Here is a 45313-nt window from a genome sequence, read left to right as displayed (position 1 = left end):
GGTCGGCTACGCATCGTTGCCTTGGTGAGCCGTTACCTCACCAACTAGCTAATGCGACGCGGGTCCATCCATAAGTGACAGCCGAAGCCGCCTTTCAATTTCGAACCATGCAGTTCAAAATGTTATCCGGTATTAGCCCCGGTTTCCCGGAGTTATCCCAGTCTTATGGGCAGGTTACCCACGTGTTACTCACCCGTCCGCCGCTAACTTCATAAGAGCAAGCTCTTAATCCATTCGCTCGACTTGCATGTATTAGGCACGCCGCCAGCGTTCATCCTGAGCCAGGATCAAACTCTCCAATAAAGTTAGTTTGTCTAGCATCTAAAATAAAAATTGACGTTTCACGTTGTTTGTTTCGTTCAGTTTTCAAAGAACTTGTCCGCCGCTTCAGAAGCGACTTCATCATATTAACATCTTCATTTTTCGATGTCAACTAAGTTTTAAAATTTCTTTTTTGTCGTTTTCTGCGTTTCCGCATCAGCGACGTTTATTAATATACCATCACACTCTTTAAATAACAAGTGTTTTTTTATAAAAATATAAAAAAATTATCTACCCTACTTTCTTCTATAGAAATAACTATTATCCTCTCTACTAAAAATAGTTATTCTGATTGTATACTACTACACTTCATTCAACCAAATTGAATTTCACAATACCTTCCCAAATTTTCATTCTCTTCTATATTAAGGTTTATAATAATTATCCTTCTATAAAATAACTATACAAATTAGCCGTAAGAAAAAATCCCATCTACATTAAACAGCCACTCGCACGCATTATCCCCTTCCTTCTCATCCGAAAATTCCCCCCCTACAAATTAACAACATTCCAATCCTAATATAAACTTAAGGATATTGTTAGAATTTTTTTACATTTAATTAATGAAAAATATCCATTTTTTGTTATATAGTAAGAAAGGACGCACTCAACTATAAATAAACCAATGGAGGAATTATTTTATGGATAGGTTAACAAAGTTTTCATTAAAAAACCGAGCTGCCATTATCATCATGATCTTTCTCATTTCCATACTCGGTGTTTATTCCGGCTCTAAATTACCTATGGAATTTTTACCAAGTATCGACAATCCGGCAATTACCGTCACAACCTTATCTCAAGGACTCGACGCTGAAACGATGACAAAGGATGTAACTGATCCTCTCGAAAAACAATTTCGCAATTTAGAACACGTCGACACCATTACTTCTTCTACATACGAGGGATTATCACGTATCGACATTGCGTATACATCAAAAGCAAACATGAAAGATGCAGCACGCGAAGTCGAAAAAGCCGTCAATACAATTAAATTACCTAAAGATGTAACCAAGCCCGTAGTTAGTCAATTAAACACTTCTATGATTCCACTCGCTCAAATTACTATCCAGAAACAAAACGGTTTTTCAAAAGCAGATGAAAAACAAATTGAAAAAGAAATCGTACCACAACTCGAAAACATTGATGGTGTTGCCAACGTTATGTTTTTCGGAAAATCCACCTCTGAATTATCTATCGTACTTGATCCGAACCAATTAAAAAACAAAAACGTAACATCACAGCAGGTACTAACTGTTTTACAAGGAAAAGAAACTTCTACTCCAGCTGGGGCAATTACTGTTAATCAGGAAGAATACAACCTCCGCGTCATTGGGGACATAAAAAATGTAAATGACATTAAAAACATCACTGTGGCACCCCAAGTGAAATTGCAAGACATTGCTCAAATTGAAATTAAACAACACTACGATACAATCTCACATATAAACGGAGAAGAAGGCACAGGATTAATCATCATGAAAGAACCGAGTAAAAATGCAGTTGCCATTGGAAAAGAGATTGATAAAAAAGTTAAAGAGATAGATAAGGAATATAAAGATCAATTTTCTATTAAACTTTTGGCTTCAACCCATGAACAAGTTGAAAATGCTGTTACTAGCATGGGAAAAGAAGTAATACTTGGAGCAATTGCTGCAACTCTAATTATCTTAATCTTTTTACGTAACTTCCGAACAACACTCATCGCTGTTGTCAGTATTCCATTATCTATTTTATTAACACTCTTTTTACTACATCAATCTAACATTACGCTTAACATTTTAACCCTCGGTGGTTTAGCTGTTGCGGTTGGACGTCTCGTCGATGATAGTATCGTTGTCATCGAGAATATTTTCCGCCGTTTACAAAAAGATTCTTTCTCTAAAGATATCATTCTCGATGCAACGAAAGAAGTCGCAGTCGCAATTACTTCTTCTACTTTAACAACGGTCGCTGTTTTTTTACCTATCGGCCTCGTAGCGGGAGCAATCGGAAAATTAATGTTACCTATGGTATTAGCAGTTGTATATTCTATACTATCATCCTTAATCGTTGCACTAACAGTTGTTCCACTTATGGCTTTTTTACTACTCAAAAAAACAAAGCATCGAAAGCCAAATTCTTCATCACGATATGTCGCTACATTAAAGTGGGCTCTTTCTCATAAATTCATTATTCTACTTACTGCATTTTTATTATTTGTAGGATCAATTGCAGCTTATATATTACTACCGAAAGCAAACATAAAATCTGAAGACGACACAATGTTATCTATTAACATGACATTTCCAGCCGATTATAATGCTGAATCTCAAAAACAAAAAGCATTTGATTTTGAAAAGAAATTACTTTCTAATTCAGATATAACAGACGTTATTTTACGAATGGGATCTAGCGCAGAAGATGCACAATGGGGGCAAACAACTAAAAATAACCTCGCTAGTATATTCGTAGTCTTTAAAAAAGGTTCTGATATTGATCAATATATTAAAGATTTAAAAAAGGAAAATAAAACTTTTGAGCCTGCTGAACTTGATTATATAAAAACAAGTTATTCAAGCTCTGGCGGCGGCAATAACTTACAATTTAACGTAACAGCTACTAACGAAGCGGATTTAAAAGAGGCGGCTACTATCGTTGAAACAAAACTAAAAAGCATGGATGATCTTTCTAAAGTAAAAACAAATTTAGAAGACTCTAAAAAAGAATGGCAAATTCATATTGATCAAACAAAGGCTGAACAACTAGGTTTAACACCAGAAATAGCTGCGCAACAAGTAGCATTCCTTATGAAGAAATCACCTATTGGCGAAATTACAATTAATAACGAAAAAGCTACTATTATGATAGAACACAAAAAAGAAAACATTAATAAACAAGAAGATATTTTAAATACAAACATACTATCACCTATTAATGGACCAATACCTTTAAAAGACATCGCAACTATTTCAGAAAAACAAACGCAAACAGAAATTTTCCATAAAGACGGAAAAGAAACAATCCAAATTACAGCCGAAGCTTCAAATGAAGATTTGAGTAAAGTAAACACAGCAGTAAATAAAGCGATGACTGACTTAGATTTACCTAGTGGTGCAAAAGTAAATATCGCAGGAGCTACTGAATCTATGCAAGAGAATTTTACAGATTTATTCAAAATTATGGGGATTGCAATCGGGATTGTATATTTAATTATGGTTATCACCTTCGGGCAAGCACGTGCTCCTTTTGCAATCCTATTCTCCTTACCGTTAGCTGCTGTCGGTGGTATTTTAGGATTAATCATTTCACGAACACCTGTTGATGTAAATTCCTTGATCGGCGCATTAATGTTAATCGGGATTGTTGTTACAAACGCTATTGTATTAATAGAAAGAGTCCAACAAAATCGGGAACACGGAATGGAAACTAGAGAAGCCTTACTTGAAGCAGGTTCTACTAGACTACGCCCAATTATTATGACAGCTATTACAACAATCGTTGCTATGCTCCCACTCCTATTTGGCCAATCCCAAGCAGGAAGTATGGTATCAAAAAGTTTAGCCGTCGTCGTCATCGGCGGTTTGGCAGTCTCAACTGCTCTTACATTAGTAGTCGTTCCAGTTATGTATGAACTATTAGATAAAATCGGGAGAAAAAGACGCTCCCGTAGGAAAATAAGCACTTCTACAGAAACACCTGATATTTAAAAACAAAAGGCGTTACCTTCACAAATGAAGATAACGCCTTCTCTCTATTTATTCATAAAATCCATCATTTTTTCCACATATTGCTCTATAGGTTTACTAGAATCCACAATCCAAATTACATCTGTTCTTCTTTATAATTAATCACAAATTCAACAATCATTACATCCATTCCTTCTATATTAAAATACAAAAGAACCCCCTACCTATAAATAGAGAGTTCTTCTTTATAATTTATGCCGCTTTTACCTTTTTCGTTGTTTTACTTTTTCTTTTCGTTCCTGTAAAGCGCTTGTGTAATATAGATGCTATCAAGCGTGAAATAACATTGAATAGTAATACCATAATAATTAATACAGCTGCAGATTTTGTCGCAATCAACTTCGCATCTGGAATAACTCCTTCAGAATTTAATTTCCAAATGTGAACCGCTAATGTTTCAGCTGGTCTAAACGGATTTAAAGGATGCGCAGGACTTGATAAATCCGCTGCTGAATTTAAAATCGGGGATGTTAAACCCGCTGTGTAAATTAATGCTGCCGCTTCCCCAAATATACGACCCGCCGCTAAAATAATCCCTGTAATAATTTGTGGTAATGACGATGGGATAATAATACGAGCGATTGTTTGCCACTTCGTTGCACCTAATCCAAGACTTGCCTCTTTTACATTATGAGGAACTTCTGAAATCGCATTTTCACAAACACGCGTTAAACCTGGTAAATTTAAAATAGTTAAAGCAAGAGCACCACCCATTACTGTGTATCCCCAACCTGTCATTGTAACGAACACTAACAAACCAAATAAACCAACAACAATAGAAGGTAAAGACGCCATCGTCTCTATACATAGACGAACAAAATTTAAAAAACGTCCTTGTTTTGCGTACTCTGCTAAATATATTCCAGCACCTAATCCAAGAGGAATAGATATAATAAGCGTTATAACAAGCATGTAGAAGGAATTGAATAACTGCGGACCAATCCCACCACCAGCTCTTGTATTGCTTGGTTCTCCAAACAAGAAATTAGGATCCCAAAATCCCCATCCCTTTTGTAAAATTTCAAATACTAAGAACACTAGCAAAGCTACAACTAAAGCTGCAACCGCATAAAAGATACCTGTCCAAACTTTATTTACCGTTCTTGCATTCATTATTATCGCTCACCTCTTTGCCCAATCGCTCGAATTACTAAAATAAACAGGAATGAAATAATAAGTAAAATCATCGCTAAAGTCCATAGCGCATTGTTCCAAGCAGTTCCGTTCAATGTATTCGTCATGTCCATTGTTAAAATACCAGTTAACGTCGCTGTCGGACTATATATTCCTTCTGGTAATTTAATCGTATTCCCGATTACCATTTGAACCGCTAGCGCTTCACCAAAAGCACGCGCTAAACCTAAAACAACACCTGTTAAAATCCCTTTCTTCGCAGCAGGAACAATTACTCGGCTAATCGCTTGCCATTTCGTTGATCCTAGACCATAAGAAGCTTCTAAATAATCAAATGGAACAGAACGTATTGCATCAGAAGCGATACTAGCAATAGTAGGTAAAATCATAATACTTAATACAACAATACCTGCAATTAAGCTAAAGCCTACTCCCCCAAACGAATCACGTAATAGTGGTACTAAAATCGTAACACCTAATAACCCGTATACAACCGAAGGAATACCAACTAACAATTCTAGAACAGGCTTCAATACTTTATTTCCAAACTTTGGCGAAATTAAATTCATGAATATAGCAAGAGCTATAGCAATTGGTGCACTAATAATAACCGCACCTAACGAAACCACCGTTGAACCTACAATGAAAATTAAAGCCCCGAAGGATCCTTGATCAGCATTTGGATTCCATTTTGTCGATGTTAACATCTCAGTAAATGAGATACCACTTTGCGTAAAAGATTGAATACCTTTCCCACAAATAAACGCAATAATAGCTAATGTAATTAAAACAATAAAAATACCACAAAACGTAACAAGTGATCTTCCTATATATTCACTTTTTACGTAATTAATTTGTTTTTTCCCCTTCATCACAGGACAGACCCCACTTCACAGATTGAAATGAACAGGACTGGCCTTGCAGCCAGCCCCATAAAATTTTATTACTTATTTAATTTAGACATTGGAATGTAGCCCATATCTTCTACTTGCTTTTCAAAATCTTTACCTTTTACATAATCGATGTAAGCTTTCGTCGCTTCCTTCGCTTCACCTTTTGTTACCATATATTCGTAAGACCAGAATGGATATTTACCAGACGCAATGTTTTCAACTTTCGGTTCAGCACCATCAATTTTCACTGTTTGTAGTGCGCCTTTTTTCTCGCCGACCATGTAAGACATTGCTAAATAACTCACCGAACCAGGAGTAGAGTTAATCGCTTGCTCTACTGCACCGTTAGAATCTTGTGTTGTACCAGTTCCATCATTAATTTTCGCGTCTTTCATAATCGTTTTTTCAAATGTAGCACGTGTACCAGATGAAGCCGGACGATTAATTACATTGATTTTTTCATCTTTTCCGCCTACTTCTTTCCAGTTTGTTACTTTTCCAGTGAAGATATCTTGTACTTGTTGCATTGTTAAGTTATCAACTTTTACATCTTTATTTACGACAAGAGCGAATGCAATACCCGCTACCTTGTTATCTACTAATTCTTTCGCCTTTTCAGCATCTTTTATTTTATCTCCGGACGGAACATCCGAATTACCAATTTGCACTGCACCAGATGCTACTTGGTTAATCCCAGTTCCACTACCGCCACCTTGAACTTGAATAGAAACTTTTGAATTTTTCTCCATGAATTTCTTTCCAGCTTCCTCCGCAAGAGGTAGAAGAGCTGTAGAACCAGCCGCTGCAATCGTACCTGATAATTCTTGTTTTGTATTATCGCTTCCTTTAGCAGTTTCTTTACTAGTTGTATCTTCTGCTTTCCCACAACCAACTAATGCTCCTGCTACCACTAAAGCTGCTAAAGAAAATTTAATACCTTTTTTCATAACCATGTCTTGTACCCCCATTTGGATTATCACTTTTCGAATTCATTTTCTTTCGAACACAAATTCATTGTAGGACAACAATATTATGTGAGTGTTAAGCAATTTTTAATTTTAAGTAAATGACGATAATAATCCTTAAAAGCTAGAAATCCCAACATTTATAGTTAAATAACCCAACAAAAACCACACTAACTACGCTGCAATGTAAATATATTCTTAACAATGTAAATTCAATGTAAATGTTTTTCTCTCTTTTTCCCTTTTCGTTAAAGTTACATTTACAATTCCGCTGTATTTTGTAATTTTTACACACCTAATTTATGCACATTAAAAATAATTTCAGTAATATTTTTTAGTACAACTAAATAAATTGGAACAATTCTAAAAATAAATGAATATTTTTAAAGTACTAATTGACAACATAATCCAATGTAGTCTACTATATTACTAACAAAAAGTTTACCTTAGGAAACTTTTTAAACTCAAACTAAAAATATAGAGATGAGGTAACTTTTATGGTATCGGCTAATATAAAACCACTTTCCGAATTTAAAATAGGAGAGTTTGTACAAATTGAGAAGATACAATTAGAAGGAACTATGAAACGACGCTTATTAGATTTGGGATTTATCCCGGGGGCGACGATTAAAGTATTGCAACGCAGTCCACTTGGAGATCCGGTCGCTTATCAAGTGAGCAACACAACTATTGCACTGCGTAAAGAAGAAAGCTCCCTTATTTTCGGGGTATTAATAGGAGATGATTTCAGATGAGCAAACATCGTATCGCTTTAGCTGGTAACCCGAATACAGGGAAAAGTACATTATTTAATACTTTAACAGGCTTAAAACAACATACTGGAAACTGGACGGGAAAAACTGTTTTAAAAGCTGAAGGAGAATATGAACATAACGGAAGTAATTATACATTAATAGATTTACCGGGAACTTACTCACTATACTCAAATTCCGCAGACGAAGAAGTAGCGAGGGATTATATTATATTTGAAAAACCAGAAGTAACTGTAGTTGTTATAGACGCAACTGCTATGGAAAGAAATTTAAATTTAGCACTCCAGGTGATGGAGATGACAAATAATGTAGTCATTTGCATTAACTTAATTGATGAAGCCGAGAAAAAAGGGATTGTTATCGATGAAAAGAAATTAGCAAAATCACTTGGTGTACCTGTCGTTAAAATTTCAGCACGTAACCGAGTAGGTATTGGTCATTTGCTAAATGTTATTGCAAGAGTAGCAAATAAAAAACTAATTCCAACACCAATTAAAATTACTTACAGCGAAAAAATTGAAAATATGATTCAGGAATTAGAACCACAAATTTATAAAGTGTTCGGTGATACGTATCCAGCACGTTGGATTGCGTTACGTATATTAGATGGAGATAAAAATTTCTTAACTACACTTCAAAAACACCATAATGAACCACTTGTAAGGGAGGTCGTAATTAATGGAATCTCACTCAGCCAGTAAAGGTCTTCCATTAGACTATATTATTCAACATGCACAAACACTTTCAAAAGAAGATATACGAGATGATATAGTCGGAGATATTTACCGAACATCTGCAAGCATATGTAAAGAATCTGTCCAATATACAAATACTGATAAATTATATCGTTCCGAAAAACTAGATAAAATTTTCACATCTCCAATCTGGGGATTCCCAATTATGCTCGGTATTTTATCTATTATTTTTTATCTTACAATTGCAGGCGCTAACGTACCATCTGATATGATTGCCGAATTCTTCGGATGGGCCGAAGGATATTTAACATCTTGGTTCCAAGCAGCGCATGCACCTGAATGGTTACATGGCATTTTAATACTTGGTTTGTTCCGTGGTATCGGTGCTGTTATTAGCGTTATGTTACCACCTATGGCAATCTTTTTCCCTATGTTCGCGCTATTAGAAAACTACGGATACTTACCACGTGTCGCGTTTAATATGGACCGCTTATTCAAACGATCCGGCGCACACGGGAAACAATCTTTAACAATGGCAATGGGATTTGGTTGTAATGCAGCAGCCATTATGTCAACACGTATCATTGAATCACCACGTGAACGTATGCTAGCAATTTTAACGAACAACTTCGTTCCTTGTAACGGTCGCTGGCCTATGTTAATTTTAATGGCTTCACTATTTATGGCTGCTGGTTATACAGGCAGTATGCAAACATTGGTTACTGCTGGCGTTGTAGTTGGAATGGTTGTAATTGGTGTTATTATGACATTAACTGTTTCTTGGGTACTATCAAAGACAGCCTTAAAAGGGATTCCAACTCACTACACACTTGAGTTACCTCCGTACCGCAAGCCAAAAGTTTGGAATACCATTGTTCGCGCAACACTCGATAAATCAATCTATGTTTTAAAACGAGCTATAGTTGTTGCTGCCCCTGCGGCTGCATTAACTTGGTTACTTGCTAACATTTTTATCGGTGACACAAGCTTACTTATGTATTTTGTAAACTTCCTAGATCCATTTGCTAAAATGTTAGGACTTGACGGGTTTATTCTAGCTGCATTCATTCTTGGACTACCCGCTAATGAAATTGTAATCCCAATTTTATTAATGTCTTACTTATCAACTGGGGCTTTAACTGAAATAGATGATTTTAATCAAATTAAAAATCTATTCCTAGAAAATGGTTGGACTTGGTTAACAGCGTTAAACACAATGTTGTTCTCACTTCTTCATTTCCCGTGCGGAACAACACTTGTTAATATATACAAAGAAACAAAAAGTGCAAAATGGACATTCTTATCGTTTGCAATCCCTACCGTTATCGCCATTGTTGTTACATTCCTCTCTACACAATTGGTACATTGGTTAGGGCTTGTATAAAGCAAAGCATACATAGAAGGTATCCCCCTTCACATATGCTTTGCACGAAAGAAACCTGAAATTATTCAGGTTTCTTTTTTTGCACATCAGTATTCCACGGCTGTGCTCCATACGTTGTGAGTTTTTTATGAATAAAATATATAGTTCCTGGAAGAACTGCCATTAATATCGTGCAACTAATTCCTAATCCAGTAAACAACTTTCATCACCTTATTTCACTCTTTTCGGTAAAGCTGAACCTGAATGTTCAATTGTTGGATGAACATGAACAGTAATTTCAGCATTACTAAAGTAATTTTCGCCTTGATCCCAATTCTTACTTATTTTTGTCCACTCTTTATAATTATGTCGCTTATACACTTCCCCTAACTCTAATACATCTACCTTATATTTTTTTTGAACAAGCTTAATCGATTTTTGAATACGCTCCTCCATTTCTTCCGATATATCCTTCTCTAAACGCTTTTCATTCAAAACCTTTTTATGATCACTGAAATGCAACTCAGCCAATGTGCCTTCCAGAGATAAATGAATATCAAACTTTGGTTTTGTAGCATTCGTTGTAGATACTTTAATTTTTCGACGCAACTTATGAATTTCATATGTAATAAGTTGATTTTTTTTACGAATCGTAAAAAAACCTCCAATTTTTTTGCCTATTATATAATTCATCCCTAATGTTTCTTCCCCACTCAAATTGCCTACACATTTATTATCCTTTCCACGAAACAATGCTGCACCGTTCATTTGTACCCCTTGTTTTGTCAGTTCAAGAATAGGTAATACAAAACTGCGGTTAGAGATCATCTTCTCCTGTACCTCCCCAATTCTTGCAGCCTCAATCATTTGGGCATTTTTCGGAGGGTGTTCAGCTAACATATCAATATACTGCGCCGGTAAATTTTCAGGCTTGGCACTTTGTTTTAAAATAGCTTCTGCATTTTTCTTAGAAACGAACAAACGAATATTTCTTCTCATTTCATGATCGCGAATATATACATCTAACGTATTTTGTAAAATGTATGGATGTGAAAGTAATTCTTCAGAGAAAATAATCACTTGTATATGAGGGAAAAATAATGTACGGCTAATTTTTTTAGCGATTATTCTTATTTGTTCAAATACACTATCTGCTTTTGCACTAACATTAATATAATTTTCGCTATCCCCACCCCCTTGTCCACCCTGTTGAGACAATTTACTGGGGAGTACCATCTGATAGGTCCCTTTCATAATTGGATTCGCTTTCTTCTCCTTCACGATATCGTAAGCCGCTCCTACTACAAATCCTCTTTCTTCTATCTCTTCTAACTCAGAACACCCACTCATAAATCCAGTTAAAGCCATAACCATTATAATTTTAAGAAGGTGTTTCATTTCCACCATTCCTTCTTTTTATTTTATATACAATTAAAACGAGCAAAGGTGCTAACACAACACACCCCATATCTATCCAAGCTAAATAAGTCCCATAACTTGATAAAGCATTCAAACTACTAGGTATCATATTCGCCATAAAAATAATTGGGGCACTTACGAAAATAAAAATATGTTTCTTCACTTTCGGAAACATAGCACAAAACAATAAAGATGCGACATCATAGTACATTGCTGTCGTGTTATAAATAGTAATAATCCAAGTCGTAAAAAAAATCGCATCAAACCTTTCTAAAAATCCTCCACCAATTTCAATTTCTTTCCCTAATTCAATTGTTGGATATGTCAATCCACGTGTTGTCATATACGTAAAAACACTAATACAAGTTACATATATTAAAATGTATGACAGCACGTTTACCATCACCGCTTTCGCGACTGCCATCGGCGCTTTTTTCGCTGTCTTATCATTCAGCAACACCGCATAAAATAAAGCTACTTCAAATCCAATAAACGTAAAAATAGAATTTTTAACTCCAACAGCATATTGACTTACTTTCGTTTGAAAAGCTGGTAGTAAATTATTTATTTCCATTAAATTTATATTCAATAAAGAAAGAAGTACTATCGCAATTAAAACAATAGGTAAGAATAAAACATTTAACCTTAATAAGGCTGCTCTTGATCCTGCTATTCCATAAATAACAACTAATAAGAAGAAGAAAGACAGTAGTTGTATTGGTGTATCACTAAATAAATACGTTTGAGAAATAACTGAAATCATTCGCGATTCATATGCTGTCAAAGCAGCAAACGTTAATACTAAAATACAACTAATTGTGTATGCAACAGGCTTCGTCAAATGCGCACTCGTATATTGAACAAAATTTTGTTTTGGAAATAAGATAGCCACTCTCGTCACAAACCAGCCTAAAACTGCGCAAATCAATCCACCCAAAAGCAAGATAATCCAACCGTCCGAAAATAAAGTTTGGTTAGCGATATCTCTCGGCATAGACAATGCCCCTATACCAATAATGGTCGATGATACCGCAAACCCAATTTCCCGAGATCCAATCTCTTCATCGCCATACTCAAATGGTTTCACTTATTTTCGCTCCTTTGGACGTATTGTAGAATCTTTTGTTTGTAAGTACTCTGGTCTATCTTTCAACATCGATTTTGGCATGCGAATAAATTCTTCTTTCCAATCTTTATAAAATGCAGGAGCAATGGGAGTTGTATACGGTATACCAACACTTGTTAAATTTGTAATATGAATAGCAAGTGCAATCAGAGCTAGAATGATCCCATACAGTCCAAAAGCCGTTGCAGCTAATACAAAGACGAAAAGTAAAATTCGGAACGTAATCGTAATACTATATACAGGAAGCGAGAACGTAGCAATCGCAGTAACTGCAATAATAATAACTAAAAACGGATTTACAATCCCTGCATTTACCGCAGCTTCTCCAATTACAAGACCTCCTACAATCCCTATCGTTTGTCCCATTGGTTTGGGCAATCGGATTCCAGCTTCTCGTATTAATTCCATAGTCAAGGCCATCATTAACGTTTCAATATATGCTGGAAACGGAACACCTTCCCTCGCACCTGCAATTGAATAAGCCAGTTTAGAAGGAATAAGTCCTTGATGATAAGATACAAGTGCTACATACATAGCTGGTAACAAAACCGCGATTATACCTGAACCCATACGTAAAAATCTTAGTAACGTTCCAATCACCCAGCGCTCGTAATGATCTTCTACAGATTGAAAAATATCAACAAACACAAGCGGTGCAATAAGAGCAAACGGAGATCCGTCTACTAAAATGGCCGCTTTTCCCTTCGCTAATGACGCTATAATATTATCTGGCCTCTCTGTATTCAAAAACTGTGGAAATGGAGATAAATTATTATCCTGAATTAATTGTTCAATCGTACCTGTTTCCAAAATAACATCTGTCACTATTGATTGAAGACGGCGATCTAACTCTTTTACAATGTGAGGATTAATAATATCTTCTATATATACTAGGGTTACTTCTTTCTGCGATCGCTTCCCCATAATATAAGATTGGAACCTCAACTTTGGATCGCGTAAACTGCGTCGGATTAACATTTTATTCACATTAATATCTTCATTTAATCCAACTCTCGGTCCGCGTATTAAATCTTCTGTCACTGGTGGCTCTAAACTTCTCTTCTCCCAAGCCCTACTATTAATAACGATAGCAGTTTGAATATTATCAATTAATATAACTGTATCTCCCGCTAAAATCGCATTTATAATATCCGGAAACGTTGTCTTCTTACCCACTTCCGCAATAGAAATAAAACGATCCAATAACGTCTGAACGACAGCCGCTTCATTTTGCACTTCTTCATATTGAAGAGTACGAACTACATATTTATAAACATTATCCTTGTCTGTTAACCCACATAAAAACACAACCGCACAACGTGTAAAACTCCCAGCAAGAACAACTTCTCTAATTGTTAAATCATTAGGTGAACCTAACTCATCCCTAATTTCTTTCATAACTTCAAATAAGTTACCTTCAAGCTCTAACAATTTCCCCACCTAACTTCCTTTTCAACAAGTTTTTAGTTAGATTCCGCTAATTGAAGAAAATATATACAAAAAAGAGCTATCTCTTTTCAAAGATAGCTCTAATAAAGTAAAACTTTAATCAACCCTCACCAATCGGGCTTTTACAGGCAGCAGGGCCCCCACCTAACTTCTTTGCTTCCGCTGAATTTTGAGGTGGGGGTCTTACTGCTTGTTAATGGGGGATAAACGAATTACTTTTCCACTATTATAGTGTTTTTCTTTATAAATACACCTTTTGTAAATCCACTGACTACAAACATCACAATTATATTAATTAACAATGCGACTATACCTACATTCAAATCTTTTATATACTGCGGAAAACTCGGAAACATCGTGGCTATAGTTGAACCAGATAAGGTAATATATGCGACCACTAATAGCCCAACTCCCATTCCTGCAATAGCTCCTTGCTTCGTAATAATTTGACGTGGAAACAAACTACATACAAGTGCAGGGAAAAGTTGTGTAACGATACTGTATCCCATTAATAGAAGCGCTCCTATCGTTTCTCCTCCTTTAAATGTAAATAAAACTGCCACGAGCGTTACTACAGGCACAAATAATTTTGCCATCTTAGCAACTTGTCTATCTGAAGCAGATGGAACTATCGTTCGATAAATATTTTTCGCTAACAGTGTAGAAGCCGCCATAACAAGCATCGAACCCGGAACCAATGCCGTTAATACTCCCGCACTACCAATAATTCCAATAAACCAAGGGTCAAACGTTTGAAGAGCAAGTCTGAACAATGAAAGGTCTACATCCGCTCCTTTTAATCCCGGAACCTGTAATATAGCAGCAAATCCTGCAAAAAATACGAAAAGTAAAACTAAAGAATACAATGGCATAATTGCTGCATTTTTACGAAATACTTTTTCATTTTTTGCAGAAAAAGCAGAAGCAAATGTATGAGGCCACATATAGAAACCGAGGGCCGTTAATATAATAGTAGAAACAAACCAAGAAATACTCATTCCTTCTTCAGTTAAAGATAAAAATCCCGGTTTCGCTGCCTCTACAGCCTCAAACATCGGCTGAAATCCTCCATAATAATGATACGGTAAATATATACCTAAAAACATAACGATAAACAGTATCATAATATCCTTCAAAGCGGCCGTCCAAGCCGAACCATGTATACCTGAAACCATTACATATATAGTTATAACAATAGCACCAATCCAAACCGCGACAACAGGTGACACCCTTCCGTAAGAAGCTTCTGAAACGATAATTCCCAGTCCTTTTAACTGTAAAACAAGATATGGGATGATGGAAACAACACCAACAATTGAAACAATAATCCCAAGCGCTTTACTTCTATATTTCTTCGCAAAAAAATCCGACTGTGAAACAAGGTTATGCTCTTTCGCATACTTCCAAATCGGTGGCAATAAAAAATACGATAAAAGATAAGCTAAAGCGCCATAGCCTAAAATATAAAAGGTAGGTGCTCCTTTACTATACGCCCAGCCACTTCCTCCCAAAAATGTAAACGTCGTATAAATTTCACCTGCCATAAGGAGAAAAACAAAAATAGTGCCAAACCCTCTTCCCCCAACTGACCATTGCTCTAAATTCATATCTTTTCCATGTTGTGCCCGAATCCCTAAAAATAGTGCGAGAAACAAAAATAAAATAATGATAAGTAATGCAGTCATTTTACATCCTCCTTATTAGCAGGATCAAACACGTACACAAGCCCCATACAAAAAGATGTAATAAACACTGATAATAATACCCAAAATAATAAAAATGGCATCCCTAATACGTAAGGAGTAACTGAATTCGCAAATATTGGCCCAACTACTAAACAAAGAACTGGGATAAGCGCTAGAATGTGTATTTTCTTCATCTCATTCTCCTTTACTTATAAATTTCATAATGGCTAATACAAAGACTTCCACTCCAATCGGTAATGCATCTTCGTCAATCGTAAAACGAGGGTGATGGTGAGGATATATAATACCTTTCTCTTTATTTCCCGCTCCGATAAAAAAGAATGTCCCCGGTGCCTTTTGTAAAAACGCTGAAAAATCTTCTCCAGCCATCGTCGGCTGTAAACGAACAACTCTATCCCTTCCATAAAGTTGTAAGGCCGTTTGTTCAATAAGCTCTGTAGCTTCATAGTCATTTACAACTGGTCGATACCCATATTCATATGAAAATGTATATTTCGCTCCGTAAGATTCCGTAATATGCTTCACAATCCGCTCAATCTTCTTCTCTGTTTCACCTCGTAATTCATGTCTTAAACTTCTCACTGTCCCTTCAATCTCGGCTTGCTCTGGTATTACATTATGAGTTGTCCCCGCATGAAATTGCGTAACAGATATTACGAGAGAATCTAATGGATTCGTGAGGCGAGATACAATTTGCTGAAGTTGCGAAACGACTTGTGTTCCGATTGCAATACTATCCACCGTTTCATGAGGGATTCCAGCATGTCCACCTTTTCCCTCTATCTTAATTTTAAAAACATCCGGTGCAGCCATTGCAGGACCATAAATAACACCTATTTTCCCAACCTCTAACGACGCCCAAAGGTGAGCACCAATAATATAATCCACACCTTCCATTACACCTGCAGCAACCATCTCCTCTGCACCACCAGGAAAATTCTCTTCAGCATGTTGGAATAGAAAACGAATCTCTCCTTTAATCTTCTCTCTTTCTTCTACTAACTTATGTACAACCCCAAGTAATATCGCTATATGTCCATCATGACCACATGCATGCATTACACCTTTATATATAGAAATAAAATCAAACTCATTTTCTTCATGAATAGGAAGAGCATCCATATCGGCTCGAATCGCAACTGTTTTGCCCGGATGTTTACCTACTAACTTTGCCATCACACTATATTTAGTCGGCCGTGACACTTCTAAATATGGGAATTTCCGAAGTATATCGAACACAAACTGCGATGTTTTCTCTTCTTGAAAAGATAACTCTGGATACTTATGAAAATGCCTTCTCCACTCAACTAACTGATTTTTTGACAAAACAAGTTCCTTTGCAACATCCATTTCTCTTCTCCCCTTCTTCACCAAGTTAAATGTTATTATAACGTGAATTGTTAACTTTTAAAAGAATCTTCTGAATTTTCAGTGATGATAAACTAAAAAGAAAAAGCCATCCAAAAGATGACTTTTTCATTATTATAAAATAGTAATTGCTTGTTTTCCCATTTGCTCCCAAGCTTTCTCAAATTCTGCTCGCGGAACAGCCAAGCGCGGATTATTTTTAAGAGGATCATTTGCATATACAAAGTTTTGATCATATCCAATTACTACTGCACTATGCTCATAATATGTAATTTTCACTTCGCCTGAACTCGTATTCCATGTTTCAAAACTACTTTCAGCTAGCGGCTTAAACGTCGTATTAATAATGACCCATACCGGAGAACCAGAACTAATTACTTTATATATATCTTGCATGTCTCTACCTGTTAAATTAATTACTTTTTCAGGAACATATTTTTCTGCTAAATCAAAGATTGGTTTATTGTATACACCATATCCAGGCTCTGCCTTTGTATAAATATTTCCCACAAATCCCTCGTAAGGATTTCCACGCAAACCATTTTGTTCAAATGGAACACGATGAATTTCGCTAGCAAGTTGCATCTTATCTACTTGTACACCTTTATATTGCAGCAACATAGCTAAACTTGTCACTTCACATCCTCGAGGTAATTCTGGTAATTGTTTAATAAACGGAACATCTTCAATCATAGCTGCTTCTTTCATTTCAGATAGAAACTCTAAGCGTAGAACTTGCGCCTTTTGCATGATTTTATCTTTTCCTATAAAAAATGCAGCAGCAAGTATAATTCCAAAAACAAAAAGATATTTTAACTTTTTCATTATAAACAAAACTCCATTAATTATTATTTTACAGATACACCTCTTATCATTGTACCCTTCTTCTTACTAGTTTGCTAGAAAGATCATGTGAATTATCGCTCATAGAATTAATTATAAAAATTCTAATTATTTTTAATAAAAAGAAAAATAAATATACATTTACAGAATATTTTGCTAAAATCAAAATTGTTAACATAGTGAAGATATCACCATGTTAACAAACATTCTTAGAGTATTTAGTCATAGTTCGTTTTTTACATACTCCATTCATTTCATAGCAAATAAACCGAGTGTGTTTTGCATCCCCCACTAATGATTAAAAACTCAGAATAAAACGAAGTTTACACATTCAAGAAAATACGGGGTGAGGGGCATATGAATCAACAAATTGAACAAACAGATTTAAAACGAACAATGAAAAGTAGACACCTATTTATGATTGCACTCGGCGGTGTTATCGGAACCGGGCTATTTATGGGATCTGGTCAAATCGTCCATAATGCCGGACCTGGTGGTGCTATTCTTGCATTTTTAGTCGGTGGATTTGTTATGTATTTAACGATGTTATGTCTTGGTGAATTATCCGTTGCTATGCCAGAAGCAGGTTCATTCCAAAGTTATGCAAGCAAATTCATTTCACCTGGTTTTGGATTTGTTGTCGGTTGGATGTATTGGTTAAATTGGGCTGTTACAGTTGGCGTAGAGTTAACAACTGTAAGTATTTTAATGAAACGCTGGTTTCCAGACGTTTCTTCCTGGATTTGGTGCGTTACATTTGCAGCAGCACTCTTCCTCGTAAACGCTTTATCAGCAAAAGCATATGCAGAAGCAGAGTTTTGGTTCGCAAGTGTAAAAGTCGCGACAATTGTCATTTTCATCGTGCTTGGTGGCGCTGTTATGTTCGGTCTACTAGACTTTAATGGAAAGCCAGCTCCAATGCTTCATAATTTCACTGAAAATGGCGGGCTATTTCCCAACGGTGCATTAGCTGTTCTTCTTACGATGATTACAGTAAATTACTCCTTCCAAGGAACAGAATTAATTGGAATCGCTTCAGGAGAAAGTGAAAATCCTGAAAAAACAATTCCAAAAGCAATAAAAAATACAATTTGGCGAACTCTCTTCTTCTTCGTCTTAGCGATATCAGTTGTTGTAGGTTTACTCCCATGGCAAGAGGCTAATCTAGTTGAAAGTCCCTTTGTACTTGTATTTGATGTAGCCGGTGTCCCATATGCAGCAGATATTATGAACTTTGTTATTATTACAGCTGTATTATCCGTTGCTAACTCTGGTCTATATGCAAATTCTCGTATGCTGTGGGCGATGGCAAAACAAGGAATGGCAAGCCCAGCATTTACGAAATTAACTAAAAAAGGTGTACCGCTAAATGCATTAATTTTCAGCCTAATTTTCGCTAGCCTGTCCTTACTAACAAGTGTATTTGCGGCAGATACTGTCTTTCTAGTTTTAACATCTATTGCAGCAATGGCTGCCGTTGTCGTTTGGATGTCAATCGCCGCTTCACAGTTTTTCTTCCGTAGAAATTTCGTGAAAAATGGTGGCAACATAAATGATTTAAAATATCGTACACCGCTCTATCCACTCGTTCCAATCGTAGCGTTCTCGCTCAATTTCATTACATTTGTTAGTTTGGCTTTCATTCCAGATCAAAGAATTGCTCTTTATTGTGGCATTCCATTTATGATTATTTGTTACATTTTATACCAAGTTAAATATAAAAAAATTGTCACACTTGAACAGCCACGAACTGTCACACGAGAAATAAACTAAATATACAAAAAATTCAGCTATCTTCCTTATCATAAGATAGCTTTTTTCTATTTCTTGGATATCCTGGTATAACTTTATTTATCTTAAAATTTTCACAATCACGTTTTTCTCTGGAAAATAGTTTACAATGTAATCAAGTTACAAATGATATTCACCTTAAAAAGTGTGCATTTGTGTCTATTTTTTAACAATATATCAAAAACTATTGCCTTCTATAAATTAATAGGTTTATATTGTTTTATTGGCATAGTTTCAATCCAAGGAGAAAGGAGATTTTCAATCGTGCAACTAAAGAAAGCGTTTTGGAAGTTGGCTTCGCTTCTTCCGTTATCATTACTTCTGTTCCTCGGTGGCTGTGATAAAAAACTCGCAGTATTAAATCCGCAAGGACCTGTTGCAAAAGCACAGTATGATTTAATTGTTTGGTCATTCTTGCTTATGTCATTAATTATCGCAATTGTATTCATTCTGTTTACAGTCATCTTGATTCGTTATCGTGAAAAACCAGAGAATATGGACTATGAGCCACCTGAACAACACGGTAACACATTACTAGAAATTATTTGGACGCTTGTTCCTGTTATTATCGTTATCGCATTATCGATTCCAACAGTAAAAGCAACTTATGCTTCGGAAGAGGTTCCGAAAGAGTCCAAACATATTAAACCAGTTGAAATTTATGTTACATCTGCAAACTGGAAATGGTTATTCAGTTACCCAGAGGAAAAAATTGAAACCGTTAACTATTTAAACATCCCAGCTGGTGTACCAATTCAATTCAAACTGACTTCTGTCGGCCCAATGAATGCTTTCTGGGTACCAGAACTTGGTGGTATGAAGTACACAATGGATGGCATGATTATGGATCTTTATTTACAAGCTGATAAACCAGGTTCTTACCTAGGTCGTAGTGCGAACTTCTCTGGTGAAGGATTCACTCACATGGAGTTCGAAGTTGAAGCGAAAACTAAAGAGAAATATGACAAGTGGGTTAAAGAAGTACAACAAACTGCTGATAAGTTAACAGAACAGAAATACAACGAAATTATTAAACCTGGTGTAGTTGGACGCATGACGTTCTCTAGTCACCACTTAAGTTATGTAGATCCAAAATCACTTGAATATTGTGATTACAACTACTACAAAAACAAAAAATAATAGCTATTATTCCAACAGATTGGAGTGAACACAGTGAAGCTTGATGAATTCTTTGTCACAGGTGACCCGATTATTTACGGTGCAGACGCTTCTATCGTTCTTGTGACATTAGCAATCATTTTCGTACTAACAAAGTATAAAAAATGGAAATGGCTTTGGGACGAATGGTTGACAACTGTTGACCATAAAAAAATCGGAGCCATGTATATTATTTCTGCGGTTATCATGTTATTCCGTGGTGGTATGGATGGTTTAATGATCCGTGCACAGTTAACATTCCCAGAAACAACTTATTTAAACGCTGAACACTATAACGGAATCTTTACAACGCATGGTACAGTAATGATTCTTTTCATGGCAATGCCATTCGTTATGGGATTAATGAACCTTGTAGTACCATTACAAATTGGTGCTCGTGATGTTGCATATCCGTTCTTAAATGCTTTAAGTTTCTGGTTATTCTTTGTCGGAGCAATGTTATTCAACATCGCTTTCGTAATCGGTGGTTCTCCAGACGCTGGGTGGACTTCTTACTTCCCAATGGCAGGTACAGAGTTTACTTCAGGCGTAGGAAATAACTACTACGCAATTGCATTACAGATTTCAGGTCTCGGTACGCTAATGACCGGTATTAACTTCCTTGTTACTATCTTAAAAATGCGTACACCTGGTATGACTTTAATGAGAATGCCAATGTTTACTTGGTCAATCTTAATTACAACAATTATCATTATTTTCGCTTTCCCAGTATTAACAGTTGCTCTTGCATTAATGACATTTGACCGTCTATTCGATGCTCACTTCTTTACGATGGCGAGCGGCGGTATGCCGATGTTATGGGCCAACCTGTTCTGGGTATGGGGTCACCCTGAAGTATATATCGTTATTTTACCGGCATTCGGTATTTTCTCTGAAATCATTAGTACATTCTCACGTAAGCGTCTATTCGGTTACAGTGCGATGGTATACTCAATGGTTGCAATTTCTTTACTAAGTTTCGTCGTATGGCTTCACCACTTCTTCACGATGGGTGCAGGTCCAGCGGTTAACTCATTCTTCTCGATTTCGACAATGGCGATTTCGATTCCAACCGGTGTTAAGATCTTTAACTGGTTGTTTACACTGTATAAAGGACGTATCCGTTTTACAGTTCCAATGCTTTGGTCATTGGCATTTATTCCAAACTTCGTAGTCGGTGGGGTTACAGGGGTTATGCTTGGAATGGCAGCTGCTGATTATCAATACCATAACAGCTACTTCCTAATCGCTCACTTCCACTACGTATTAATCGCAGGTACAGTATTCGCTATGCTTGCTGGATTCACATTCTGGTATCCAAAAATGACTGGTCATATGTTAAATGAACGCCTAGGTAAATGGACATTCTGGATCTTTATGAGCGGATTCAACATCTGTTTCTTCCCAATGTACTTCTTAGGTTTAGACGGTATGACTCGTCGTATGTACACTTACTCTGAAAGTCTTGGATGGGGATGGCTAAACCAAATCGCATCTGTTGGTGCGGTAATGATGGGTATCGGCTTCCTACTTCTTTGCTACAACGTAATTTGGAGTGCACGTCACGGTGAACGTGACACAACTGGAGATCCATGGGATGGTCGTACACTTGAATGGGCAACTCACTCTCCTGTACAACATTACAACTTCGCGAAGCTTCCTGAAATTAAAGAAGCTGATGCTTTCTGGTACATGAAAAAACGCGGAGAAACAGTTACACCAGCAGCAGAAGATATCAAACCAATTCACATGCCAAGTAACTCTGGTGTGCCTATTATTGCGTCTGGATTCTTCGGTCTTGCAGGTTTCGCATTAGTATTTAGCTGGTTCTGGCTTGCAGCAATCGGTGGAGTTGGTATTTTAGCTTGCTTAATCTATCGTTCATTCGATTATGATGAAGGTTACTATATCAGTGTTGATGAAATTAAAAAAACAGAACATATAGCATGAGAGGTGAAATGACATGGCGGCTTTAGATAAAAGCTTACCTTTGGAATATCAATCCGAACAAAGCAGATTGAATATCCTAGGATTCTGGATTTTTCTTGGGGCTGAAATTATGCTGTTCGCAACACTTTTCGCCTCTTATCTAGTCCTTGCTGGTCGTACGGCAGATGGCCCAACACCAGCGCAATTGTTTGAACTTAAAACGCTTTTAATTCAAACATTACTACTTTTAACAAGTAGTTTTACATGCGGTATCGTAATTCATGAAATGCGTAAGCATAACCAAAAAGCGATGCTTGGATGGTTCGTCCTTACATTACTTTTAGGTGCAGGTTTCCTATTCTTTGAGATTGAAGAGTTCATTATGTACATTGGTGAAGGCGCAACAATTCAAACAAGTGCTTTCTTATCTGGATTCTTCGTTCTTCTTGGAACGCACGGAGCTCACGTAACAGGCGGTATCATTTGGGCAACTTGTGTTATTATCCAAATTTTAAAACGAGGTTTAACACCAGTTACAGCTCGTAAAGTATTCATTATCAGCTTATACTGGCATTTCCTTGATCTAGTTTGGGTCTTTATTTACACACTAGTTTACTTGAACGGGATGGTGGCGTAAATGGCTCAAAACAACAATCAAGCAAACGGGCATGCGCATAGCGGATTCCCTTGGTCACACGTTTTCGGATTTATTTTATCGCTTGCATTAACGTTTCTAGCGTTATACGTGGCACTTTACACAACATTGCCACTTTCAACAGTCTTAACAACTATTATCATAATGGCTGTTGCGCAAGCATTGTTACAATTAATTATGTTCATGCATTTAAAAGAAGGAGAAGGAAGAGTTCAAATTCTTACAATGATATACAGTTTCTTCGTTGCAACTGCAACAGTTGGTTTAACTGTATGGATCTTCTTCTCAATGTAATGTACATGAAAAAGACTGCTGAGATTCCTCAGCAGTCTTTTTTTTATCCCTCCCCTATTACATCCACATTACGGAATTAACAACAGAATCATGAAAAATATACTTATTATGACAAATGTTAAGAAAAATCTTTCTTTATGAAATCGAATCCATATGCGTTGCTTTTCTACCTATTATATGGCTAAATAGGTACTATATTTATTTGAAGGGAGAGAACGCAATGGAACATCATACTTCTGTTCTATCACTTATGGTTGTCGTTGCAATCGCGTTTTTCGTTCCCCTTTTGTTACAACGCTTTAAATTAAAAGCACTTCCTGTTGTCGTTGCAGAAATTATTGCAGGAATCTTTGTAGGTAAAAGTGGGTTTAATATTATTGAGCCAGATATATGGCTTCAAGTTTTATCAACATTAGGATTTATCTTCCTCATGTTCTTAAGCGGTTTAGAAATTGATTTTTCTATCTTTAAACAAAAAGGGAAAAAAAATACGACAAACGAGCCAAATACATTTCAAGTAGCAAGCATTATCTTCTTATTTATTTTCATCTTATCTTATGCCCTATCATTACTATTCGTATGGCTAGGATTTGTAGATAATGCAATGTTCATGACTTTAATTATTTCAACTATTTCTTTAGGTGTTGTTGTACCAACATTAAAAGAAAACAACCTAGGAAAAACTGCAATCGGACAAATCATTTTATTAGTTGCTGTTATTGCAGACTTAGTTACAATGATTTTACTCGCTGTTTTCGTCGGATTAAATTCCGAAAGCGGTCAAAGTATGTGGCTCTTACTTATTCTATTCGGTGCCGGTATTGTCATTTACTTTATTGCAAAACGCTTTAAAAACATTCCATACTTAGATAGTTTAAAAGCTGGTAGTGTACAAATTGATACACGAGCTGTTTTTGCACTCATTTTAATCTTAGTTGGGTTATCGGAATCTGTTGGAGCAGAAAATATTTTAGGTGCCTTCTTAGCAGGTGTACTTGTATCGTTATTATCACCAAATGAAGATATGGTGGAAAAACTTGATTCTATCGGCTATGGTTTCTTCATCCCTATTTTCTTCGTAATGGTTGGTGTAAATCTAGAGGTGTGGTCTATTTTCAAAGAACCTTCTAGCATGCTAATGATTCCAATCTTAATTGTAGGACTCTTTATTTCGAAACTCTTACCATCACTCGTCTTAAGAAAATGGTATCCACGTAATATCGTACTTGGAAGTGCAATCTTATTAACATCGACACTTTCTTTAGTTATTGCGGCTGCACAAATTGGTGAAAAACTGGAGATTATCAGTCCAAGTTTATCTGCCTCTCTTATTTTAAGCGCAGTTATTACTTGTATTTTTGCACCTATATTGTTTAAAAAAATGTTCCCAAAAGTAGAAACACCAAAACCAAAAGTAGCTATTATTGGCGCGAGCAGAATTACCCTTCCGTTATCACTAGATTTAAAACGAGAAGATTATGACGTAACGCTATATATGATGCGTCAAAACAAAATAAATGATGAAGAAGCGAAATCACATGACTTCCCTATCGTGAAATTAGATGACATCACAATCGCATCATTAACTGAACAAACAGCATTTGATGCAGATCGCGTCGTTGTTGCAACAAGCGATGATGAACAAAACTTATTATTGGCAGAACATGCAAAAGAGCTAGGTGTTGAACATGTTATTGCAAGTGTAGAAGATCCACTTCTACAAGAAAAAGCAACGCAAGAACACATCGCTGTATTCTCAACAATTAACTCTACACGTATTTTATTACGTGCACTTATTGATAAACCTAGTCTCGTTCGCTTAATTACAACAGCAAACGAAACAGTACGTGAAGTTGAACTGCGCAGCAATAAATATAACGGCGTTGCGCTTCGCCGCCTCCCGTTTTTAGGTGATGTACTTGTCATTCAAATCTACCGCGGTAACAAAGCATTAATACCACATGGTGATACAAGACTACAACACGGTGACACATTACTTGTAACAGGTTCAAAAGAACATATCGATACACTAAAAAACATATTAGAGTAAAAAAATGCCCCTCACATAATTGAGGGGCATTTTTTTAACTTCATATGGTAAAATGTTACTATCACATATTATGAGGATGGATCACATTATGTCTATTGTAACTTTAGCTCTTTTATTATTAGCAGAAATACTCGTTGCCATTATTCTCATCGGTGTTAGTATTGAGATTTGTAGTTACGGATGGAAAAAATCGAATGGAATAAAATATTCTTGCCTCCTACTTTCACTCCTTCTCGGAACTGCTAGCATACTCGGACTTCTCGCCGCACCTGCTTATTTCTTTATACAATTAACAGAAAAGGCCTTATAAGAAAGGATGTTAATATGATTATCGTGAAAAATATTGAGGGATCTGAAACTTACGTATTACGTCAAAAAATTTTGCGTCCGAGTCAAACATTAGCAGATTGTAAATATCCTTCCGATTATGAAACAGACACCTTCCACTTAGGCGCATTTATAAACGATGAACTAATTAGTATCGCTTCCTTCTCAAAAGAAATATACCCTGACCTACCAGCCGGTATTCATTATCGTCTACGAGGAATGGCCACATTACCTGAGTTTCGAAACAACCACGCTGGAAGCTCCTTAATTCAGAATGCAGAACAAATCTTACAAGAGCGTCAAGCAAATATGTTATGGTGTAATGGCCGAATTACTGTAACTGACTATTACAAGCGATTAGGCTTTCAGGAGCATGGTGAAATTTTTGAAATTGAACCAATTGGCCTTCATAAAGTTTTGTATAAAAAGATATAAGAAAAGCTTTCCTCAATACGGGAAAGCCTTTCTTATATTTCAATCTTCTCTTTTTATTTTTTTCATATATATGTATATAAACAAACTAGGAACTAAAAAACAAGCAAACATAATAAGTCCTGTCATACTAATTTCCTTTATCGAAATATCTGGTGTTACAACGATACAAACAGCTAAAATCCCAATAATAATACCCACCGGAATGAATAATAGCTTCATAAAATAACGACGCGACACTCCGCCCGTATGCTCATACACTTCCACTGAATTTTTCAGATTTAAAAAGTTAATAATTATTATCCCGCCCATAAATACCATTAATAAATCCGAAACACTTTCATATCCTGCCCCTTGCAAGACATAGCGGTAAAAGACGATAGCTAGTATGACGATATTTTGTAAGATGAAAGCTAATCTAATATGTTTTAACCCTTCAATCATTAAACGTTCATCTTTCACGATTTTCATCCTACCACTCCTTTTCCTCCCAAAACAAATCATTCAACGTTTTATCTACTGCATAACAAATTTTCAAACATAAATCTAAAGATGGATTGTATTTCCCCTTCTCAATTAAACTAATTGTTTGCCTTGTAACGCCTACTTTTTCTGCTAATTGTTGCTGTGTTAAATCTAACTGAACACGTGCGACTTTTATTTTACTTACAGCCATTCATGTTCCTCCTCTACCTCTATTGTAACATATATATTCCATTAAGTAATTTATATTTTACGAAACCAATTAAGTTTTCAGCTTATCCCGATTGGTGCGGGCTAATACACAGTGAGGGTATCCCCTACTGCCTATAGTTTCACTTTATTATACACAAAAAGGGAGCCTCCCATAAGAAGGCTCTCTCCTATATTTATATTATAAGAATAAATGACATCCAAATAAGAATGCAAATAAGTATAGTAATGGATGTACTTCCATCCCTTTACCCTTCACAATTTTCAAGACTGGATATACTAAAAATCCAATTGCGATTCCATTTGCAATACTAGATGTTAACGGAATACCTATAAAAATTAAAAATGCTGGTAACGCATCTTCAAATTCATTCCAATTAATATCTCGAATGCTTTGTGCCATTAAACTACCTACTATAATTAATGAAGGAGCTGTAATAGCGGCTACACTTGATAAAGAAGCAATAACAGGACTAAAAAATGCCGTTATAATTGTTAGACCAACAACTACAATCCCTGTTAATCCAGTTTTACCACCTGCAGCAATACCTGCTGATGATTCAATCGTCGCTGCTGTTGGGCTTGTTCCAAAGATAGAACCTGTAGTCCCGCCAATTGCATCTGCAATAAACGCTTTACCAAAACGCTTCTCTGTATTGTCTGTAATTAAACCTGCTTGTTTAATTAAACCGAGTAATGCACCTGTTGTATCGAATAAAAGTACAAGTAAAAATGAAAATACAACGCCGTATAATCCGTATTCAATTACATCTGAAAAGGCATTGATTGGGTTTGAAACGATGATACCCTCTGGTAAATGAGGCATCGCCACAATTTTATCAGCAAACTTCAATTGCCCTGTAAAGAAGGCAATAATTCCTGTCACAATCATACTAATAAATAATGCACCGCTCACACGCAATGTCATTAATACCGCCGCTAATATTAAACCAATTAAAGTTAAAATAACAGCTGGAGAATGAAAATCACCAATCGTAACTAAATTAGACGGATGATCCACGATAATTCCAGAAAGGCGCAATCCAATAAAAGCAATAAATAGTCCAATTCCACCTGCAATTGCATGCTTTAAACTATCAGGAATTGCTAAAATTAACTTTTGCCTAAACGAAGTAAAAGATAATAAAAGAAAAATAATCCCCGTTACAAATACAGCTGAAAAGGCAACTACATATGTAATCCCTTCTGCCTTCTGTACAACAGAATAAGCAAAATATGCATTCATTCCCATAGCTGGAGCAATAACAATCGGGTAATTCGCGAAAATCGCCATACCTACTGTTCCAACAACGGTTGCAATAATTGTTGCTGTAAACGCTTGGTCAAATGGTACACCTGCATCAGATAATATTTTTGGATTGATGACAAGAATATACGCAAATGTAAAAAAAGTTGTGATGCCAGCTAAAAACTCTTGCTTCACAGAAGTGTTATATTTTTGTAATTGAAACATGCTTATGTACCCTTCCTACACCTGAATTATTATCACACATTCTTTTTCTTACTAGTATGTGAGAAAATATAATACTTAATCTTAACAATCAATAAAAAGAAGAGTCAATATATTCCCTAATAGTTCGAATTTTAAGTTTAAGTCTGACAAGTACAGATGTAGTACAGTTCATTATGATTATTTTTGTAGCATAACAGATAGAAATGTTTTATAATTTGAAATAGTTAAATATTTAATAAACGCATTCAAATATCGTTCACTCTACAAGGGGGATTCTTCTTATGTAGCACACAAACAAATCTGGAACTTTAAATCGTGGTTTAAAAGAACGACATATTACTTTAATGTCACTGGGCTCAGCTATTGGCGTTGGGCTATTTTTAGGATCCGCTTCCGCCATTAAACTAGCAGGTCCTTCTATTTTGCTAGGCTATATGATTGCCGGTCTCGTTATTTTTTTCATTATGCGAGCGCTTGGGGAAATGGCAATTGAACAACCTGTTGCTGGTTCTTTTAGTAAATATGCATATGATTATATTGGACCACTCGCTGGTTATATTACTGGTTGGAATTACTGGTTCTTATGGGTTGTTACTTGTATGGCTGAAATTACAGCAGCTGGCATTTACATGCAGTACTGGTTCCCTGATATCCCGCGCTGGACTTGGGCATTACTTGCTCTATTATTAATGAGCGCTTTTAACTTCTTATCGGTAAAAGTATTTGGAGAACTTGAGTTTTGGTTTGCTCTCATTAAAATTGTCACAATTATCTGTATGATAGTAGTCGGAGCTGGTATTATTTTATTCGGATTCGGAAACGGTGGTATCGCTACTGGTATTTCAAATCTTTGGTCACATGGTGGCTGGTTCCCAAATGGATTTTCTGGGTTACTACTCTCCATGCAGATGGTACTATTCGCTTATTTAGGCGTTGAATTAATCGGCGTTACAGCTGGTGAGGCTCAAAATCCGAAGAAAACACTCGCAAAGGCAATTGATAACGTATTTTGGAGAATTCTACTCTTTTACGTTGGGGCATTATTCGTTATGATGGCAATTTATCCATGGAACGAACTTGGTGAGAAAGGCAGTCCATTCGTATTAACATTCCAGCAAATTGGTATCGCAAAAGCAGCAGGTATTATTAACTTTGTCGTATTAACAGCAGCTCTTTCTTCTTGTAACGGTGGTTTATTTAGTACAGGCCGTATGCTATATACATTAGCTCAGCAGAAAAAAGCTCCTGAAAGATTTGGTCGTTTAAATAAAAATGGCATTCCAAGCCAAGGAATTGTAGCAACTGCTATCGTTTTACTAATTGGTGTTATATTAAACTATCTTGTACCTGCAAAGGTATTTACATGGCTTACTAGCATTTCAACTTTCGGTGCAATTTGGACTTGGGGCATTATATTAGTCGCTCAAATTAAATTCCGTAAAAGCTTGCCTACTCAAAATAAACAAAAGTTATCATATAAAATGCCTTTATACCCATTAAGCTCATATTTCTCACTTGCCTTCCTTGCACTAGTCTTATGTATAATGGCGTATTCAGAAGATACACGAATTGCATTGATTGTCGGCCCAATTTGGCTTATCGGCTTAGCAATCGTATATTACATGAAAGGGTTTCATAAGATTGATGAAACACCTAACTCAAAAATTAGTTAAGCAAAACATCCCTTCCTTATTACTTGGAAGGGATGTTTTTATATCTATATAAATATTTCTCAACAAAATTCACGGTATTTTTACAATTTTTTAATATTTTTTATGTTTTCCGTCTTTATTTTTACAGAAAAATAAATTACATTATTAAAGCACATATATTTATTATTAGGGGGATTCTTCTATGAAGAATAAAAAATGGATTACATTTTCTTTAGCAACAGCAATTACACTAAGTATAGGGACCTCGTTCATACCGTCTACTTATGCCGAAAGCTCTGTAGACCCAGCTCCTGAAATTGCTGCAAAAGTTGTAAATCAAAACAATGGGAAGAAAGTATTATTTGATAATACACACGGTCAAACTGCTGGGACAGCTGACTGGGTTATTGACGGCGGCTTTTCTGACTTCGGAAACGGCATTGCAAAAAACGGATATCACGTAAAGGAACTTCGTAAATCAACACCTATTACGTACGAAGATTTAAAAGATTACAATGTATTTATCGTTCCAGAAGCTAATATTCCTTACAAAAAATCTGAGCAGGACGCTATGTTACAATATGTAAAAAATGGTGGTAGTATCTTCTTTATTGCTGATCATTACAATGCAGATCGTAATAAAAATCGCTGGGACTCTTCTGAAGTATTTAATGGATATAGACGCGGTGCTTGGGATAATCCAGCAAAAGGAATGTCTAATGAAGAAGCAAATTCACAAGCTATGCAAGGAGTAGAAAGCTCTGATTGGCTCTCTGACAACTTCGGTATTCGCTTCCGCTACAATGCACTTGGTGATGTTTCAGCGAAAACAATTGTATCACCTGAACAATCTTTCGGAATTACAAAAGGTGTTTCGTCTGTAGCAATGCATGCTGGTTCTACTCTAGCAATTACAAACCCAAAACTAGCAAAAGGACTTGTTTACCTTCCAGAAAATCCATCAAAATGGAATAACGCTGTTGATAGTGGCGTTTATAATGGCGGTGGTATTGCAGAAGGCCCATATGCTGCAATTGCAAAAGTAGGACTTGGAAAAGCTGCCTTTATTGGTGACTCTTCTCCTGTTGAAGATGCTACGCCAAAGTACGTTCGTGAAGATTCTGGCCAAACAAAGAAAACTTACGATGGTTATAAAGAAGAAAACGATGCTATCTTATTAGAAAACATCGTAAATTGGTTATCGAATAAAGAGACATTTACAAGTTTAGATCAAGTAAATGGTTTACAACTTGATTCACCTACAGCTCTACAGACATTTGAACAGCCAAGCTTATCAACAGAACCACAACCTGAACCTTGGGGTGCACCAAATGCAGGTTATCAATGGTTTAATACAAATACTTTCAAACCAGGTTCATACGGTTATAATGGTGCGGTAACAACAAGCGACTACGTCGTTACACACCCTAGCATTCTACCAAACAATGAAATTTTCCAAATGAAGATTCAAGTAAACAACTTACTACCTAATACAACTTATAACAACTATTCTTTAGGTATCTTCACTACTGGAGGAACACAAGTGGCTAAAGTACAAAATGCAAACGGCACTTGGCCATCTACTTTTGGATATAGCAGTGCATTTTCTTTCACAACAAACAGCTTAGGCTCTGCTGAGAAAGTTGTAAATGTACAGATTGATTCAAATACAATTGGACAAGCAACGCTTCGTCTACGCCAAAATACAACAACGAAATATAATGAAACTGTAACAATTAATAAGAAATAATAAAAAAGGCAATCCATACATGGATTGCCTTCTTCTCACTTCTCTTCCTTCGAGAAAAACATTCTTGAAATAACGATACCTATACTACCGACGATTAGGAATAACACTGCCCTAATCATCATCGATACCTCTGGTAAGTCAAGTAAGAATAACTTCCCTACCGTTACGACTAAAACGACTAAACCAGCATATAATATTTCATTCATATTTCTATTTCTTCCAAACCAAACCGCAAATAATGCATATACCATCCATAATAACGATACTGATACACTAATTACGCTTCCATCTGTAGATAAAACTTCACCGATTCTCGTAATTGTAATAAATACAATTATCATAAACCAATAGAGCACTATAGAATACATATATTTGCCGAAGCTCGCTAATACTTCTTTCGCTTCTCTCATGCAATAATAGAACGTTCCTATTAAAATAAGATGAGCAACAAAGCCTGCCGAAATAAATTGATCAAACGGGCTAAAAATAGTCTGTATCATTCCAATTGCGTAAACCGTCGCACTAACATACAATTTTATCTGTTGTTTTACTTTAATAGAAGTGACCATGCCGAGGAAACCTTGTAATAATAGTACAATCGCTGCATTCACTAAACTATACTCATATAAAATTGCTAAACTAAATGCTCCCATTGCGAAACCAAATAAGAGATTTGTAAATGTAGAATGTCTATTTTTCCTATATTCAAATACGAACATAGCGGCATGCACGATTGCACTAATAATTAATCCCCATGTTGTAAAATCAGGTATTTTTGAAATAGCTAGTATAAAGAACACTGCATTTGCACTAAATATCGCCAAACGTGGTTCTAGTATAAAACTTCTCTCCGTAAACATATGCCAAAATAATAGTAAATGAATCAAACCATATACAATCGTTAACTGTATTTGCAAGTTCTCTACTAACATTGACATAACAGCAAAGAAAACGAAAAGGACAATGGCAGCAACAGCGTAAGAAATCATATATAAGTATTTATAACGATTTTTCAACGCATACCATAATAAACTAAGTGTTAATACTGTCTCATATCCAAAGAAAATATAAGGATTAGGAGTCGTACTATTTAACAAGAATGGTACGAAGAACGCTCCGACCGCTACGAAAATAGTGAGATATTCCGATTGATATCTTTTCGCTAAATAAATACCTAAAATAACCCATGCAATATTACAGAGAAACGCGACACTTGCCGGAATAAATCCATATAAATAATGTGCTGCAAACGTTGTTAGAACAATCCCGGTAATACTTCCTCCAGCTAATACTAACCCTAACGCCTGCCGCTCTCTTTTAATTTGAATATCTCCTATATAATACAATCCGATAGATAATACGATACCAAACACAATTCTTATCGCTGGTGTTAATAAGCCAGCATCTACCCCTGCTTTAAATAACCAGATCACTCCAAGCAACATAATACCGACAAATACACGCGGTAACCATGTTTGACAAAACTTAATAATATTAAATGGCTCTGGTTTAAAAGCAGATATATCTACTTGTTTTACCTGACGTTCTTGCAAAGGCTCTTTTATCTTAACTATTTCTTCTTTTGGCTTTTCCTCCATTACCGTTTCAATATATTCTTTCTTGTTCTTACTAACATGTTGCTGAGCGTTTTCTACTTCTATTTCCCTTTGCTTCACTTTTAATTCAGCAAGTGCTTCTTGAATTGTTTCAATTGCCGTTTCGAGTGCTTCTATTTTCTTATCCAAATCCTTATTCATACGCTCCCCCTCATTCGTAACTCTCATTAAACCTATATATTACCAATTATCTTTATCATACTCTTAGTCTATTCATTTTCAATAGTATTTTTCCAAAAAAAGAAAGGCGTCTTCCCAAAATAGGAAAACACCTTTTTACTCATTTATTCTTATTTAGAACAATGCTAACGATGAAACCAAGACACATGCCTACAATAGCTGGAACAATCCACCCAACACCTTCTGTATAAAACGGAATGTATTTTAATGCTGACGTCCACTGATTCATCATTACATTTTTATTTAAAATATCAATTGCACTAAATATCGCTACAACCAAAACAGTTACTGCATATACGTATGCATACTTTCCAATATACTGATGGAATAACCCTAGAATAATAAGCGTTAACGCAATTGGATAAATGAATCCAAGAATTGGTACTGATACTTTTAAAATTTGCGTTAACCCTAAATTAGCTAAAATCATACTAACAACGCTTACTATAAATGCCCACAATTTATAAGATACTTTCGGAAATGCACTCGCAAAAAATTGACTACAAGACGTAACAAGTCCAATTGAAACACATAAACACGCGATAGTAAAAATAAGACCTAATAAAACGACTCCGCCCTGTCCAAATAATGTAATCATAACTTGTGCTAACACTTTCGCACCGTTATCGAATGTTCCTAATGAGCCACTAATTGCCCCCACATATCCAAGGATGACATAAATAATCGATAATAATAATCCTGCCCCAATGCCAGCAATACTCATATATTTCGCTAAACCTTTATCATCTTCAATACCCTTTGCACGTAATGCATTTGCAATAACAATTCCAAAGATTAAAGCAGCTAACGCATCCATTGTTAAATATCCATCTAAAAACCCTTGAAACATAGGAGCTTGTCCATAGTTCCCTATTGGTTCTTTCATATCTCCTACCGTTGTAAACATACTCTTTATAAAAATGAGTGCAATCATACATAATAATAACGGCGTCAAGACTTTTCCAAACAACCCCATTAATTTAGATGGAGATAAACTTAACCAGTAAACAATACTAAAGAAAATAACTGTGTAAAACAATAATAATCCGTTTCCTGCTTCAGGGAATAACTGACCTGGCCCCATTTCAAAAGCTAAACTTCCCGCACGTGGTATACCAAGCCCAGGTCCAATAAATACATACACGATACATGGAAAAATAATTGCAAATGAAGAATGAACCCTACCCGCTAACATTTGAAAACTTCCTGCTTTTGCAATAGAGATAACACCTAATATAGGAAGACCTGTTGCTGATATAATAAACCCTACTAATGAAATCCAAACATGTTCTCCTGCTTCATACCCAAGGAAAGGTGGAAATATAAGATTCCCTGCTCCAAAGAACATAGAGAATAACATAAGGCTAATAAGTAAAATTTCTTTTTTCTCTAACAATTTCATTTCTTTCTCCTTCTTTAATTTCATCTTTTATGAAATCAATTTCACATATAAAAAGTACAATAACCCGCTTCCTTACAAAGAAAACATAGTCCATAGTCTATCACAAAAGAAACACCCATTCTATAGCTATTCCTCTTTTCCAATTTCTTCTGAAAAATCAACCTTTATTGACTTATAATAGTTAATAAGGTAAAATATTAAATGTACAAAATTATTAACTTTGTTTTTGTTTGTGTCAGGAGGAAAATAACATGGAATCAGCGATACAACTAGAAAGAGAACAACAAAGAAAAAAGAAACATCCTCCAGGTTTATACTTACTCTTCTTTACAGAAATGTGGGAAAGATTTAGTTACTATGGATTACGAGGATTATTAACATTATATTTAACGACAGCTTTAGTAAGCGGTGGTCTTGGGTTTAGTCCCGCATGGGCACTCTCTATTTACGGATTTTATACTGGAGCCTGTTATTTCACACCAATGATTGGTGGATACTTAACAGACCGTTTTCTAGGTAGACGAAAAGCAATCACAATTGGTGGTATAACAATGGCAATCGGTAACCTTACACTATTTGCCTTGCAAAACCAATTAGGCCTATACCTCGGATTAGCGCTTATTATTATAGGTAACGGATTCTTCAAACCGAACATCTCTACACTGGTTGGAGAATTATACGAAGAGAACGATCCAAAACGTGATAGTGCATTTACCATTTTCTATATGGGTATTAACGTCGGATCATTTTTAGCTCCACTCGTTTGCGGATTTTTATCAGAAAATTTATTCAAAACAACAGTTGATGGCGTTGTACATTACGGATTCCGTTACGGTTTCTTAGCCGCTTCAATCGGAATGATTATTGGACAAATTTTATTTACAACACTATCAAATCGCTTCCTTGGTAATATCGGTAAAAAACCAACTCGCGATTTACAAACAGCTGCTGGACAACCATCAGTAGGAGATACACCGTTAACAAAAAAAGAAAAACAACGTACCGCAGTTATCGTCATTTTAACATGCTTCGTTGTCTTCTTCTGGGCTGGCTTTGAACAAGCTGGTAGCTCATTAACATTATATACAAACAAATTTGTAGACCGTTCTGTGTTCGGATGGGAAGTTCCAACATCTTGGTTCCAATCGGTCAATCCATTATTTATTATTTTACTTGCTCCAGTCATTTCTGCATTATGGGCAAAACTTGCAACTCGCAAGCAAGGTGATTTAAAAATCCCAACTAAAATGGGACTTGGTATGATCTTACTCGGTATCGGTTATATCATTCTCGTTATCGCTACATTAAAAACAGGTAGTGATGAACATAACATTACAGAAAAAGCAAACTTACTGTTTATCGTCTTTACGTATCTTTTCCATACGTTAGGTGAGCTATTCTTATCACCTGTCGGACTATCAATGGTTAGTGCGCTTGCTCCGGTAAAATTAGCATCTTTATTAATGGGTGTATGGCTAGCAAGTTCAGGTATCGCCAACATTTTAGGCGGACAACTTGCAAGCTTCACAACTTCACTTGGATACGCTGAAGTATTCACAGTTATTGGCGCTGTAGCAATTGTATTAGGCTGTGTTTTATTATTAATTTCTAAGAAATTAGTGAAATGGATGGATTAAAAAAGATGAGGAATTTCTCCTCATCTTTTTTATGCTGTTTTACCTTTTTCTATTGCTTGTTCGTACAGCTCTTTATGTTCTTTATATTCACTTGGTACGAAACTCTTATAGAAGAATGAGAACCAGCTGTCTCCTTTTTTATACCCTTCTTCTCGAATTTCCGCTGCTTTTTTATTCGATTTAAATCCTTCAGTAAACCATTTCTTTAACAATTCATTTCGTTCATACTTAGCAGGAACTTTTAAATCATAGTTTTCAAATGCATACTTATAGCCAGCCTTTTCTACCGCCTTTTTTGTAGACTTATAGCCTTTTTCATACGCTGTTTCATATGCCTTCACGTATACTTCTTTCTCTCTATTTCCAGGATTCTTTTCAGCTAGTTCTTTCCCTGTCTTTTCCCCTAATTTAGCTTGCTCTTTTTCAATTTTTTCTGTTCTTTCTTTATTCCCTACTTTGAATCCGTCTGCAAAGTTTACCTTAAACTCTGGAGCAACTTGACTATCGTCCATTGTCTCTTGTGCTAAACCTTGTTCTTTTCCTTTTTCAAAATGCGTTTTCTTCTGCTCTTCTAAAGACCATGCGGCTACATAAGTCGCTTTAAACGCTTGTTTATATGCATCAGATTTTCCAGCTACATGCACTTCTGCATCATTTTTTCCTGCTTTAAAATCAGTTTCTCCATTCTTTTGACCTTCAAGTTGACCTTTTTCCATATCAGCTTGGCGCTGCGCTTCCTCTTGCTTACGTGCCTCTTCAGCTTTTCTTTGTTCCTCGGCTACACGTTGTCTCTCTTCTTCAGCTTTACGCTGTGCTTCTGCAGCACGTTGTTTTTCAGCCTCAGTATTGCGCTGTGCTTCTGCTTGTCTCTCAGCTTCTACAACACTATTATTATTCTGACTAGGAGCTGGGCTCGCTGCGCCACTACTAGAAGCTGGTTTATTGTGATAATGATATTCCCCGTACTGTAATCCCCACTTCTCACAATTTGTACGACACGTATGTCCGCCATTAGCATCTGTACGCCCTGGATGCGCATAAGCTGAAATTGGAGCTACCAATAACGCTATACTCGTTGTTAAAAGAAGTTTCTTCACCTGTTGTCTCACTCTTGTTCCTCCCAAAATATAGAATTCTAAATTTATTATACATAAATAGAAGAATAATTAAATACAAACCGAAATATTCTATTATTTCTCAACATTAGTAAAAAAGAAGGGGAACTCTTTAAAGAGTTCCCCTTCTTTTTTACTTCTTCGCCTTCGTTCCTACTAAATCACCAGCAACAACATAACGCTTAGAATTGTCCTTTACAGATACACATGTAATAAGCGTTATCTCATCTTTCCCATGATCCTCTACAACTTCCCACTTATCAAGAGTCACTTCAGATACACCAGTAACCGCATACTCATATTCATTTTCATTGTCATACAAATAAATTTTATCGCCTTTTTTCAAAGAAGCTATATCACTAAATAAAACACCTTTTTTAGACATATTATGTCCTGCTAATGCGTAATTTCGTTTTCCCATAACTTGATTCTCTTTTACTGTCGCTGCACCTGATAATAAGTTTTTTTCAGTAGAAGCTTTTAAAACAGGCAGTTCTACTGAAACACTTGGAATCGAAATACGACCAATTACTTGTTTCTTATCTAATGATGCATTCGCTACTTCCGCCAAGTCTGGTTGATTAATTTTGGAAGCATCTACAAATTCCGTCTCATGCTTTTCATAATCCATCTTTTGAACAGCCTGCACATTTTCAGTCTGTTTCTTTTCAGCCTGATATCCATCATAAAATGGCTTTCCAATTAACACGCCACCTACAACAAATAGCAGAATTGCTACTATACTATAAATTCTTTGCTTATTCATACACAGTTCCTTTCCCTTACAAAATCTTACTCTATATAAAATGATAAAATAATATCGCTATATGTACAAGTATTAGCTTAAAAAGAAACCTTCTTGCCGGTGCAAGAAGGTTTCTTTTTAAGCTAATTTATTTCTGTATAGTGATACGTGAAATACTGTCATTTGAATAAAGAAAATAGAAAATAGAATATATAATGGGTATCCAGGAAGATATTCATTAATAATAGGCGAAAAAGTTAAAAATCCAACTGCACAAGGTAACACAAACCATAACGATACAAATGTTGTTCTACAAGCTTTATCCGTAATCGCTTTTTCACGTTCATCTTCTAGTGGAAATAATAATGGATACATCCAAAAAGATAAATTCTTATATTTTTTCTTTTGAATTCTATAAAAAATTGTAACTATAATTGCTCCAATAAATAATAAAATGAATGGTACTCCATTAAACCATACTTCAAATGGGAATTTCTCGTTTTTAATTATATGTGCTAACTCTGTAATAACACTATAAAATTCAACAAATGTCCAGCATGCTAAAGCAGTATAAAGCACGTTTATGATATAAGAAAAAACAATTCTATTCATCCTCTTCCCCCTCCTTATTTAAAACAAACACGTCTTCCATCTTTAACTGGAACACATCACAAATCGTAAGTGCTAATAACAATGAAGGAACGTAATCCCCTTTTTCAATTGCAGCAATTGTTTGTCTCGTTACTCCAACCTTTTCTGCTAATACACTTTGCGTAAAATTAAAACGAGCTCTTAATTCTTTTACTCTGTTTAAAATGGCCAAATTTACCACCTCTCACCATTATTGTATGCTATCCTTAACAAAATGTAAACTCAACTTAACATTATTATTATAAAAAAATCCAACTCTACGTATTGTAAAGTTGGATTACGTGTTAGTTTAAAATTGTAACTTTAACGATTTTTCTTCCCCATTGACTAGAAGACCCTTTATCAGGCATTAACACATCAATTCTGTTACCTTTAATCGCTCCACCAGTATCTGCTGCAATTGCGACTCCATACCCTTCAACATTTACAGTCTTACCTAATGGAATAACATTTGGATCTACAGCAATTAATTTCATTCCTGGGTTTGCAGTTAAGTTATAGTGTCCCCATGCAGAAAATACTTGTTGACCTGGTGCATAACCATTTTCCCCTGGATCAGCTGTATAAGCTGTAGCTTCTACATAAATTTCTTTCCCACCAGCAGTTGGCTTAGAAATTGGTTCAGGTTTTGCAGGTTCTACCTTCGAATTATTATTAGCAACTGGTTCAGCTGGTTTACTAGCTTTTTCCTGCTTTTGCTTTTCAGCAATTTCTGCTTGTGCTTTCGCTAAAGCTTCTTGCTCTGCTTTTGCAGCTGCTTCTGCTTTTGCACGCTCTTCCGCTGCGATTCTTGCTGCTTCTTGCTCACGAGCAATCGTTTCTTGTACTGTCTTCATATTTGATTCAATTTTAGCTTTTTCTTCCGCTGCTAAATTAAGTTGACTTGCAACTTCATTATATTTAGCTTGAACTGTTTGTAAGTTATCTTGACGCTTTTTCAAGTTATCTTGCAGTTCAGCTTGCGCTTTTGCTAATTTTTGTTTGTCTACTACTAAAGATGCTTCTTTTTCGTCAATTGTTTTCTTATCTTCTTCAATTTGACGAAGATCTTGTTCTTGTAGACGTAAAATTTCTTTATCAGCTTCTAGAATAGTAGAAACTGCGTTCATACGTTGTAAGAAGTCTGCAAAGTTTTTTGATTCTACTACAACTTCTACTACTAAACTTGTATTTGAACTGTTTTGAACAGAAACCATACGTTTTCTCATAATATCTTTACGAGCAAGGACTTTATCCTCCAAAACGACAATTTCTTGCTTTTTTTGCTCAATCTGCTTATGTGTTTCATCGATTTTACGTTGAATAGCAGCTTGATCCTCTTTATTTTTTGCAATTGTATTATTTAAATTATGTAGTTCGTTTTCGATACCTTTAATTTCTTTACTAACAGCTTGCTTCTCTTGCTCTTTCTTTTGCATTTCTGCATCGTTTTGTTGCAATTGCTGTTGCATGTTGTTAAGTTTCTCGTCGTTTGACTCTGCTTTAACAGCGACTGTACTAGAAAGACCGATAATTCCTGCTAATACTAGACAGCTGATTCGCTTAAAATAGTTCATAATCCGACTCCCTTCTTATACAGTTATACATGATTTATTTTACAGTTTGTTTACAAAACGATTAAATACAGTTTATTTTTCGTGACGAAAAAAAGAGAATTATGAATAAAATGTAATAGATTCTTAAATATTTAACAATTCCTATATTTAAAAAATACAAAAGATGCTAAAATCCAAATATAGAGAAAATATAACTTTCGAAGGCGGTTGAAATAAATACATGTTTACTCAAAAAAAATCACTCCAACATACAATTGCTCAATTAGAAGAGCGTATACAAGAATTAGAAGCAGAATTAAAACAAAAAGATATTGAAAAGCAAGAGACTATTTCTACTATCCACGATCGTGTACAAAGCGTTGTACAAGAGCATCAACTTGTAAATAACCAACACAATACACTTCAAAATTTAGTTCAACAGTTAAGTTCATGTTTCGAAAATGTTTCAACACGTACGACACATTCCAATGAGTTAAATAATGAAATGTTACAAAAGGAACAAAGCTTAATTCAGTCTATTGCAGAAATTATTGACTGCTCTAATGAAGGAAAAGAATCCGTTCACCGCTTACTTATTGTAATTAATAAATTAGGTGAACAATCTCAACGCACGTCTAATAGTATGAATCATCTAAGCGAACGCTCAAAGGAAATCGAGCAAATTGTAGAAGTCATTCAAAACATTGCAGCACAAACAAATTTACTTGCATTAAATGCGAGTATTGAAGCCGCGCGTGCTGGAGAGCACGGTAAAGGATTCGCTGTCGTTGCCAATGAAGTAAGAAAACTAGCGGAAAGTACAGCAGAAAGTACAAAAAACATCGGCAACTTAACGAAAAAAATTCAAGAAGAAATTGAAAAAGCATATGATAACACAAAAGATAATTTACATTTAGTCGATGAAGGTGTAGAAATGAGCGCCGATACAAATGCTAGAATTGAAAATATTTTAGTTATGATTCAAACGTTACAAAATGGTGCTACAAATGTTATTAAGGCTATCGAAAACCAAAAGTCTTGTAATGATGACATATTACGAGAATTTGCTAACACACAACAAATGTTCCAAAAATTAAATACTACTATTATGAATCATATTCATGATGCTGAAAAAGTCGATGTTCAATTATCTAAAAGTCTTCAAGGAACAGTGACTTCTTAATTAAAATTAAGAATCCCTTATACTGCTATAAGGGATTTTTATTTTATTTTGAATATTTATTTCTTTTCAATATTCATCCATATCTTTGTTATAATGGAAAAGTTGTTTCTTTCAACTAATAAACAAGGAGGTTATTATGGAACAATTTTACTACGTTTTAAAATATTTAATTCTCGGTCTGTTCCAAGGACTAACAGAACCAATTCCGATTTCTTCAAGTGGTCATCTCGTTTTAGCACAACATTTGCTAGGACTAAAAATAGAAGGGTTTAGCTTCGAACTACTTGTTAATTCAGCTTCATTATTAGCTGTATTACTTATTTATAGAAATGATTTAATTCGTCTAACAAAGAATGGTCTCTCTTATATATTTACAAGAGCAGAAGACGCAAAATCAGATTTCTTCTTTATTATTTATCTTGTTATTGCAACCATTCCAGCAGGTGTTATTGGTGTTTTATTTAAAGATTACATCGATCAGTACTTAAAAGGTGTGAAGATGGTTGGGGTTTCCCTTCTTATTACTGCTGTCGGCCTTTGGATTATTAGAAATTTACGCGGTCGTAAAAATGATGGCGACCTTTCTATGAAAGATGCAATCATCGTCGGATTAGCACAAGCTTGCGCACTGATTCCCGGAATAAGCCGATCTGGTGCCACAATCGTAGCAGCAATGTTACTTGGTATGAAGCAAGAAACAGCTCTTCGCTTCTCATTCTTACTATACATTCCTGTTAGCTTAGGTGGCTTATTGTTAAGCATTACAGACATTGCAAATGACCCAAATCTAGACACATTATTCGTACCATATGTCGTTGCATTCATCGCAACATTTATCATGACGTATATTTCACTAAAATGGTTTATGAACATTATGGCAAAAGGAAATTTAAAATATTTCTCTTTCTATTGTATTATCGTAGGTGTACTTACTCTTATTTTCTTATAAAGTAAAACTTACAAATTAAAAGCGAGTCATCTAGTGTAATAGAATGACTCGCTTTTTTATACCTTTATTAAGTTAAAACCTATTATTTACTTATAATTTTCAGAATAGTATAATATTTATCAAGTTCACTATTACAGTAATTCTATCTTTCCTACTATTATCGTAAAAGAGGTGTTTATATGTTTATAGTTACTAAACTCATTCACATTAAGTACGAATATGAAAATGAGCTACTTTATGGGCTTAAACAATATTATCCTTCCCCCGGAACGAACGGTTGTATTAACATAGAGTTTTCACCTGTTCATCGTACAAATGATAAGGCAGAGTATATGATTCGTATGTTATGGAAAACACAACAAGATTACCATACATGGCTTTCTCAAAAAGAAGGCAATGAAACTTTGAAGCACAAAATACAAGGCTATATCCTTTCTTCCAAATCAAATGCTACCTATGTGCATTAATCCTTCTCTTTTTATTCCTTACGAGGGCCAAAATGATAAAGTTAAATTAATCAGCCCTCATCAATTGGGCTGTTCACAAATAACGAGATAAGGACCCTCTTACTTTTCATACTGTAAGAGGGCTTCTCTTATGCATACACTTTCTTCTCTTGACAATACAAACGAATAACATGTTTATTTTGTTGAAATACATCATGCGTCAGCCGAATAATAATAAAGTTTCGTTTTGTTTGATCATCATGAACAAAAATCTGTTCTCCCTCCTGAAAACGCCATGCACTTTCAAAAGTCGTAATATGATCCCCACTTACAGAAAAAAGTTCATATCGCATCTCTTGTACCCTCTCTCAACTTATATAATCACAATATCCTTATATTAAATTTATTATAACTTAATCCCTATCAAATTAGTAATTTTTTCTATTTCGAAAGGTTTTAACTTTGTATTTAAATATTTTTAGCGCTATAATGATAAACGAATTTTTATTGAAAGGAGTTTTACTTTGACTGCATATTTATTTCCAGTGAAAACAGCATTTATTTTATTTCCTTTTTTAGCAATGTTTCTTTTAATCCCTTTTTTAATATTTAATTATCGAAAATACGGTTATTTAAATAAATGGCGCTCATTTATTTTATACTCATTATTACTTTACTTATTAAATGCCTATTTTCTTGTTATTTTGCCGTTGCCACAAACGTTTGATACTTGTAGCCTACAACCGGCTAATACACAACACATGCAACTCGCACCATTTTATTTCATACAAGAGATTAGTAGTCATACATCGGCAGTTTTAACGAAACCAGCTACTTATTTCTACTTATTAAAAGAGTCTGCGTTTTTACAAGTTGCCTTTAACGTTCTATTAACTGTTCCATTCGGTATTTACTTACGTTATTATTTCCGACGTAGTTTCTTACAAACAATTTGCATTTCCTTTTTCCTTTCACTATTTTTCGAGCTAACACAAGTGACTGGATTATACGGTATATACAATTGTGCATACCGATTATTTGATATCGATGATTTGTTTTTAAATACATTAGGTGGCGTAATTGGTTTTATCATTGCACCAATATTTACGTACTTCCTTCCGAAGACAAACGAGTTAGATAGTCATATTGATTTGGAAACGAAACCAGTCGGATTCATTCGTCGCCTTATCGCGATGCAAATTGATTGGATTTTCTTATCTATCGTCGTACCCGTCGTTAAAAACAAAGGAAATTCTTTCTTCGTTTCTAATATGCAATCTTACACCAATATGTATGAACTCATTTTCATTACGTGTTCAATCCTTATTTACTTTATTATTATTCCATACTTTACTAACGGAAAAACAATTGGGAAAGCATTGCTTCGCATTCACGTGAAAGGAAAATCAAATCGTATTACATTAAAAGAACTATTTATTCGTTACGGTATATTTTATTTTGCATTAGGTGGAATCAATTATATTCTTTCTAGTAGCTCTATTTTAAATCACACAGAGCCTTTAGTATTACTCGTTACATTATTATTCCTATTCATCATTAACGGCCTATTTATTATTCATGTTTTACTGCATGTATTTAGCCGTGATAAACTACTATTTTATGAACATATTAGTCATACAAGAAATGCAATTACACTAAAAAAAGGTGACAAATAATTATTTGTCACCTTTTTCATATACATAATGTGAAACTTTAATTAGCCCTCACCTAACTTCTTTGCTTCCACTGAATTTTGAGGTAGGGGTCTTACTGCCTGACAAATAGCGGGATAAATAACTTCTCCGCATAAGGATTAAAAAACATTCCAAGTTCATCTAGAGATTTCCTCACCTGTAAAAACGAATGAAA

Annotated in this window: 41 protein-coding genes, 1 rRNA gene and 1 pseudogene (1 of these 43 running past the window's edge); 19 read left to right on the top strand and 24 right to left on the bottom strand. The window is 35.4% G+C overall.

Features of this window, described 5'->3' with window-relative positions; genetic code table 11:
- Positions 1–303 (bottom strand): 16S ribosomal RNA (locus tag ACS2CR_RS11590); the annotation flags it as partial.
- 659 nt (positions 304–962) lie between these two features.
- Here ACS2CR_RS11590 and ACS2CR_RS11585 point away from each other — a divergent pair.
- Entirely contained in the window at positions 963–4007 is a 3045-nt protein-coding gene (locus ACS2CR_RS11585; RefSeq protein WP_016112170.1) for an efflux RND transporter permease subunit, read from the top strand.
- Between the two features lie 231 nt (positions 4008–4238).
- Here the strand turns inward: ACS2CR_RS11585 and pstA are convergent, their stop codons facing one another.
- From pstA to ACS2CR_RS11570, 3 genes are all read right to left on the bottom strand, one after another.
- Complete coding sequence (pstA, locus tag ACS2CR_RS11580) at positions 4239–5159, bottom strand: phosphate ABC transporter permease PstA (RefSeq protein WP_000994140.1); 921 nt, start codon at positions 5157–5159, stop codon at positions 4239–4241.
- Between the two features lie 2 nt (positions 5160–5161).
- Positions 5162–6052, bottom strand: coding sequence for a phosphate ABC transporter permease subunit PstC (gene pstC / locus ACS2CR_RS11575; RefSeq protein ID WP_053514428.1), 891 nt, complete (start codon positions 6050–6052; stop codon positions 5162–5164).
- Positions 6053–6123: 71 nt separating this feature from the next.
- Entirely contained in the window at positions 6124–7026 is a 903-nt protein-coding gene (locus ACS2CR_RS11570) for a phosphate ABC transporter substrate-binding protein PstS family protein (RefSeq protein WP_000245109.1), read from the bottom strand.
- Positions 7027–7535: 509 nt separating this feature from the next.
- Here ACS2CR_RS11570 and ACS2CR_RS11565 point away from each other — a divergent pair.
- Genes ACS2CR_RS11565 through ACS2CR_RS11555 form a run of 3 tightly spaced genes read left to right on the top strand, consistent with a single transcriptional unit; the run spans position 7536 to position 9890 of the window.
- Positions 7536–7793, top strand: a complete 258-nt coding sequence (locus ACS2CR_RS11565) for a FeoA family protein (RefSeq protein ID WP_000252982.1) — start codon at positions 7536–7538, stop codon at positions 7791–7793.
- Positions 7790–8512 carry a FeoB small GTPase domain-containing protein gene (locus ACS2CR_RS11560; protein WP_000033868.1) on the top strand — a complete coding sequence of 241 codons (723 nt, stop codon included), beginning with the start codon at positions 7790–7792 and terminating at the stop codon, positions 8510–8512. Before ACS2CR_RS11565 ends, ACS2CR_RS11560 begins: the two co-directional genes overlap by 4 nt.
- Positions 8490–9890: a nucleoside recognition domain-containing protein gene (locus tag ACS2CR_RS11555; protein WP_000443624.1), complete on the top strand. Its 1401-nt coding sequence runs from the start codon at positions 8490–8492 to the stop codon at positions 9888–9890. The genes ACS2CR_RS11560 and ACS2CR_RS11555 overlap by 23 nt, the downstream gene beginning before the upstream one ends.
- Positions 9891–9951: 61 nt before the next feature.
- On the opposite strand, the gene ACS2CR_RS11550 is transcribed toward ACS2CR_RS11555, so the two are convergent.
- From ACS2CR_RS11550 to ACS2CR_RS11515, 8 genes are all read right to left on the bottom strand, one after another.
- Complete coding sequence (locus ACS2CR_RS11550) at positions 9952–10089, bottom strand: hypothetical protein (protein ID WP_000493997.1); 138 nt, start codon at positions 10087–10089, stop codon at positions 9952–9954.
- A gap of 11 nt (positions 10090–10100) precedes the next feature.
- Positions 10101–11267, bottom strand: coding sequence for a spore germination protein GerLC (gene gerLC, locus ACS2CR_RS11545; RefSeq protein ID WP_000681627.1), 1167 nt, complete (start codon positions 11265–11267; stop codon positions 10101–10103).
- Positions 11251–12375, bottom strand: a complete 1125-nt coding sequence (gene gerLB, locus ACS2CR_RS11540) for a spore germination protein GerLB (RefSeq protein ID WP_000801992.1) — start codon at positions 12373–12375, stop codon at positions 11251–11253. The genes gerLC and gerLB overlap by 17 nt, the downstream gene beginning before the upstream one ends.
- The gene (gerLA, locus tag ACS2CR_RS11535; protein ID WP_139147433.1) at positions 12376–13854 is read right to left on the bottom strand and encodes a spore germination protein GerLA; all 1479 of its coding nucleotides are present in this window, start codon (positions 13852–13854) and stop codon (positions 12376–12378) included.
- A gap of 221 nt (positions 13855–14075) precedes the next feature.
- Complete coding sequence (locus tag ACS2CR_RS11530; RefSeq protein WP_016112167.1) at positions 14076–15548, bottom strand: sodium:solute symporter family protein; 1473 nt, start codon at positions 15546–15548, stop codon at positions 14076–14078.
- Positions 15545–15742, bottom strand: a complete 198-nt coding sequence (locus tag ACS2CR_RS11525) for a DUF3311 domain-containing protein (RefSeq protein ID WP_000719833.1) — start codon at positions 15740–15742, stop codon at positions 15545–15547. Before ACS2CR_RS11525 ends, ACS2CR_RS11530 begins: the two co-directional genes overlap by 4 nt.
- Before the next feature lies 1 nt (position 15743).
- The gene (locus ACS2CR_RS11520) at positions 15744–16919 is read right to left on the bottom strand and encodes an amidohydrolase (RefSeq protein WP_016112166.1); all 1176 of its coding nucleotides are present in this window, start codon (positions 16917–16919) and stop codon (positions 15744–15746) included.
- Between the two features lie 132 nt (positions 16920–17051).
- Positions 17052–17762, bottom strand: coding sequence for a C39 family peptidase (locus ACS2CR_RS11515; protein ID WP_016112165.1), 711 nt, complete (start codon positions 17760–17762; stop codon positions 17052–17054).
- Positions 17763–18137: 375 nt separating this feature from the next.
- Here ACS2CR_RS11515 and ACS2CR_RS11510 point away from each other — a divergent pair, with 375 nt between their 5' ends.
- The 8 genes from ACS2CR_RS11510 to ACS2CR_RS11475 all read left to right on the top strand — a co-directional run bounded on the left by ACS2CR_RS11510 (position 18138) and on the right by ACS2CR_RS11475 (position 26419).
- Positions 18138–19553, top strand: a complete 1416-nt coding sequence (locus ACS2CR_RS11510; protein ID WP_001075762.1) for an amino acid permease — start codon at positions 18138–18140, stop codon at positions 19551–19553.
- 282 nt (positions 19554–19835) lie between these two features.
- Entirely contained in the window at positions 19836–20711 is an 876-nt protein-coding gene (locus ACS2CR_RS11505; protein WP_001176166.1) for a cytochrome aa3 quinol oxidase subunit II, read from the top strand.
- A gap of 33 nt (positions 20712–20744) precedes the next feature.
- Positions 20745–22679, top strand: a complete 1935-nt coding sequence (gene qoxB, locus ACS2CR_RS11500; RefSeq protein WP_000762367.1) for a cytochrome aa3 quinol oxidase subunit I — start codon at positions 20745–20747, stop codon at positions 22677–22679.
- A 13-nt stretch (positions 22680–22692) separates the two neighbouring features.
- A complete protein-coding gene (qoxC, locus tag ACS2CR_RS11495; protein ID WP_000729318.1) occupies positions 22693–23295 on the top strand; it encodes a cytochrome aa3 quinol oxidase subunit III in 603 nt (200 codons plus the stop codon).
- On the top strand, positions 23296–23607 hold the full coding sequence (qoxD, locus tag ACS2CR_RS11490; protein WP_000068425.1) for a cytochrome aa3 quinol oxidase subunit IV: 312 nt from the start codon (positions 23296–23298) through the stop codon (positions 23605–23607).
- A 220-nt stretch (positions 23608–23827) separates the two neighbouring features.
- A complete protein-coding gene (locus ACS2CR_RS11485; RefSeq protein ID WP_000399972.1) occupies positions 23828–25657 on the top strand; it encodes a monovalent cation:proton antiporter family protein in 1830 nt (609 codons plus the stop codon).
- A 52-nt stretch (positions 25658–25709) separates the two neighbouring features.
- On the top strand, positions 25710–25967 hold the full coding sequence (locus ACS2CR_RS11480; protein WP_044129536.1) for a DUF4022 family protein: 258 nt from the start codon (positions 25710–25712) through the stop codon (positions 25965–25967).
- Between the two features lie 14 nt (positions 25968–25981).
- A complete protein-coding gene (locus ACS2CR_RS11475; RefSeq protein ID WP_016112164.1) occupies positions 25982–26419 on the top strand; it encodes a GNAT family N-acetyltransferase in 438 nt (145 codons plus the stop codon).
- 39 nt (positions 26420–26458) lie between these two features.
- Here ACS2CR_RS11475 and ACS2CR_RS11470 read toward each other — a convergent pair whose 3' ends face one another.
- The 3 genes from ACS2CR_RS11470 to ACS2CR_RS11460 all read right to left on the bottom strand — a co-directional run bounded on the left by ACS2CR_RS11470 (position 26459) and on the right by ACS2CR_RS11460 (position 28583).
- Positions 26459–26887, bottom strand: coding sequence for a hypothetical protein (locus ACS2CR_RS11470; protein WP_016112163.1), 429 nt, complete (start codon positions 26885–26887; stop codon positions 26459–26461).
- Between the two features lies 1 nt (position 26888).
- Positions 26889–27092 carry a helix-turn-helix transcriptional regulator gene (locus tag ACS2CR_RS11465; RefSeq protein WP_000301183.1) on the bottom strand — a complete coding sequence of 68 codons (204 nt, stop codon included), beginning with the start codon at positions 27090–27092 and terminating at the stop codon, positions 26889–26891.
- A gap of 198 nt (positions 27093–27290) precedes the next feature.
- Positions 27291–28583, bottom strand: coding sequence for an NCS2 family permease (locus tag ACS2CR_RS11460; protein ID WP_000487191.1), 1293 nt, complete (start codon positions 28581–28583; stop codon positions 27291–27293).
- Positions 28584–28927: 344 nt separating this feature from the next.
- Here ACS2CR_RS11460 and ACS2CR_RS11455 point away from each other — a divergent pair, with 344 nt between their 5' ends.
- Positions 28928–30256: an amino acid permease gene (locus ACS2CR_RS11455; protein ID WP_153602643.1), complete on the top strand. Its 1329-nt coding sequence runs from the start codon at positions 28928–28930 to the stop codon at positions 30254–30256.
- Between the two features lie 181 nt (positions 30257–30437).
- Complete coding sequence (locus tag ACS2CR_RS11450; protein WP_000791508.1) at positions 30438–31985, top strand: DNA-binding protein; 1548 nt, start codon at positions 30438–30440, stop codon at positions 31983–31985.
- Between the two features lie 35 nt (positions 31986–32020).
- Here the strand turns inward: ACS2CR_RS11450 and ACS2CR_RS11445 are convergent, their stop codons facing one another.
- On the bottom strand, positions 32021–33742 hold the full coding sequence (locus tag ACS2CR_RS11445) for a DUF2339 domain-containing protein (RefSeq protein WP_016112162.1): 1722 nt from the start codon (positions 33740–33742) through the stop codon (positions 32021–32023).
- 139 nt (positions 33743–33881) lie between these two features.
- On the bottom strand, positions 33882–35183 hold the full coding sequence (brnQ1, locus tag ACS2CR_RS11440) for a branched-chain amino acid transport system II carrier protein BrnQ1 (RefSeq protein WP_016112161.1): 1302 nt from the start codon (positions 35181–35183) through the stop codon (positions 33882–33884).
- 251 nt (positions 35184–35434) lie between these two features.
- Between brnQ1 and ACS2CR_RS11435 the strand changes: the two genes are divergently transcribed.
- Positions 35435–36820 carry a peptide MFS transporter gene (locus ACS2CR_RS11435; RefSeq protein WP_000443143.1) on the top strand — a complete coding sequence of 462 codons (1386 nt, stop codon included), beginning with the start codon at positions 35435–35437 and terminating at the stop codon, positions 36818–36820.
- Between the two features lie 29 nt (positions 36821–36849).
- On the opposite strand, the gene ACS2CR_RS11430 is transcribed toward ACS2CR_RS11435, so the two are convergent.
- From ACS2CR_RS11430 to ACS2CR_RS11410, 5 genes are all read right to left on the bottom strand, one after another.
- Positions 36850–37929: a YHYH domain-containing protein gene (locus tag ACS2CR_RS11430; RefSeq protein ID WP_053514425.1), complete on the bottom strand. Its 1080-nt coding sequence runs from the start codon at positions 37927–37929 to the stop codon at positions 36850–36852.
- A gap of 139 nt (positions 37930–38068) precedes the next feature.
- Positions 38069–38701, bottom strand: a complete 633-nt coding sequence (locus tag ACS2CR_RS11425; protein WP_153602642.1) for a class A sortase — start codon at positions 38699–38701, stop codon at positions 38069–38071.
- A 117-nt stretch (positions 38702–38818) separates the two neighbouring features.
- Positions 38819–39292, bottom strand: a complete 474-nt coding sequence (locus ACS2CR_RS11420) for a hypothetical protein (protein WP_001080044.1) — start codon at positions 39290–39292, stop codon at positions 38819–38821.
- Positions 39285–39503, bottom strand: coding sequence for a helix-turn-helix transcriptional regulator (locus tag ACS2CR_RS11415; RefSeq protein WP_000996295.1), 219 nt, complete (start codon positions 39501–39503; stop codon positions 39285–39287). The genes ACS2CR_RS11420 and ACS2CR_RS11415 overlap by 8 nt, the downstream gene beginning before the upstream one ends.
- A 112-nt stretch (positions 39504–39615) precedes the next feature.
- Complete coding sequence (locus ACS2CR_RS11410; protein ID WP_001105786.1) at positions 39616–40887, bottom strand: 3D domain-containing protein; 1272 nt, start codon at positions 40885–40887, stop codon at positions 39616–39618.
- A gap of 631 nt (positions 40888–41518) precedes the next feature.
- Here ACS2CR_RS11410 and ACS2CR_RS11405 point away from each other — a divergent pair.
- From ACS2CR_RS11405 to ACS2CR_RS11395, 3 genes and pseudogenes are all read left to right on the top strand, one after another.
- A pseudogene (locus ACS2CR_RS11405) lies at positions 41519–42049 on the top strand (methyl-accepting chemotaxis protein); the annotation flags it as partial.
- A 136-nt stretch (positions 42050–42185) separates the two neighbouring features.
- Positions 42186–42998, top strand: a complete 813-nt coding sequence (locus ACS2CR_RS11400; RefSeq protein ID WP_000434796.1) for an undecaprenyl-diphosphate phosphatase — start codon at positions 42186–42188, stop codon at positions 42996–42998.
- Positions 42999–43177: 179 nt separating this feature from the next.
- Entirely contained in the window at positions 43178–43465 is a 288-nt protein-coding gene (locus ACS2CR_RS11395; protein ID WP_000471239.1) for a hypothetical protein, read from the top strand.
- Positions 43466–43593: 128 nt separating this feature from the next.
- On the opposite strand, the gene ACS2CR_RS11390 is transcribed toward ACS2CR_RS11395, so the two are convergent.
- Complete coding sequence (locus tag ACS2CR_RS11390) at positions 43594–43797, bottom strand: hypothetical protein (protein ID WP_001268332.1); 204 nt, start codon at positions 43795–43797, stop codon at positions 43594–43596.
- Positions 43798–43968: 171 nt separating this feature from the next.
- Here ACS2CR_RS11390 and ACS2CR_RS11385 point away from each other — a divergent pair, with 171 nt between their 5' ends.
- On the top strand, positions 43969–45120 hold the full coding sequence (locus ACS2CR_RS11385) for a VanZ family protein (RefSeq protein WP_000128014.1): 1152 nt from the start codon (positions 43969–43971) through the stop codon (positions 45118–45120).
- 91 nt (positions 45121–45211) lie between these two features.
- Here ACS2CR_RS11385 and ACS2CR_RS11380 read toward each other — a convergent pair whose 3' ends face one another.
- On the bottom strand, positions 45212–45313 hold the end of the coding sequence (locus ACS2CR_RS11380) for a D-arabinono-1,4-lactone oxidase (protein ID WP_000948950.1). Its footprint extends 1215 nt past the window's final position; only the last 102 of its 1317 coding nucleotides appear in the window; its start codon lies beyond the right edge, outside the window — the gene reads right to left on this strand; its stop codon occupies positions 45212–45214.

It is taken from the genome of Bacillus cereus group sp. BceL291, assembly GCF_051776705.1.
Classification (GTDB): Bacteria; Bacillota; Bacilli; order Bacillales; family Bacillaceae_G; genus Bacillus_A; species Bacillus_A cereus.
The sequence above is the reverse complement of the archived record's forward strand: the minus strand, read 5'-3'. Positions and strand labels throughout refer to the sequence as shown.

Coding starts and splice junctions, on each gene's coding strand:
- ACS2CR_RS11585 (WP_016112170.1), top strand. CDS start 963: ATGGATAGGTTAACAAAGTTTTCATTAAAAAACCGAGCTGCCATTATC.
- pstA (WP_000994140.1), bottom strand. CDS start 5,159: ATGAATGCAAGAACGGTAAATAAAGTTTGGACAGGTATCTTTTATGCG.
- pstC (WP_053514428.1), bottom strand. CDS start 6,052: ATGAAGGGGAAAAAACAAATTAATTACGTAAAAAGTGAATATATAGGA.
- ACS2CR_RS11570 (WP_000245109.1), bottom strand. CDS start 7,026: ATGGTTATGAAAAAAGGTATTAAATTTTCTTTAGCAGCTTTAGTGGTA.
- ACS2CR_RS11565 (WP_000252982.1), top strand. CDS start 7,536: ATGGTATCGGCTAATATAAAACCACTTTCCGAATTTAAAATAGGAGAG.
- ACS2CR_RS11560 (WP_000033868.1), top strand. CDS start 7,790: ATGAGCAAACATCGTATCGCTTTAGCTGGTAACCCGAATACAGGGAAA.
- ACS2CR_RS11555 (WP_000443624.1), top strand. CDS start 8,490: ATGGAATCTCACTCAGCCAGTAAAGGTCTTCCATTAGACTATATTATT.
- gerLC (WP_000681627.1), bottom strand. CDS start 11,267: ATGAAACACCTTCTTAAAATTATAATGGTTATGGCTTTAACTGGATTT.
- ACS2CR_RS11530 (WP_016112167.1), bottom strand. CDS start 15,548: ATGACTGCATTACTTATCATTATTTTATTTTTGTTTCTCGCACTATTT.
- ACS2CR_RS11525 (WP_000719833.1), bottom strand. CDS start 15,742: ATGAAGAAAATACACATTCTAGCGCTTATCCCAGTTCTTTGTTTAGTA.
- ACS2CR_RS11520 (WP_016112166.1), bottom strand. CDS start 16,919: ATGGATGTTGCAAAGGAACTTGTTTTGTCAAAAAATCAGTTAGTTGAG.
- ACS2CR_RS11515 (WP_016112165.1), bottom strand. CDS start 17,762: ATGAAAAAGTTAAAATATCTTTTTGTTTTTGGAATTATACTTGCTGCT.
- ACS2CR_RS11510 (WP_001075762.1), top strand. CDS start 18,138: ATGAATCAACAAATTGAACAAACAGATTTAAAACGAACAATGAAAAGT.
- qoxC (WP_000729318.1), top strand. CDS start 22,693: ATGGCGGCTTTAGATAAAAGCTTACCTTTGGAATATCAATCCGAACAA.
- qoxD (WP_000068425.1), top strand. CDS start 23,296: ATGGCTCAAAACAACAATCAAGCAAACGGGCATGCGCATAGCGGATTC.
- ACS2CR_RS11485 (WP_000399972.1), top strand. CDS start 23,828: ATGGAACATCATACTTCTGTTCTATCACTTATGGTTGTCGTTGCAATC.
- ACS2CR_RS11480 (WP_044129536.1), top strand. CDS start 25,710: ATGTTACTATCACATATTATGAGGATGGATCACATTATGTCTATTGTA.
- ACS2CR_RS11475 (WP_016112164.1), top strand. CDS start 25,982: ATGATTATCGTGAAAAATATTGAGGGATCTGAAACTTACGTATTACGT.
- ACS2CR_RS11470 (WP_016112163.1), bottom strand. CDS start 26,887: ATGAAAATCGTGAAAGATGAACGTTTAATGATTGAAGGGTTAAAACAT.
- ACS2CR_RS11465 (WP_000301183.1), bottom strand. CDS start 27,092: ATGGCTGTAAGTAAAATAAAAGTCGCACGTGTTCAGTTAGATTTAACA.
- ACS2CR_RS11460 (WP_000487191.1), bottom strand. CDS start 28,583: ATGTTTCAATTACAAAAATATAACACTTCTGTGAAGCAAGAGTTTTTA.
- ACS2CR_RS11455 (WP_153602643.1), top strand. CDS start 28,928: ATGTCACTGGGCTCAGCTATTGGCGTTGGGCTATTTTTAGGATCCGCT.
- ACS2CR_RS11450 (WP_000791508.1), top strand. CDS start 30,438: ATGAAGAATAAAAAATGGATTACATTTTCTTTAGCAACAGCAATTACA.
- ACS2CR_RS11445 (WP_016112162.1), bottom strand. CDS start 33,742: ATGAATAAGGATTTGGATAAGAAAATAGAAGCACTCGAAACGGCAATT.
- brnQ1 (WP_016112161.1), bottom strand. CDS start 35,183: ATGAAATTGTTAGAGAAAAAAGAAATTTTACTTATTAGCCTTATGTTA.
- ACS2CR_RS11435 (WP_000443143.1), top strand. CDS start 35,435: ATGGAATCAGCGATACAACTAGAAAGAGAACAACAAAGAAAAAAGAAA.
- ACS2CR_RS11425 (WP_153602642.1), bottom strand. CDS start 38,701: ATGAATAAGCAAAGAATTTATAGTATAGTAGCAATTCTGCTATTTGTT.
- ACS2CR_RS11420 (WP_001080044.1), bottom strand. CDS start 39,292: ATGAATAGAATTGTTTTTTCTTATATCATAAACGTGCTTTATACTGCT.
- ACS2CR_RS11410 (WP_001105786.1), bottom strand. CDS start 40,887: ATGAACTATTTTAAGCGAATCAGCTGTCTAGTATTAGCAGGAATTATC.
- ACS2CR_RS11400 (WP_000434796.1), top strand. CDS start 42,186: ATGGAACAATTTTACTACGTTTTAAAATATTTAATTCTCGGTCTGTTC.
- ACS2CR_RS11395 (WP_000471239.1), top strand. CDS start 43,178: ATGTTTATAGTTACTAAACTCATTCACATTAAGTACGAATATGAAAAT.
- ACS2CR_RS11390 (WP_001268332.1), bottom strand. CDS start 43,797: ATGCGATATGAACTTTTTTCTGTAAGTGGGGATCATATTACGACTTTT.